The sequence below is a fragment of the Citrobacter sp. MNAZ 1397 genome (genome assembly GCF_023613995.1).
Taxonomy (GTDB): Bacteria; Pseudomonadota; Gammaproteobacteria; order Enterobacterales; family Enterobacteriaceae; genus Phytobacter; species Phytobacter ursingii.
This window is the reverse complement of the sequence record NZ_JAKIVH010000002.1, coordinates 460,838-518,508: the sequence shown is the minus strand read 5'-3', so window position 1 is coordinate 518,508 and position 57,671 is coordinate 460,838. Positions and strand designations below refer to the sequence as shown.

The 57,671-nt window shown below is 53.6% G+C and carries 50 protein-coding genes (2 of these 50 running past the window's edge); 22 read left to right on the top strand and 28 right to left on the bottom strand.

Translation table 11 applies throughout. The features are described from left to right. The 9 genes from bamA to rpsB all read right to left on the bottom strand — a co-directional run. A protein-coding gene (bamA, locus tag L2097_RS17095) for an outer membrane protein assembly factor BamA (protein ID WP_250353345.1) crosses the window boundary here: on the bottom strand, nt 1–1,361 show its 5' portion. Its footprint begins 1,054 nt before the window's first position; only the first 1,361 of its 2,415 coding nucleotides appear in the window; the start codon lies at nt 1,359–1,361; its stop codon lies off the left edge, out of view. Nucleotides 1,362–1,392: 31 nt separating this feature from the next. After that, on the bottom strand, nt 1,393–2,742 hold the full coding sequence (gene rseP, locus L2097_RS17090) for a sigma E protease regulator RseP (RefSeq protein WP_047371765.1): 1,350 nt from the start codon (nt 2,740–2,742) through the stop codon (nt 1,393–1,395). Between the two features lie 11 nt (nt 2,743–2,753). Further along, nucleotides 2,754–3,611, bottom strand: coding sequence for a phosphatidate cytidylyltransferase (gene cdsA, locus L2097_RS17085; RefSeq protein ID WP_085006684.1), 858 nt, complete (start codon nt 3,609–3,611; stop codon nt 2,754–2,756). 12 nt (nt 3,612–3,623) lie between these two features. Further along, the gene (gene ispU / locus L2097_RS17080) at nt 3,624–4,382 is read right to left on the bottom strand and encodes a (2E,6E)-farnesyl-diphosphate-specific ditrans,polycis-undecaprenyl-diphosphate synthase (protein WP_047371767.1); all 759 of its coding nucleotides are present in this window, start codon (nt 4,380–4,382) and stop codon (nt 3,624–3,626) included. 183 nt (nt 4,383–4,565) lie between these two features. Continuing rightward, nucleotides 4,566–5,765 carry a 1-deoxy-D-xylulose-5-phosphate reductoisomerase gene (ispC, locus tag L2097_RS17075; protein WP_250353344.1) on the bottom strand — a complete coding sequence of 400 codons (1,200 nt, stop codon included), beginning with the start codon at nt 5,763–5,765 and terminating at the stop codon, nt 4,566–4,568. Between the two features lie 95 nt (nt 5,766–5,860). Further along, nucleotides 5,861–6,418: a ribosome recycling factor gene (gene frr / locus L2097_RS17070; protein ID WP_039078435.1), complete on the bottom strand. Its 558-nt coding sequence runs from the start codon at nt 6,416–6,418 to the stop codon at nt 5,861–5,863. A gap of 152 nt (nt 6,419–6,570) precedes the next feature. Beyond that, nucleotides 6,571–7,296, bottom strand: coding sequence for a UMP kinase (pyrH, locus tag L2097_RS17065; RefSeq protein WP_039078434.1), 726 nt, complete (start codon nt 7,294–7,296; stop codon nt 6,571–6,573). A 146-nt stretch (nt 7,297–7,442) separates the two neighbouring features. Next, nucleotides 7,443–8,294, bottom strand: coding sequence for a translation elongation factor Ts (gene tsf, locus L2097_RS17060; RefSeq protein WP_047371769.1), 852 nt, complete (start codon nt 8,292–8,294; stop codon nt 7,443–7,445). A gap of 139 nt (nt 8,295–8,433) precedes the next feature. Continuing rightward, nucleotides 8,434–9,159, bottom strand: a complete 726-nt coding sequence (gene rpsB / locus L2097_RS17055) for a 30S ribosomal protein S2 (RefSeq protein ID WP_047371770.1) — start codon at nt 9,157–9,159, stop codon at nt 8,434–8,436. Between the two features lie 377 nt (nt 9,160–9,536). Here rpsB and map point away from each other — a divergent pair, with 377 nt between their 5' ends. The 4 genes from map to L2097_RS17035 all read left to right on the top strand — a co-directional run bounded on the left by map (nt 9,537) and on the right by L2097_RS17035 (nt 14,554). Continuing rightward, a complete protein-coding gene (gene map, locus L2097_RS17050; RefSeq protein WP_085006682.1) occupies nt 9,537–10,328 on the top strand; it encodes a type I methionyl aminopeptidase in 792 nt (263 codons plus the stop codon). A gap of 184 nt (nt 10,329–10,512) precedes the next feature. Beyond that, nucleotides 10,513–13,188 (top strand): bifunctional uridylyltransferase/uridylyl-removing protein GlnD, encoded by a 2,676-nt coding sequence (gene glnD / locus L2097_RS17045; RefSeq protein WP_047371772.1) that lies wholly within the window; start codon nt 10,513–10,515, stop codon nt 13,186–13,188. Between the two features lie 30 nt (nt 13,189–13,218). Continuing rightward, nucleotides 13,219–14,043 (top strand): 2,3,4,5-tetrahydropyridine-2,6-dicarboxylate N-succinyltransferase, encoded by an 825-nt coding sequence (gene dapD, locus L2097_RS17040; protein WP_039078429.1) that lies wholly within the window; start codon nt 13,219–13,221, stop codon nt 14,041–14,043. A 121-nt stretch (nt 14,044–14,164) separates the two neighbouring features. Next, on the top strand, nt 14,165–14,554 hold the full coding sequence (locus tag L2097_RS17035) for a DUF3461 family protein (RefSeq protein WP_039078428.1): 390 nt from the start codon (nt 14,165–14,167) through the stop codon (nt 14,552–14,554). Between the two features lie 101 nt (nt 14,555–14,655). Here the strand turns inward: L2097_RS17035 and cdaR are convergent, their stop codons facing one another. The 3 genes from cdaR to dgt all read right to left on the bottom strand — a co-directional run bounded on the left by cdaR (nt 14,656) and on the right by dgt (nt 19,074). Continuing rightward, nucleotides 14,656–15,813: a DNA-binding transcriptional regulator CdaR gene (gene cdaR / locus L2097_RS17030; protein ID WP_047371773.1), complete on the bottom strand. Its 1,158-nt coding sequence runs from the start codon at nt 15,811–15,813 to the stop codon at nt 14,656–14,658. Between the two features lie 162 nt (nt 15,814–15,975). Next, nucleotides 15,976–17,424 carry a serine endoprotease DegP gene (gene degP, locus L2097_RS17025; protein ID WP_047371774.1) on the bottom strand — a complete coding sequence of 483 codons (1,449 nt, stop codon included), beginning with the start codon at nt 17,422–17,424 and terminating at the stop codon, nt 15,976–15,978. A gap of 135 nt (nt 17,425–17,559) precedes the next feature. After that, nucleotides 17,560–19,074, bottom strand: coding sequence for a dGTPase (gene dgt / locus L2097_RS17020; protein WP_047371775.1), 1,515 nt, complete (start codon nt 19,072–19,074; stop codon nt 17,560–17,562). 107 nt (nt 19,075–19,181) lie between these two features. Here dgt and mtnN point away from each other — a divergent pair, with 107 nt between their 5' ends. Genes mtnN through L2097_RS17005 form a run of 3 tightly spaced genes read left to right on the top strand, consistent with a single transcriptional unit; the run spans nt 19,182 to nt 21,311 of the window. Further along, a complete protein-coding gene (gene mtnN / locus L2097_RS17015) occupies nt 19,182–19,880 on the top strand; it encodes a 5'-methylthioadenosine/S-adenosylhomocysteine nucleosidase (RefSeq protein WP_047371776.1) in 699 nt (232 codons plus the stop codon). Then, nucleotides 19,873–20,673, top strand: a complete 801-nt coding sequence (gene btuF, locus L2097_RS17010) for a vitamin B12 ABC transporter substrate-binding protein BtuF (RefSeq protein WP_085006680.1) — start codon at nt 19,873–19,875, stop codon at nt 20,671–20,673. The genes mtnN and btuF overlap by 8 nt, the downstream gene beginning before the upstream one ends. Before the next feature lie 14 nt (nt 20,674–20,687). Continuing rightward, complete coding sequence (locus L2097_RS17005; RefSeq protein WP_047371778.1) at nt 20,688–21,311, top strand: TRIC cation channel family protein; 624 nt, start codon at nt 20,688–20,690, stop codon at nt 21,309–21,311. 49 nt (nt 21,312–21,360) lie between these two features. Here the strand turns inward: L2097_RS17005 and erpA are convergent, their stop codons facing one another. Further along, entirely contained in the window at nt 21,361–21,705 is a 345-nt protein-coding gene (gene erpA / locus L2097_RS17000) for an iron-sulfur cluster insertion protein ErpA (RefSeq protein ID WP_039078421.1), read from the bottom strand. A 193-nt stretch (nt 21,706–21,898) separates the two neighbouring features. On the opposite strand from erpA, the gene hemL reads away from it, so the two are divergent. Further along, nucleotides 21,899–23,179, top strand: a complete 1,281-nt coding sequence (gene hemL, locus L2097_RS16995; protein WP_047371779.1) for a glutamate-1-semialdehyde 2,1-aminomutase — start codon at nt 21,899–21,901, stop codon at nt 23,177–23,179. 204 nt (nt 23,180–23,383) lie between these two features. On the opposite strand, the gene fhuB is transcribed toward hemL, so the two are convergent. The 6 genes from fhuB to hrpB form a co-directional block, all read right to left on the bottom strand. Further along, nucleotides 23,384–25,366, bottom strand: coding sequence for a Fe(3+)-hydroxamate ABC transporter permease FhuB (gene fhuB / locus L2097_RS16990; protein ID WP_250353343.1), 1,983 nt, complete (start codon nt 25,364–25,366; stop codon nt 23,384–23,386). Further along, complete coding sequence (fhuD, locus tag L2097_RS16985; protein ID WP_250353342.1) at nt 25,363–26,253, bottom strand: Fe(3+)-hydroxamate ABC transporter substrate-binding protein FhuD; 891 nt, start codon at nt 26,251–26,253, stop codon at nt 25,363–25,365. Before fhuD ends, fhuB begins: the two co-directional genes overlap by 4 nt. After that, nucleotides 26,253–27,050, bottom strand: a complete 798-nt coding sequence (gene fhuC / locus L2097_RS16980; RefSeq protein WP_085006678.1) for a Fe3+-hydroxamate ABC transporter ATP-binding protein FhuC — start codon at nt 27,048–27,050, stop codon at nt 26,253–26,255. The genes fhuD and fhuC overlap by 1 nt, the downstream gene beginning before the upstream one ends. A gap of 47 nt (nt 27,051–27,097) precedes the next feature. Next, a complete protein-coding gene (gene fhuA, locus L2097_RS16975) occupies nt 27,098–29,299 on the bottom strand; it encodes a ferrichrome porin FhuA (protein WP_250353341.1) in 2,202 nt (733 codons plus the stop codon). 250 nt (nt 29,300–29,549) lie between these two features. Then, entirely contained in the window at nt 29,550–32,087 is a 2,538-nt protein-coding gene (mrcB, locus tag L2097_RS16970) for a bifunctional glycosyl transferase/transpeptidase (protein ID WP_250353340.1), read from the bottom strand. Nucleotides 32,088–32,266: 179 nt separating this feature from the next. After that, the gene (gene hrpB / locus L2097_RS16965) at nt 32,267–34,696 is read right to left on the bottom strand and encodes an ATP-dependent helicase HrpB (RefSeq protein ID WP_250353339.1); all 2,430 of its coding nucleotides are present in this window, start codon (nt 34,694–34,696) and stop codon (nt 32,267–32,269) included. Nucleotides 34,697–34,832: 136 nt separating this feature from the next. On the opposite strand from hrpB, the gene thpR reads away from it, so the two are divergent. The 9 genes from thpR (at nt 34,833) to panD (ending at nt 42,035) form a co-directional block, all read left to right on the top strand. Beyond that, nucleotides 34,833–35,363 (top strand): RNA 2',3'-cyclic phosphodiesterase, encoded by a 531-nt coding sequence (gene thpR, locus L2097_RS16960; RefSeq protein ID WP_047371786.1) that lies wholly within the window; start codon nt 34,833–34,835, stop codon nt 35,361–35,363. A gap of 12 nt (nt 35,364–35,375) precedes the next feature. Then, nucleotides 35,376–36,080 (top strand): DNA/RNA nuclease SfsA, encoded by a 705-nt coding sequence (gene sfsA, locus L2097_RS16955; protein WP_250353338.1) that lies wholly within the window; start codon nt 35,376–35,378, stop codon nt 36,078–36,080. Between the two features lie 171 nt (nt 36,081–36,251). Beyond that, on the top strand, nt 36,252–36,707 hold the full coding sequence (dksA, locus tag L2097_RS16950) for an RNA polymerase-binding protein DksA (protein WP_001155227.1): 456 nt from the start codon (nt 36,252–36,254) through the stop codon (nt 36,705–36,707). Nucleotides 36,708–36,833: 126 nt separating this feature from the next. Next, entirely contained in the window at nt 36,834–37,730 is an 897-nt protein-coding gene (gene gluQRS / locus L2097_RS16945; protein ID WP_047371788.1) for a tRNA glutamyl-Q(34) synthetase GluQRS, read from the top strand. A gap of 55 nt (nt 37,731–37,785) precedes the next feature. Then, on the top strand, nt 37,786–39,183 hold the full coding sequence (gene pcnB / locus L2097_RS16940; protein ID WP_206780281.1) for a polynucleotide adenylyltransferase PcnB: 1,398 nt from the start codon (nt 37,786–37,788) through the stop codon (nt 39,181–39,183). A gap of 69 nt (nt 39,184–39,252) precedes the next feature. Further along, entirely contained in the window at nt 39,253–39,738 is a 486-nt protein-coding gene (gene folK, locus L2097_RS16935) for a 2-amino-4-hydroxy-6-hydroxymethyldihydropteridine diphosphokinase (RefSeq protein ID WP_250353337.1), read from the top strand. 117 nt (nt 39,739–39,855) lie between these two features. Continuing rightward, nucleotides 39,856–40,647 carry a 3-methyl-2-oxobutanoate hydroxymethyltransferase gene (panB, locus tag L2097_RS16930; RefSeq protein ID WP_250353336.1) on the top strand — a complete coding sequence of 264 codons (792 nt, stop codon included), beginning with the start codon at nt 39,856–39,858 and terminating at the stop codon, nt 40,645–40,647. Nucleotides 40,648–40,658: 11 nt separating this feature from the next. Beyond that, nucleotides 40,659–41,525: a pantoate--beta-alanine ligase gene (gene panC / locus L2097_RS16925; protein WP_250353335.1), complete on the top strand. Its 867-nt coding sequence runs from the start codon at nt 40,659–40,661 to the stop codon at nt 41,523–41,525. A 129-nt stretch (nt 41,526–41,654) separates the two neighbouring features. Then, nucleotides 41,655–42,035, top strand: coding sequence for an aspartate 1-decarboxylase (panD, locus tag L2097_RS16920; protein ID WP_039078406.1), 381 nt, complete (start codon nt 41,655–41,657; stop codon nt 42,033–42,035). 447 nt (nt 42,036–42,482) lie between these two features. Here the strand turns inward: panD and L2097_RS16915 are convergent, their stop codons facing one another. The 4 genes from L2097_RS16915 to L2097_RS16900 all read right to left on the bottom strand — a co-directional run bounded on the left by L2097_RS16915 (nt 42,483) and on the right by L2097_RS16900 (nt 46,042). Next, nucleotides 42,483–43,727, bottom strand: coding sequence for a polysaccharide deacetylase family protein (locus tag L2097_RS16915; protein ID WP_047371793.1), 1,245 nt, complete (start codon nt 43,725–43,727; stop codon nt 42,483–42,485). Nucleotides 43,728–43,790: 63 nt separating this feature from the next. After that, complete coding sequence (locus L2097_RS16910) at nt 43,791–44,231, bottom strand: PTS sugar transporter subunit IIA (protein WP_047371794.1); 441 nt, start codon at nt 44,229–44,231, stop codon at nt 43,791–43,793. Nucleotides 44,232–44,348: 117 nt separating this feature from the next. Further along, nucleotides 44,349–45,119, bottom strand: coding sequence for an ABC transporter permease (locus tag L2097_RS16905; protein WP_047371795.1), 771 nt, complete (start codon nt 45,117–45,119; stop codon nt 44,349–44,351). Continuing rightward, a complete protein-coding gene (locus L2097_RS16900; protein ID WP_047371796.1) occupies nt 45,116–46,042 on the bottom strand; it encodes an ABC transporter ATP-binding protein in 927 nt (308 codons plus the stop codon). The genes L2097_RS16905 and L2097_RS16900 overlap by 4 nt, the downstream gene beginning before the upstream one ends. A gap of 106 nt (nt 46,043–46,148) precedes the next feature. Between L2097_RS16900 and can the strand changes: the two genes are divergently transcribed. Further along, nucleotides 46,149–46,811 (top strand): carbonate dehydratase, encoded by a 663-nt coding sequence (gene can, locus L2097_RS16895; RefSeq protein ID WP_039078401.1) that lies wholly within the window; start codon nt 46,149–46,151, stop codon nt 46,809–46,811. Between the two features lie 72 nt (nt 46,812–46,883). Here the strand turns inward: can and hpt are convergent, their stop codons facing one another. Then, complete coding sequence (hpt, locus tag L2097_RS16890; RefSeq protein WP_229220469.1) at nt 46,884–47,420, bottom strand: hypoxanthine phosphoribosyltransferase; 537 nt, start codon at nt 47,418–47,420, stop codon at nt 46,884–46,886. Between the two features lie 207 nt (nt 47,421–47,627). Between hpt and L2097_RS16885 the strand changes: the two genes are divergently transcribed. After that, nucleotides 47,628–50,015 carry a glucose/quinate/shikimate family membrane-bound PQQ-dependent dehydrogenase gene (locus tag L2097_RS16885; protein WP_047371798.1) on the top strand — a complete coding sequence of 796 codons (2,388 nt, stop codon included), beginning with the start codon at nt 47,628–47,630 and terminating at the stop codon, nt 50,013–50,015. Nucleotides 50,016–50,705: 690 nt separating this feature from the next. On the opposite strand, the gene cueO is transcribed toward L2097_RS16885, so the two are convergent. Further along, a complete protein-coding gene (gene cueO, locus L2097_RS16880; RefSeq protein ID WP_250353334.1) occupies nt 50,706–52,301 on the bottom strand; it encodes a multicopper oxidase CueO in 1,596 nt (531 codons plus the stop codon). A gap of 155 nt (nt 52,302–52,456) precedes the next feature. Between cueO and L2097_RS16875 the strand changes: the two genes are divergently transcribed. The 3 genes from L2097_RS16875 to speD all read left to right on the top strand — a co-directional run bounded on the left by L2097_RS16875 (nt 52,457) and on the right by speD (nt 54,576). Then, entirely contained in the window at nt 52,457–52,804 is a 348-nt protein-coding gene (locus L2097_RS16875) for a YacC family pilotin-like protein (protein ID WP_047373393.1), read from the top strand. Nucleotides 52,805–52,900: 96 nt separating this feature from the next. Continuing rightward, nucleotides 52,901–53,767 carry a polyamine aminopropyltransferase gene (gene speE, locus L2097_RS16870; protein ID WP_047371800.1) on the top strand — a complete coding sequence of 289 codons (867 nt, stop codon included), beginning with the start codon at nt 52,901–52,903 and terminating at the stop codon, nt 53,765–53,767. A 14-nt stretch (nt 53,768–53,781) separates the two neighbouring features. Continuing rightward, complete coding sequence (gene speD / locus L2097_RS16865; RefSeq protein ID WP_085005556.1) at nt 53,782–54,576, top strand: adenosylmethionine decarboxylase; 795 nt, start codon at nt 53,782–53,784, stop codon at nt 54,574–54,576. Between the two features lie 81 nt (nt 54,577–54,657). Here speD and L2097_RS16860 read toward each other — a convergent pair whose 3' ends face one another. The 3 genes from L2097_RS16860 to acnB all read right to left on the bottom strand — a co-directional run. After that, entirely contained in the window at nt 54,658–54,831 is a 174-nt protein-coding gene (locus L2097_RS16860; protein WP_167337899.1) for a hypothetical protein, read from the bottom strand. A 159-nt stretch (nt 54,832–54,990) separates the two neighbouring features. After that, on the bottom strand, nt 54,991–55,353 hold the full coding sequence (gene yacL / locus L2097_RS16855; protein ID WP_047371802.1) for a protein YacL: 363 nt from the start codon (nt 55,351–55,353) through the stop codon (nt 54,991–54,993). 194 nt (nt 55,354–55,547) lie between these two features. After that, nucleotides 55,548–57,671 carry the 3' portion of a bifunctional aconitate hydratase 2/2-methylisocitrate dehydratase gene (acnB, locus tag L2097_RS16850; RefSeq protein ID WP_250353333.1) on the bottom strand. Its footprint extends 474 nt past the window's final position, so the window shows 2,124 of its 2,598 coding nt (coding positions 475–2,598); its start codon lies beyond the right edge, outside the window; its stop codon occupies nt 55,548–55,550.

Here is a 57,671-nt window from a genome sequence, read left to right as displayed (position 1 = left end):
TAGCCGGTACCCAGCCAGTTATCCTGCTGAACACCAACCTGGAAGCTAACACCGCTTTCTGTACCGTAGCCGACACCGAAGTTGAAGCTACCGGTGTTACGCTCTTTAACTTTATACACGACGTCAACCTGGTCCGGACTGCCCGGCACACGCTGCGTATCGGTATCTACCGTTTCGAAGTAACCCAGACGGTTCAGACGTTCTTTACCCTGATCTACGAGGTCGCTGCCCAGCCAGGCGCCTTCCATCTGACGCATTTCACGGCGCAGTACGGCATCTTTAGACGTGTCGTTACCTTCGAAGCGAATTTTGCGCACGTAATAACGGTTACCTGCATCGACGTTCACATGCAGCTTAACGGTCTTATCCGTATCGTTGATTTCCGGCTGCGACTGAACGCGTGGGTAGGCATAGCCATAGCGACCAAGAAGCTTTTTAATATCATCTTCCATTTTGGTCACTTTGGTGCCGTTATACAGTTCACCCGGCTGGATTTTGGTCATGCTTTCAATCTCTGCGGAGTGACCCGCCAGATTGCCGCTGACTTCAACACCCGAGAGTTTATACTGATCCCCTTCGGTCACGTTGACGGTGATGTAGATGCCTTTTTTATCCGGCGTCAGACTCACCTGCGTGGAATCAATATTAAAACGCGCATAACCGCGATCCAGATAGTAACTGCGCAGAGTTTCAAGGTCGCCCGCCAGTTTCTGTTTCTGGTATTTGCGATCGCCTACAACGTTCCACCACGGCACCTCATCGCGCAACTGGAAGGTGGAGATCAGCTCTTCGGTCTTGAACGCATGGTTCCCGACGATGTTGATCTGTTGGATCTGCGCTGATACGCCTTCCTGGAAGACCAGCTTAAGGTCAACACGGTTACGTGGCAGAGGCGTAACGACCGCCTTCACGCTGGCGCTGTATTTACCAACGCTGTAGTAGAAATCTTCCAGGCCTTTTTCAATATCAGACAGGGTAGTGCGATCCAGAGATTCGCCTACACGTACACCAGAAGCTTCAAGGTTCTGCTTGAGCATGTCATCTTTCACCGACTTGTTGCCGGAGAATGTGATGCTGGCGATAGTCGGACGTTCTTTTACCTGAACGAGAAGGGTATCACCGTCGCGGAGTACGCGGACATCCTCGAAGTTACCAGTGGCAAACAGGGCGCGGATGGTGTTACTGATGTCTTCATCATTCACCGTGTCGCCTGGGCGAACCGGCATACTGAGGAGGGCCGCACCAACGGCGACACGCTGCAGGCCTTCGAAATGAATGTCCTTCACTACGAACCCGTCAGCACCGTATACGGTGGCGCTGCTAAACAGCAGCGACGCTATGAGCAACTTTTTCATCGCCATCGTTATTATGCGTTCTTCCTAACAAACTCTCTTACAACCGAGAGAAATCATTGAAAAGTGCAAGCCCCATTAACAACACCAGCAAAATCGAGCCAATGCGATAACTAAAGTCTTGAACCCGCTCGGATACCGGTCCGCCTTTCAGCTTCTCAATCGCTAAAAACAGCAGATGACCCCCGTCAAGGACAGGTAATGGGAACAGGTTGATGATGCCTAAGTTCACGCTTATCAACGCGAGGAACATCAGGTAGTAAATCAACCCGAACTCCGCTGACATCCCAGCCCCCTGAGCGATCGAAATCGGCCCACTGAGGTTGTTCAGTTTTACGTCACCGGTTATCAATTTCCCCAACATACTGACCGTCAGCTTCATCAACTGCCACGTTTTGTCCGTGGCTTCAGCGATGGCGCTAAATGGTCCGTACTGGCGTACTGTCTTATATTCATCCGGCAGCGGGATAATTTTCGGCACAACGCCGGCAAAACCCTCCGCCTTGTTACCGGGTTTCTCATCCGGAATCAGCGTTAAAGACAAGGGACTCCCATGCCTTTCAATGTCCAGTGCTAACGGTGTGCCCGGATTATCGCGCACCAGGGTGACAAACGTCATCCACTGCGTTAACTGCTGACCATCGACTTTAACGATCCTGTCGCCAGCTTGCAAACCTGCTTTGCTTGCAGCCGAGCCTAATTGTACCTCAGCTAATACCGGTTCAATCTGCGCACCGCGAGGACGAATCCCTAATGACGCTAGCGGGTCGTCTTTGTCAGGTGCAAAATTCCACTGTTGTAAATCGAGAACTTTGTCCTGACGGTTATTACTGCCAAACGGTGCCACGCTGAGTGTGGTTTGCTTGTCGCCAATTTTGGAGATCAATTGCAAACGCACAGCGTCCCAATCAGGCGTTTCGATACCATCAATCGCTTTAAGTTCCGTACCTGGCGTAATTTGCGCATTTGCCGCGATGGAATTGGGCGCAATTTCACCAATAACCGGTCGAACACCCGGTACACCAATGATAAAGACCAGCCAGTAAGCCACGATAGCAAAGAGGAAATTGGCGATCGGTCCCGCCGCGATAACCGCAGCACGCTGGCCAACGGTTTTATTGTTGAAAGCGTAATGGCGCATTTCCGGCGTCACCGGTTCAACGCGCTCATCCAGCATTTTGACGTAACCACCAAGCGGAATGACGGCAATAACGAATTCCGTACCTTGCTTGTCTTTGCGACGCCAGAGCGCTTTACCGAAACCAATGGAAAAACGCTCTACTCTTACGCCGCAACGGCGAGCAACCCAGAAATGGCCAAATTCATGCACGGTGATAAGAACACCAAGCGCAACAATGAACGACGCCAAATCCCAGAGAAAGCTCAGCATAAAACCGTCCGTTAAATCGTCCTGAAAACCAGTAACAACAGGCAGGCAAATACAGGAACCGCCGCCGTCAGGCTGTCGATGCGGTCAAGTATACCACCGTGACCGGGGATTAGATGACCACTGTCTTTGATACCGGCTTCACGCTTAAACATGCTTTCCGTCAGATCGCCCAGCACCGAGGCCAGCGCCGCGATCACAGAACAGAGTAATAATGTCGATGGCGAAACATCCAGATTTGCCCACGCACTATAGCCCCAGGAAATAATTCCTGCGGTAAACAAGCCGCCAATAAAGCCCTGCCAGGTTTTTCCCGGTGACACCTTCGGCGCCAGCTTATGTTTGCCAAACAGTTTGCCAAACATGTACGCACCAGAATCAGCGCCCCATACCAGGATCATGATATACAGCAGCCATAGCGCCCCGCTGTAGTGATTATCAGCATAATGCCACGACCGTAGCGCCAGCATACCCCAGAAAAAAGGAATAATTGTGAGAACGCCGAAAATCAACCGTATGGGTTTCGAATTACGCCAAATCGCTGCAGATGCCGGGTACCCCAGCACCAGCGCCAGAGCGATAATCCACCAGACAAGTGAAGCCCAAAGCGAAACCTCAACCACTGGCTGATGAATATTATGATGGTACTCCGGCAGCATAAACAACATCAGCGCCAGTACCAGCCCACATAATACCGCCAGCCAGACACGCTGTGTCCGTGACGTAAAACCGCTCAGTTGCCCCCACTCCCATGCTGCCAGCATGCAAACGGCGAGCGTAACAATCGCAAAACCCACGGGCGGCAATAAGAACAATGCAGCAATGACAATGGGTATTAATACAAACGCAGAAATCAGGCGATACTTCAGCAAAAGCTACCCCCATCAGGCTTTGTCGCCACCTGGCTCGGTGCCGCCGAAACGACGCTCTCGATTGGCAAAGGCATGCAGCGCACCTTCAAAGTCTTGTTCATCAAAATCGGGCCAAAGAACATCCGTAAAGTAAAGTTCGGCATAGGCAATTTGCCAAAGTAAAAAGTTACTTATGCGATGTTCCCCACCCGTCCTAATCACTAAATCTACAGGTGCCAGTTCATGCATACAGATTTGCTGACTCAGCAAATCTTCATCAATCTGATCAGGACGTAATACCCCTTCCTGAACCTGAACGGCCAATTGCCGTACTCCCTGTACGATATCCCAGCGTCCGCCATAATTCGCCGCGATATTTAGCGTCAACCCTGTATTCTGGGCAGTCAACGCTTCCGCTTTACGAATACGCTCTTGCAGACGCGCGTTGAAACGGCTGGTGTCACCAATAATGCGCAAACGCACATTATGTCGGTGCAGGCTCTTCACTTCACTGTCCAACGCCCATACAAATAATTCCATTAGCGCACTGACTTCTTGCGCCGGACGATTCCAGTTCTCACTACTGAACGCGTAAAGCGTTAACGCATCAATCCCGCTGTTGGCAGCAAAAGAAACGGCCCGGCGAACTGATTTCGCACCAGCTCTGTGTCCAAATGCCCGTATCTTTCCTTGTCTTTTCGCCCAGCGACCATTGCCGTCCATAATGATTGCTACATGGCGGCAGCCATGCGCTGGCAAATTTTCGCTCATTGGTTGATTCGCAGACAACATAACGCGTTTTAGTCCCTGAAAAGGATTTAGCGGTACTCAGGAATACAAAAGCCTTTACGCAAAAAAGCCGTGTCAACCACGGCTTCCCCTGACAGCCCGGCATTAAACAGGCTGATGGATGGCGCAGACTATATCACCGAAGCCCAACGCTAACAAATAGCATGACTATTAGTGGCTGGATTATCACCAGCTTGCGAAGCGCGTCACTTGTTTTTGCGCGGCATCACGTGCAAGCCGATCCACAGCCAATACATCATCAATACTTTGTGGTTCGCTTAATACCATCTGTTCCAGAACAGACAGATTCAGCGCAGCAATATCCGTAAAACGGATAGCGGAAGCCAGAAATGCCGACACCGTTACCTCATTCGCCGCATTCAGCGCCGTGGTCGCTGCCTGCCCCTGCGCAAACGCATCTATCGCCAGTTTCAGGCAAGGGTAGCGGTCATAATCAGGTGCGGCAAAGCTCAACGCACTCAGTTTACAAAAATCGAGGGCGTTGGCACCGGAGGGCACACGTTCAGGCCAGGCCATAGTATGTGCAATCGGTGTACGCATATCCGGTTCACCAAGCTGCGCTAAAACACTGCCGTCCTGATAACGCACCATGGAGTGGATCACCGATTGCGGGTGAATAAGCACTTCCATCTGGCGGGCGGAAGCGTTGAATAACCAGCGCGCTTCAATGTATTCCAGACCTTTGTTCATCATGGTGGCGGAATCAACGGAGATCTTTCTCCCCATCGACCAGTTCGGATGACGACATGCCTGATCCGGCGTCATTGAGGCCAGCTCGGACATGGGCGTTTCACGGAACGGGCCACCAGACCCGGTAAGCAGAATAGACGAAACGCCATTCTGCTCTAAATCAGCGTACCCCAGGTTTTGTTGGATTGTTTCCGGTAAACTCTGAAAAATAGCGTTATGTTCGCTATCCACCGGGAGGAGCTGCGCCCCGCTCTCTTTTACTGCGTCCATAAAAAGACGTCCGCAGGTAACCAGCGACTCTTTATTGGCAAGCAGCACGGTTTTACCTGCGCGAATGGCCGCAAGCGTAGGCACAAGGCCGGCTGCGCCAACAATCGCCGCCATCACCTGGTCGACATCATCGAGCGCAGCCATCTCACAGGCCGCCTGTTGACCACTCATCACCTGCGTCGGACAGCCCTGTTGTTGCAACTCAGCTTTTAGCTGACGCGCACTGGTTTCATCATCCATCACCGCAAAACGCGGGGTGAATTCCAGACATTGTTCCACCATACGGGTAACATTCTTACCCGCAACCAGGGCAGTAATGGAAAAGCGATCGGGATTGTGGCGAACCACATCGAGCGTGCTGCAACCAATAGAACCTGTTGAGCCCAGAAGGGTTAAATGCTTCATGAAACGCTCACAATATTGTGCAGATTAAAAGCAAAACGCCGCCAGCAAAGCCCCCGTGGCGGCTCTCTGTACGGCGTTTTTCGTCGGTTTTTGAATCAGAACTGCATCAGTTCTGCTTCTTTATCCGCCAGCGCCGCATCGACTTTTTTGATTGCAGCGTCAGTCAGTTTCTGCACGTCTTCCTGAGAACGACGGTCATCATCTTCACTGATTTCTTTATCTTTCAGCAGCGCTTTTACTTTGTCGTTCGCGTCACGGCGTACGTTACGAACGGCAACGCGTGCTTGTTCAGCTTCGCCACGAACAATTTTGGTCAGGTCTTTACGACGTTCTTCGGTCAGCGGCGGCAGCGGAACGCGAATGTCGGTTCCTGCGGAGCTAGGGTTCAGACCGAGGTCAGACGCCATAATGGCTTTCTCAACGGCCGGGCCCATGGAACGATCGAACACGTTGATTTTCAGCGTACGGGAGTCTTCTACCGTTACGTTCGCCAGCTGGCGCAGCGGCGTCGGAGTACCGTAATACTCAACGACGATACCATCCAGAAGGCTCGGAGAAGCACGGCCTGTGCGCACTTTGCTGATTTGGGTTTTGAACGATTCTACGCATTTTTCCATGCGCACTTCAGCATCTTTTCTGATATCGCTAATCACGTTACGAATCCTTGAAATCTTGTCTCAGGCAAACCATACGCCACTTGAGTGGTTAGTATAGTCTCGTTCAGTACAAGGCACCGTGAAGATGCCTGACAGAACTGCTAAATAAATTAAGGCGGAATCTTACCCTTATTTGTTGCTTACGGGAATTATTCCGTAATCAAAGTGCCTTCATTTTCACCCATTACCACACGACGCAACGCACCCGGCTTGTTCATGTTGAACACACGGATAGGTAATTTATGGTCGCGGGCCAGAGTAAAGGCAGCAAGATCCATGACTTTCAGTTCTTTATCAAGAACCTCGGTATAACTGAGTTGGTCGTACATGGTCGCAGCCGGATCTTTTGCCGGATCGGCAGTAAACACGCCATCCACCTTGGTGGCTTTCAGTACGACATCCGCTTCGATCTCAATGCCACGCAGGCAGGCGGCAGAATCTGTCGTAAAGAACGGGTTACCCGTACCGGCACTAAAGATCACAACACGATTGTTACGCAGCAGACTGATTGCCTCAGCCCAGCTGTAGTTGTCACACACACCGTTCAGCGGAAATGCGGACATCAGGCGGGCATTCACATAGGCGCGATGCAGCGCGTCGCGCATTGCCAGGCCATTCATGACCGTAGCCAGCATGCCCATGTGGTCACCCACCACGCGGTTCATACCCGCTTTCGCCAGGCCAGCCCCACGGAACAAGTTACCGCCACCAATTACCACCCCAACCTGAACACCCAGTTCAACCAGTTCTTTGATTTCTTGCGCCATGCGGTCAAGGATGCTTGCATCAATACCGAAACCTTCGGAACCCTGCAGGGCTTCGCCGCTCAGCTTAAGCAGAATGCGTTTATAGACGGGTTTTGCATTGGTAGCCATGTTTCTTTCCTGAGACTGTCAACAATTAGACGGGTTTAAATCCGGCGATATGATACGTCGCCTGTCAGCGCAAACACTATAGCGATTGGCTGATTTTACTCTGACGGGAACAAAAAGAAGCCGCCCTCAGGCGGCTGCTTTAATCATTAAGACTGCTTGGACATGGCAGCAACTTCTGCTGCGAAGTCAGTCTCAACTTTCTCAATACCTTCGCCCACTTCGAAGCGGATGAAGTTCGTTACATCAGCGCCCTGCTCTTTCAGCAGCTGGCCAACGGTTTTGCTCGGATCCATAACGAAAGGCTGACCAGTCAAAGAAACTTCGCCGGTGAATTTCTTCATGCGGCCTTCAACCATTTTCTCAGCGATTTCTTTCGGTTTGCCAGACTGCATGGCGATGTCCAACTGAACCTGGTACTCTTTTTCTACCACTTCAGCAGACACGTCTTCCGGTTTAACGAATTCTGGTTTGCTTGCAGCGATGTGCATCGCCAGCTGTTTAACCAGCTCTTCGTCTGCGCCTTTAGCCGCAACCAGAACACCGATACGCGCACCGTGCAGGTAAGAACCCAGCACTTCGCCTTCCAGAGAAGCAACACGACGGATGTTGATGTTCTCACCGATTTTAGCAACCAGCGCTACACGTTCTTCTTCGAACTGTGCTTTCAGAACTTCAACGTCAGTGATTTTGCCTGCAACCGCTGCGTCCAGAACTTTGTTAGCAAATGCCTGGAAACCACCGTCTTTCGCAACGAAGTCAGTCTGGCAGTTAACTTCCAGAATGATACCGTAGGTGCCGTCGATCTTGGTGATGATCACGCCGTCAGCAGCAACGTTGCCTGCTTTTTTCGCGGCTTTGATAGCACCAGATTTACGCATGTTTTCGATTGCCAGCTCGATGTCGCCGTGAGCTTCAGTCAGTGCTTTTTTGCAATCCATCATGCCTGCGCCAGTACGTTCACGCAGCTCTTTTACCAGGGATGCGGTAATTTCAGCCATTCTTTAATCCTCGGGAGAATTTGACCTGCCCGGCTCGCAGAACCGCACAGATATGAAAGTAAAAAAGGGGCCTGAGACAGGCCCCCTAACCAAACTTGTAACTACCTGGTTAATAAGGGCTCTTAAAGAGCAAGCCTTATTATTCAGCTTCTACGAAGCTTTCTTCCGCCTGAGCAGCCAGATCCTGAGAACGGCCTTCACGGACGGTCGCAGCAACAGCATTCAGGTACAGGCTAACAGCACGGATTGCGTCGTCGTTACCCGGGATAACGAAGTCAACACCGTCCGGATCGGAGTTGGTATCAACGATAGCAAATACCGGGATACCCAGGTTGTTTGCTTCTTTGATCGCGATGTGCTCGTGGTCAGCGTCGATAACAAACAGTGCGTCCGGCAGGCCGCCCATGTCTTTGATACCGCCCAGGCTGTTTTCCAGCTTGTCCAGCTCACGAGTGCGCATCAGCGCTTCTTTCTTGGTCAGCTTGTCGAAAGTACCGTCCTGAGACTGAGTTTCCAGGTCTTTCAGACGTTTGATGGACTGACGAACGGTTTTCCAGTTAGTCAGCATGCCGCCCAACCAACGATGGTTCACGAAGAACTGGTCGCAGTTGTTTGCAGCTTCTTTCACCGCTTCGCTTGCCGCGCGCTTAGTACCAACGAAAAGGATTTTGCCTTTACGAGAAGCGATCTTGTTCAGTTCAGCCAGAGCTTCGTTGAACATCGGTACAGTTTTCTCAAGGTTGATGATGTGAACTTTGTTACGCGCACCGAAGATGAACGGCTTCATTTTCGGGTTCCAGTAACGGGTCTGGTGACCGAAGTGAACACCAGCCTTGAGCATGTCGCGCATGGAAACAGTAGCCATGTTTAAAACCTCTATATAAAAGTTGGGGTTATGCCTCCACGTATCCCATATTACCGACCCCGAAGGGCACCCCGGAATATGTGCCGATACGTGTGTGTTATTACACAAAGTGAGATTTGGTCGCCTCAGTTCCGAAGAGGAACGGAAGTCCGGCGCGCTTTATACCATAAACAGGCGTCAGACTCCAATAATTGTTGGCGCTACGCGCGGCGCTGAACGATGAATTTCCTGTTACAGCGAAGCATCTCAGTACACGTGTGGTGCGAAAGACGAAGTTCAGAATGATTCTCAATTTGGCACAGTACTCGTCAGACTGTTACCATTGACAGCACTTAGACTAGTATTGTCGAAAAATTCGACGCTGATGGACAGAATTCATGGCTATCTCAATAAAGACTCCAGAAGAAATTGAAAAAATGCGCATTGCCGGTCGCCTCGCCGCCGAAGTGCTGGAAATGATCGAACCTTACATTAAGCCCGGCGTCAGCACTGGCGAGCTGGATCGTATCTGTAATGATTATATCGTTAACGAGCAGCATGCCATCTCCGCCTGCCTTGGCTATCACGGTTTCCCGAAATCCGTTTGCATCTCTATTAATGAAGTGGTCTGCCACGGTATTCCGGACGACGAAAAACTGCTGAAAGATGGTGATATCGTCAACATCGACGTGACAGTAATTAAAGATGAGTACCATGGCGACACGTCGAAAATGTTTATCGTCGGTAAACCCACCATTCTGGGCGAGCGTCTATGTCGTATCACCCAGGAGAGCCTCTATCTGGCGCTGAAAATGGTGAAACCGGGTATTCGTCTGCGCACCCTCGGCGCGGCAATTCAGAAGTTCGTGGAAGCAGAAGGCTTCTCTGTGGTACGTGAATATTGTGGCCACGGTATTGGTCGCGTTTTCCATGAAGAGCCGCAGGTGCTGCACTACGATGCGGACGACGGCGGCGTAGTGCTGCAAAAAGGGATGACCTTTACCATCGAGCCAATGGTAAATGCGGGTGATTACCGTATCCGCACCATGAAAGACGGTTGGACGGTGAAAACCAAAGACCGCAGCCTCTCGGCGCAGTATGAGCATACGATTGTGGTTACCGACACAGGGTGCGAGATTCTGACCCTGCGCAAAGATGACACTATCGACGCAGTGTTAACCGCCGCGTAAGAGTATTTAACGGTCCGCGCTGCGGGCCGTTGTTTTCTCCCCTCAGCCCCGCTTCGCGTCATATATATAAACGACTTTTCATTTCTCGTTATCTCTTCTAATTTGTCGCATATGTCTTCGCATCCCGAACGCTGTCTGCTTCGGTTATGTCGCGTCCTGCCTTCAACTTATGGGTGGCCTGTTAATGAGCAATACATTTTCTGAACAATTCATCAGTACGGTGAAACCCACCCTTCCGGGTCAACCGGACTATCCGGGAAACTGGTCGCAGGACGAACTGAATTGCGCCACCATCAAGGCGCATATCGATACTTTTCAGCAATGGCTGGGGCATGTTTTTGACGCCGGTCTTTCTGCCGAACAACTGATAGAAGCGCGCACGGAGTTTATCGATCAACTTCTGCAACGCCTGTGGCTGGAGTATGGTTTTGGCGACATCAGCGATACCGCGCTGGTGGCCGTGGGGGGCTACGGCCGCGGCGAGTTGCACCCGCTGTCGGATATCGATCTTCTCATTTTGAGCCGCACGAAATTGCCGGACGAACAGGCGCAGAAAATCGGCGAACTGCTCACGCTCTTATGGGACGTTAAACTGGAAGTCGGCCACAGCGTACGTACGCTAAGCGAGTGTCTACAGGAAGGACTTTCCGATTTAACGGTCGCCACTAACCTGATTGAATCACGCTTGTTAATTGGCGATGTCGCCCTGTTTCTTGAACTGCAAAAGCATATTTTCAGTGAAGATTTCTGGCCGTCAGAAAAATTCTTCCCGGCCAAAGTGGCCGAACAAAATGAGCGTCACCAGCGTTATCATGGCACCAGTTACAATCTGGAGCCTGATATCAAAAGCAGCCCTGGCGGCCTGCGCGATATCCACACCCTGCAATGGGTAGCACGTCGCCACTTTGGCGCAACCTCACTGGATGAAATGGTGGGGTTTGGCTTTTTAACCGAAGCCGAACGCAACGAGCTAAATGAGTGTTTGCACCTGCTCTGGCGTATCCGCTTCGCCCTGCACCTTGAACTCAACCGCTATGACAACCGTCTGCTGTTTGACCGCCAGCTCAGCGTCGCCCAACGCCTGAATTACGTCGGTGAGGGGAACCAACCGGTCGAACATATGATGAAGGATTTCTTTCGCGTCACTCGTCGCGTAACCGAACTGAATCATATGCTGTTGCAGCTGTTCGATGAGGCCATTCTGGCGCTCACCGCCGACGAAAAGCCGCGACCGATTGATGACGAATTTCAGCTTCGCGGCACGCTGATTGACCTGCGCGATGATAATCTGTTTATCCGCGAGCCGCAGGCTATCTTGCGTATGTTCTATATGATGGTGCGTAACAGCAGTATCACCGGTATCTATTCCACCACCTTGCGACATCTGCGCCATGCGAGACGCCACCTGATACAGCCACTGTGCTATATCCCCGAAGCACGGTCAATTTTTCTCAGCATGCTCCGCCATCCCGGCGCCGTGAAGCGCGGCCTGCTGCCGATGCACCGCCATAGCGTTTTGTGGGCCTACATGCCGCAGTGGTCGCATATTGTCGGGCAGATGCAATTCGACCTGTTCCATGCCTATACCGTCGACGAACACACCATCCGGGTGATGCTGAAACTGGAAAGTTTCGCAGATGAAGAGACACGTCAGCGTCATCCGCTTTGCGTAGAATTGTGGCCTCGTCTGACGCATCCCGAACTTATCCTGATCGCTGCACTGTTCCACGATATCGCCAAAGGACGCGGAGGCGACCACTCGGTACTCGGCGCGCAGGATGTGCTGAAATTTGCCGAATTACATGGTCTCAACTCCCGGGAGACGCAGTTGGTTGCCTGGCTGGTACGCCATCACTTGCTGATGTCCGTCACCGCCCAGCGGCGCGATATCCAGGACCCGGAGGTTATCAAACAGTTCGCCGAAGAAGTGCAGACAGAAAACCGTCTGCGTTTCCTGGTGTGCCTGACCGTGGCAGATATTTGCGCCACCAATGAAACCTTGTGGAATAGCTGGAAGCAGAGCCTGCTGCGTGAACTCTATTTCGCCACAGAAAAACAGCTGCGCCGGGGCATGCAAAATACACCTGATATGCGCGAACGCGTGCGCCACCATCAGCTTCAGGCGCTGGCGCTACTGCGTATGGACAATATAGATGAAGAGCAACTGCACCAGATTTGGGGACGTTGTCGCGCGAACTACTTCGTCCGCCACAGTCCAAACCAGCTTGCCTGGCACGCGCGGCATCTGTTGCAACATGATCTGAGTAAGCCGTTGATCCTGCTCAGCCCGCAGGCCACGCGCGGCGGTACCGAGATTTTTATCTGGAGCCCGGACAGGCCTTATTTGTTTGCCGCCGTCTGCGCCGAACTGGACCGGCGTAACCTGAGCGTACACGACGCACAGATTTTCACGACCCGTGATGGCATGGCGATGGATACGTTTATCGTGCTGGAGCCAGACGGTAGCCCACTGTCGCCGGATCGTCATGACGCAATCGGCTTTGGCCTGGAACAAGCGATTACACAGCACAGCTGGCAGGCACCTCAGCCGCGTCGCCAACCGGCTAAGTTGCGCCATTTTACCGTCGATACAGAAGTGAATTTTCTGCCGACGCATACCGACCGAAAAAGTTTCCTGGAGCTTATCGCGCTGGACCAACCTGGGTTGCTGGCCCGCGTGGGCAAGGTGTTTGCCGACCTTGGCATTTCGCTCCATGGGGCGAGAATTACGACAATTGGTGAGCGAGTAGAAGATTTATTTATAATCGCGACTGCCGACCGGCGTGGCCTTAATGATGAGCTGCAAAAGGAGGTACAACAACGGTTGACAGAGGCCCTCAATCCAAACGATAAAGGGTGACGTGTTTTTTTATATGGAAAGAGTTTAACAATGCAGCAGTTACAGAACGTTATTGAAGCCGCTTTCGAGCGTCGCGCAGAGATCACCCCGGCAAACGCAGATACCGTTACCCGTGAAGCGGTTAACCAGGTTATTGCCCTGTTAGATTCCGGCGCGCTGCGCGTCGCAGAGAAAATTGATGGTCAGTGGGTCACTCACCAGTGGCTGAAGAAAGCCGTGCTGCTCTCTTTCCGCATTAACGATAATAAGGTTATCGAAGGTGCGGAAAGCCGCTACTTCGATAAGGTACCGATGAAATTCGCCGATTACGACGAAGCGCGTTTCCAGAAAGAAGGCTTCCGCGTCGTGCCGCCAGCGGCAGTGCGTCAGGGTGCATTCATCGCCCGTAACACCGTACTGATGCCGTCTTATGTGAATATCGGCGCTTACGTTGATGAAGGCACCATGGTCGATACATGGGCGACTGTCGGTTCATGTGCGCAGATCGGTAAAAACGTTCACCTGTCTGGCGGCGTCGGAATTGGTGGTGTTCTGGAGCCATTACAGGCCAATCCGACCATTATTGAAGATAATTGCTTTATCGGCGCACGTTCCGAGGTTGTGGAAGGTGTTATTGTTGAAGAAGGTTCTGTGATCTCTATGGGCGTGTACATTGGACAAAGTACGCGTATTTATGACCGCGAAACGGGCGAAGTTCACTATGGCCGCGTCCCAGCGGGCTCCGTTGTCGTTTCAGGCAACCTGCCGTCTAAAGACGGTAAATACAGCCTGTATTGCGCTGTCATCGTGAAAAAAGTCGATGCCAAAACGCGTGGTAAAGTCGGTATCAACGAACTGCTGCGCACCATCGACTAAGTCGTACCCTCTCCCAATTCGGGAGAGGGTGACATATCCCGCCTTTTTTGCATTTCCAGGTGGCGAAAATAGATTTTTTCGTTAATTATTCATAGGTTATGTTGAGCTTAAGGGTACCGCTATGTACGATAATCTTAAAAGTTTAGGCATCACCAATCCTGATGAAATTGATCGCTATAGCCTCCGTCAGGAAGCAAACAACGACATCCTGAAAATCTATTTCCACAAGGACAAAGGCGAGTTTTTTGCCAAAAGCGTTAAGTTTAAATACCCGCGTCAGCGCAAAACCGTGGTTGCGGATGGTATCGGTCAGGGCTACAAAGAGGTGCAGGAGATCAGTCCAAACCTGCGCTATGTGATCGACGAGTTGGATCAAATCTGTCAGCGTGACCGTACGGATGTCGATCTGAAACGTAAGATCCTGGACGATCTCCGCCATCTGGAAAGCGTTGTCGCGAACAAGATCAGCGAAATTGAGTCCGATCTGGAAAAACTGACGCGCAATAAATAATGAGGATGGGTGCAGTCTGATGCCCTCACCCCGCCCTCTCCCACGGGAGAGGGAGAAAACCTCAAAAACGGCAGCCCAACGGTTGCCGTTTTGTTTTTTACCTAGCGCTGTTCGTCCAGCTGTAGCGCCACATAAAGCAGCAGCCTGTCGTCAAAATTCCCCAAATCTAATCCGGTGAGTTCAGAAATACGATTCAGCCGATATTCCAGCGTATTGCGATGAATAAACAACGCTTTTGACGTCGCCAACGGCTGAACATTGTGGCGGAACCATGCGGAAAGCGTACGCCGCAACAGGCCGTTATTATCCATCGCTTTAAGGCGCTGCAGCGGGCGGGAAAGTTCATTTGCCTGCCAGCCACCGCGTAAACTGTCGAGCAGGACCGGTAGCATCAAATCCTGGTAGAAATAGCTACGGCTTTCAGGCATGCGCTGTTTGCCCACCATCATAGTGGTGCGTGCAGTACGGTAGGAGCGGGCGATACTGCCCGGCCCGGTAAAGTAGTTACCCAGCGCAACGCGAAAACGCAACTGGCCGTTTTCTTTCATGCGCTGAATCAACTGTTCAACGCGCTTACGGTGATCTTCCGCATCCCAGCGGCCAAACTGGTTCAGCGCTGGTTTGAGTACCACCATTTCGGTTAACGAGACAATCGCAATAAGGTTGTTGCGCTCAGGTGTGGTCAGGGCATTTTGCAGTTGCTGGAGCTCGGCCATGGCGCTGTCCACGCCCAATTGCCCGCTATCGACTTCCACCACGGCAACCACACGCGGCTGATTTAAATCGATCCCCAAACGCTGCGCCCATTCGGTGAGTGCTGGCGTATGCTCTTCTGCCTGAATCAGGTTCATTACCAGCTCTTCACGCAGACGACTATCCTGGGCCAGCAGGTGCATCAGGCGAGATTGTTCAAGCATCATTTCGGCAGTCATGCATACCAGCTCGCCGTATTTGCGCAACGACTCTGGTTCCCCAGTCAGGCCAATAACGCCGACGATTTCACCCTCCAGACGCAACGGCAAATTGATGCCCTGACGGACCCCATGCAGGTGACGAGCCACCGCATCATCGATATCCACCACGCGCCCTTGCGCCAGTACGAGCAATGCACCTTCGTGCAATTCCCCAACTCGCTCGCGATCGCCGCTACCAATAATGCGGCCACGAGCATCCATTACGTTAATGTTTGTATCGATAATGCGCATAGTGCGCGCCACGATATCCTGCGCCATTTTAGTATCAAGATGCCAGCCAGCCATGTAACCCTCCCGTGAGCAGAGCACAAGCATATGGGAGAAAATTACGCTGTGCATTGTGCAAACGCACAAAGCAGGCGGCGGAAGTATGGAGTTGTGGAAGGCCTCACAAAATCTGAGGAGAGCACCCTCTTCCTCCGGATGGAAGAAGAGGGTTTATGCGGATTACTGCATCAGCAGATAGATTGAAGTATCACCACGCTGAATATTCAAAGCCAGAACTGAAGGCTTGCTGTCGATGATTTTGCGCAACTCGCCAAGGTTTTTCACTGGCTGCTGGTTAGCACCGACGATGATATCGCCTTTCTTGAGGCCAATGCGCGCAGCAGGCGTGTTAGGTTTCACCGTAGTAACAACCACACCTTCCTCTTTGCCATTGTTACTCATCTCTGCGCCTTCGATACCACTGAAGATATTCCCGGAATCAACCTGATTCTGGCTGCTCTGCTGCAGTTCGAGGCTCACGCTCACCGGTTTACCATCGCGCACCAGACCCAGCTCTACCTTACTGCCGATAGGCATAGAACCCACTTCCGCACGCAGCGCGGCGAAGCTGCTGATCGGTTTGCCATTCAGTGAAGTAATCACATCACCGGCTTTCACACCAGCTTTCGCAGCGGCAGAGTTCGGCATGACCTGGCTGACAAAGGCACCGCGTTGGGCGTCAACTTTCATTGCTTTCGCCAGCTCAGAGTTCAGTTCAGTACCCATGATGCCCAGTTCACCGCGACGTACCTGACCATACTGCACCATCTGCGCCGTCAGGTTTTTCACCATATTGCTTGGGATCGCAAAGCCGATACCGATGTTGCCGCCATCCGGAGCAAGGATTGCGGTATTGATACCAATCAGTTCACCATTCAGGTTAACCAGCGCACCGCCGGAGTTCCCCCGGTTGATCGCCGCATCGGTCTGGATAAAGTTTTCGTAGTTTTCCGCATTCAGGCCGCTACGCCCCAGCGCAGAGACGATGCCCGAAGTCACGGTTTCCCCCAGGCCAAACGGGTTACCGATGGCAACGGTATAATCCCCAACGCGCAGCGCGTCAGAGTCGGCAATTTTAATCGCCGTCAGGTTTTTCGGATCCTGAATTTGCACCAGCGCGATATCAGAACGCGGGTCTTTACCAACGATTTTGGCATCGAATTTACGACCATCGCTCAACTGAACTTTGATGGAGGTTGCATTATCTACCACGTGGTTGTTTGTCACCACATAGCCTTTAGCCGCATCAATGATGACACCCGAGCCCAGGGCCATAAATTTCTGCTGCTGAGCGCCATCATTTCCCGGCCCACCTTGTCCACCCGGCGCACCGCCGCCCTGACAGAAAGGCGAGCCCTGGAAGGGAGAACCATCCTGGCAGAACGGGGAATTATCACCGAAGAACTGCTGGAAGTTACGCGGCATACGCGGCGTGTTGACCGTCGTGCTGCCTTCTACGTTAATGCTTACAACGGATGGCATGACCTGCTCAAGCATAGGCGCCAGGCTTGGCATCTGCTGCGAAGTCGATACCGATGACGCGGTTTCAGCAGCCATCACGGAAACAGGGGACAGCGCCAGGCCTAAAGCCAACGCCAGTGCACTCATTGCTAATGTCGTTTTTTTCATGTCTCTCAATCTCTTTACTGATAACGCAAACGGCTGTGTATGTATCACTCAGAGTCGCTTTATAGCGTGAAGTTCCGGGATTAAGTTTTTGGAAAAAGTAAAAATTTATTGTCCGTCTTTACAATTCCCAACCGATTATTCGACAGCCATCAAGCGACGGTATTCATCCCATGCATATAAATCCGTCATTCCGCTGATATAGTCCTGGATGAGGCGACAGCGATGGTAATATTCCATTATCGCGAAGTCGGACTCTTCCTGGGATAATTTGCTCACGGCTTCAACGTAAGCCAGCCGATGACGCGTTGATAACTTCTGGAACAAGCGTGATTCAATAGGGAAGCGTCGCACGCGATCTTTTTCCACCAGCTCTGAGAAATCTGCCAGCGATAATTGCAGCAGTGGACGATAAATCTCCAGCAGCCCACTGATCACGCGGTATCCTTGTAACTCCAGTTGTTCAACATCGGGATGGCTGAACACCTCTTTAATTGCGACATTTTTATAAAGTTCAAGGAGCTGACTATAATCACTGTCATCCTCCAGCAGTGCGTGATTGAATTCCCCGCTGAATATTTGCGGTAAGTTTTCAATAAATCGCTGCGCGGCATACGGTACAAGTTTATTTAATGTATTTACACGTAAGTACATAAAGAACTGATCTTCGGCGCTGCGGCTTAATGAATTGGCCCGGGATTTCTCCCAGGCGTTTTCCACTACCTGAGAGAATAATGAACCTTTACTGTGTTCACCCCAGGCGTCATAGAGATGCTGATAGAGTTGCTCTGCGGTAAAAATGCGCTTTTCCACCGCATCTTCAAGGTCAGCAACACAATAAGAAATATCGTCTGCAGCTTCCATTATCCACGTCAGCGGGAAACGACTGTAAGTATCGAGATCAAGTTCTTTACGCAGCCGTGCAACATACGCCTCTTCGGAAAAATAAAAACCCGGCTTTTTCATTAAATAGCTGTGGGAGGGTGGCGGCGGACCGTTCCACCAGGCAGGACGGGTATATTTCAAAATGCATCCCACCTGCGCCCAGGTCAGATTCATGCGCATCAGGGTGTGAACCAGGCGAATACCCTGCGCATTTCCTTCGAAATGGCTCAGATCCTGGCGCACTTTGCGACGTAGCGCGTTCAGCGTGTCCTCCCCCTCCCGCAGACGCAGCGCCACCACTTCGCAGCGATCGTCCGTCAGCGGCTGGCTGGCCGCATCCTCTGGCGCCAGGCGCTGGCGGAACCAGTCATTGATCGCCGCCTCGCCAAAATGACCAAACGGCGGATTACCGATGTCGTGCATCAGACACGCCATCTCAACAATGCTTTCAAACGGCCCGGTAAGTTCATCCAGGCCATAGGTTTCAAGCAGGCGAAGCTCTTTCAGGCGGCTTAACACTTCTTTGGCGATGTAACGCCCAACCTGCTGTACTTCCAGCGAATGGGTCAATCGCGTGCGTACCGCCGCGTTGCGTTCCAGGGGAAAGACCTGTGTTTTTTGCTGCAGACGACGAATCGCCGCTGAATTGATTATCCGACCCCGATCGCTTTCAAAAATGCGCAGGATTTCGCGCTCAGTTTTCACGCCTTGCGGCGAGCGGAAGCGACGATGCCAGTTTATTTTTTTGCGAAAATCGATCTCAGCCATTTCCTCTCCTGTCAGCGAGGCGTCACGGATATCATGCAATTGTGTATGCCATGATAGACTATGCCCTGAAAACGTAACCCTGTCTTATCACATTAGCGAGTATCTCCATGAAAATTGGCATTATTGGTGCAATGGAAGAAGAAGTTACGCTGCTGCGTGACAAAATCGAAAATCGTCAGACGCTGACTATTGGCGGCTGTGAAATTTACACCGGTACGCTGAATGGTACAGAAGTCGCCCTGCTGAAATCTGGCATCGGCAAAGTGGCCGCCGCAATGGGCGCAACCCTGCTACTGGAACGCTGCAAGCCAGATGTGATTATCAATACAGGTTCCGCCGGTGGTCTGGCGTCAACGCTGAAAGTCGGCGATATCGTTGTCTCTGACGAAGCGCGCTATCACGACGCGGACGTCACCGCCTTTGGCTACGAATTCGGCCAGTTACCCGGCTGCCCGGCGGGCTTTAAAGCGGATGAAAAGCTGATTACGGCGGCAGAAAGCTGCATTAAACAGCTCAATCTGAATGCGGTTCGCGGTCTGATCGTCAGTGGCGATGCCTTTATTAACGGCTCCGTAGGTCTGGCCAAAATTCGCCATAACTTCCCGCAGGCGGTAGCCGTCGAAATGGAAGCCACCGCCATCGCGCATGTTTGCCATAACTTTGGCGTGCCGTTTGTGGTGGTACGAGCGATCTCTGACGTAGCCGATCAGCAATCCCACCTGAGCTTTGATGAGTTCCTGGTGGTTGCCGCGAAACAGTCCAGCCTGATGGTTGAGACACTGGTGCAGAACCTGGCTCGTGGCTAAACATCTGTTCAGGGCGCTGGCCGCCCTGCTTATTTTTGCTTCGACGTGGCTTAACGCCACGTCGCGCGTTATCTCCCTTTCTCCCGCGAATACGGAAATGGCCTTTGCTGCCGGCATCACGCCCGTGGGCGTCAGCAGCTATTCAGACTTTCCCCCTGAGGCGAAAAAAATCGAGCAAGTCGCCACCTGGCAAGGCTTAAACATCGAGCGGATTGTGGCGTTAAAACCCGACGTCGTCCTCGCCTGGCGCGGCGGCAATGCGGAACGTCAGGTTGATCAACTGGAACGGCTGGGTATCAAGGTGCTGTGGCTGGATGCGGTGACCATCGAACAGGTCGCGGAATCTCTGGCCGAACTCGCGCAATACAGCCCACACCCCAAACAAGCGCAGCAGGCATCAACTGAGCTGCTTGCCCAGTACCACGCGCTGAAAAAACAGTATGCCGGGCAAAGTAAAAAACCCGTATTTTTGCAGTTTGGCGGGGAACCGCTTTTCACCAGCGGTAAAGGCTCGTTGCAAAATGAAGTGCTGGAACTTTGCGGGGGCGAAAATATCTTTGCCGCCAGCCGGGTTCCCTGGCCCCAGGTGAGTCGTGAGCAAGTGCTGGCGCGCGAACCCCATGCTATCGTGGTAGCAGGAGATGCGAGCGAAATTCCTAAAATCGAACAATTCTGGCGCAAACAGCTCGATATTCCCGTTATTCCGCTAACCAGCGACTGGTTTGAGCGCGCAGGTCCGCGTATTATCCTCGCCGCTCAACAACTCTGCCCTGCCCTGGCGCAGGTGAAATAACCGGGGATTGAACCATGCTCGTCTACTGGCTGGATATTGTCGGTACCGCTGTTTTTGCCATCTCAGGTGTGCTGCTTGCCGGCAAACTCCGGATGGATCCTTTTGGTGTGCTGGTATTAGGCGTGGTGACCGCCGTCGGCGGCGGCACGATCCGCGATATGGCACTGGCCCACGGACCGGTATTCTGGGTGAAAGATCCGACCGATCTGGTCGTCGCCATGGTCACCTGTATGCTGACGATTTTGCTGGTTCGCCAGCCAAGACGCCTGCCGAAGTGGGTGCTGCCAGTGCTGGACGCCGTCGGACTGGCCGTGTTTGTCGGTATTGGGGTAAACAAAGCATTTATGGCCGGTACCGGGCCGCTGGTCGCAACGGGTATGGGCGTGCTGACCGGAGTTGGCGGCGGGATCATTCGTGATGTGCTGGCACGCGAAGTACCGATGATCCTGCGAACGGAAATCTACGCCACCGCCTGTATCATTGGCGGCATTGTGCATTCAACAGCGGCTTACGTTTTTGATGTACCGCTGGAAAACGCTGCGATGCTTGGGATGGTCGTTACACTAGGCATTCGCCTTGCCGCCATACGCTGGCATCTCAAACTGCCAACATTTGCGCTGGATGAGACTGGCAGATAGCAAAAAGCCGTGTCAGTGACACGGCTTTTTTGTGGCATCCGAACAGGGCTCAGATGCTGAATGAGGATCCGCAACCGCAGGTGCTTGTCGCGTTCGGGTTGGTCACCACGAAGCGGGAACCTTCCAGACCTTCGGTATAATCAACCGAACCACCCACCAGATATTGCAGGCTCATCGGGTCAACAACAAGGCCAACGCCCTGTTTCTCAATGGTCATATCGCCATCGTTGATCTGGTCGTCAAACGTGAAGCCATACTGGAAGCCACTGCAACCGCCGCCGGTAATGTAGACACGCAGTTTCAGGTTCGGATTGTCTTCATCCGCAATCAGGTTTTTAACTTTACTGGCTGCTGCGTCGGTAAACTGCAGCGGCAGCGCTACATCATCACTCATTTTTCGCTCCCATTCATACTGCGATCTGGGCAAATAATAACCCGATCATTTTGGCTATTATCTATTACCCTGGTTATTCGTTCAAGTATTCTCCCGCTGCGGCGGCTATCCTTTCCGTGCGCAATACTTTTATCCTCTTCCAGGAATCCCTTAGAATAAGCGCTATTGCTTTTAACAAACCAGGAACAATTTCATGAGTAAGTCAGAAAACCTCTACAACGCCGCACGCGAACTTATCCCCGGCGGCGTTAACTCGCCGGTACGCGCCTTCACCGGCGTAGGAGGCACGCCGCTGTTTATTGAACGAGCTGACGGCGCTTACCTCTATGACGCCGACGGCAAAGCTTACATTGATTACGTCGGTTCCTGGGGTCCGATGGTACTGGGTCACAACCATCCGGCCATTCGTAATGCGGTGATTGAAGCCGCCCAGCGCGGCCTGAGCTTTGGCGCGCCGACCGAGATGGAAGTGAAAATGGCCGAGCTGGTGACCCAACTGGTACCGACCATGGATATGGTGCGTATGGTGAACTCGGGTACAGAAGCCACCATGAGCGCGATTCGTCTCGCTCGCGGTTTTACTGGCCGCGATAAAATTATCAAATTTGAAGGCTGCTACCACGGTCACGCGGACTGCCTGCTGGTCAAAGCCGGCTCCGGCGCGCTGACGCTGGGCCAGCCAAACTCACCGGGCGTGCCTGCGGATTTCGCCAGACATACCCTCACCTGCACCTATAACGATCTGTCGAGCGTCCGCGAAGCTTTCGAGCAATATCCGCAGGATATCGCCTGTATCATTGTCGAGCCGGTCGCGGGCAACATGAACTGTATTCCGCCGAAAGATGACTTCCTGCCGGGGCTGCGCGCGCTCTGCGATGAGTTCGGCGCGTTGCTGATTATCGACGAAGTAATGACTGGCTTTCGCGTCGCGCTGGCCGGTGCGCAATCTTACTATGACGTTACGCCGGACCTGACTTGTCTGGGTAAAATTATCGGCGGTGGGATGCCAGTGGGCGCATTTGGCGGCCGTCGCGATATCATGGAAGCCCTGGCGCCGACCGGCCCGGTCTATCAGGCGGGTACGCTTTCCGGTAACCCGATCGCCATGGCCGCGGGCTATGCCTGTCTGACCGAAGTGTCACAGGTGGGGGTACATGAAACGCTCAATGATCTGACGGCCTTGCTGGCAGATGGCCTGATTGATGCGGCGCGCGGCCAGGGTATTCCGTTGGTGGTCAACCACGTAGGCGGGATGTTCGGTCTGTTCTTTACCGATGCGCCGGAAGTCACCTGCTACCAGGATGTGGTGGCCTGCGATGTCGAACGTTTTAAACGCTTCTTCCACCTGATGCTTGAAGAGGGTGTTTATTTTGCGCCGTCAGCCTTCGAAGCAGGTTTTATGTCCGTCGCGCATAGCGAAGAAGATATCCGCAATACGGTTGATGCAGCACGCCGCGTGTTTGCGAAACTGTAATCCCTGACGAAACAGGTGTCGCCTTGCGCGGCACCTGTGCGGGCTGATGCCCTCTCCTACGGGAGCGGGTGAAAAATTATCGACTCTGCTTTCTCAAACTCGTAGCCCTGATAAGGCGTTTGCGCCACCATCCGGGGCATTCCCCGGTGTCGCTTCGCTAACCGGGGCTACATACAAACCGAACCTGCTCCGGGCTCTTCCGGATTACCGACTCTGCTTTCTCAGCAAATAGATAAAATACGGCGCGCCGATGAAGGTCGACAGTAGCCCCGCCGGAACCTGGTAGGGAAACATCATCATTCGCCCGCACCAGTCGGCAAACACCAGCAGTAGCCCCCCCGTCAGCGCGGACATAACGATATGCGGCAGGGTACGGCGAAAGCCCATCATTCGCGCGATATGCGGTGCCATCAGACCGATAAAACTCAGCGGACCAATGGTCATTGTTGCGGTTGCTGTTAACGCCGCCGCCAGCAGCAATAGTCCAATACGTGATGGGGTTAATGCCATCCCCACCGAACGCGCCGTATCACCGCCCAACGGTAATACCGTCAGCCAGCGACGACATAGGGGCACCAGCGCCAGGAGCACGATCATCATCAGACCCGTACGTATCACCTGCTCAAAGGTTGCGTGATAGGTCGAGCCGGAAATCCACGTCAGGATTTTCGCCATACGTGGATCGCCGCTTGCCTGCAACATCATCAGCAGCATGGTAAATGCGGTGCTGAGCGCCATCCCGGCCAGCAGCATACGGTGCGGCGAAAAACCGCCGCGCCCGGCGGCGATCAGAATGATCAGCAGGGTAATGGCCGCGCCAAGACTCCCGGCAGGCATCAGCCAGCCAAAGGCATTCCCCGGCACGAAAAACAGCATGACCACGACACCGAAGGCCGCTCCGGAGCTGATCCCCAGCACTTCCGGGCTTGCCATCGGGTTACCTGTCAGGCGCTGAATAATACACCCGGCCACCGCCAACATGATCCCGGCGGTCAGCGCAGCGATAATCCGCGGCATACGCCACTGCATCAGCTCGTCGAGCAGCGTACCGCTAATCCAGCGCCAGCCTTCCGCGTCGCGTCCAAACGAAAGAGCCGCCAGTATGCCCAGCAGCAGCACAGCCAGCCCTGCCAGCGCAAACCACTGCACGTTCTGCCTTTCCGTGGGGACATTGTCCCCAACATCCATCGAGGGCGCGCTCATACTGCGTAAACGTGGCAGCAACCACAGCAGCAACGGTGCGCCAATCAGCGCGGTCATAGACCCTGTTGAGACCTCCATCCATACGCGGGAGAGCCACTGGATGAGCTGGTCAGATAGCCAAAGAATCAGGGCGCCAATCAGCGGTGCTAGCATCAGACGGGCCAGCAGTCGCCGCGCACCGAGCATTTTCGCCAGCAGGGGGGCAAACAGCCCAATAAAACCGATAATACCGACCGCATTCACCAGCAATGCACTAAGCACGATCGCAAGCGTAAGCGCGGCCAGACGAACCAGGGATATCGCGAGGCCAAGGTTACGGGCAACGCCATCATCCAGCCCCATCAGCGTTAACGGGCGCAGCAACAGCAAGGTAAGTACTACGCCGCCGAGCAACTGCGGCCACAGGTGCTGCACGCCGCGCCAGTCAGTCTGAGTAAGTGTACCGGTGCTCCACAGGAACATGCTTTGCAGCGCATCGTGGTGGAAAATCACCAACAGCTGATTCACCGCCCCGCAGTAGAGGCTCACCACCAGCCCCGCCAGAATGAGCGTCACCGGAGAAAGCCGTTTCCCCCAGGCAACGCCGAACACCAGCGCCCCGACCACGCAGGCGCCGGCCAGCGCGGCAAACTGCGTCGTCAAGGCGCCCGGCAACGCCCATAGCGTAGTAACCGTAATGCCCAGTTGTGCGCCGGTAGAAACGCCGAGCGTTGTGGGCTCTGCCAGCGGGTTACGTAACACCTGCTGGAACAGCACGCCCACCAGCCCCAGCCCCGCCCCGACTAACAGCGAAATCACCAGTCGTGGCAGCAGGCTGTAGTGGAACAGCATCTGTTCAATCACATCAATGTCGGGCGTAAAGAGCGCCTGTCCCCATTGGGCGCGAGGAAGCGCGGCATTGAAATTCAGCCAGCTTAGCCAGGCGCCAGCGATACATAACACCGCCAGTAGCAGACCCGGCAGTAACGCAAACGGTCTTCTCATGCTTTGCCCCCGAGTGCGTTGTCCAGGACGCGCGCAAAGTGCATGGCAGAGAGCGTCGCACCATAGAACCAGACGGCAGGTACGCGCTGGAATCGGCCCGTGCGCACAAATGGCATCGCCTGCCACAACGGGGTCGCCATCAACTTACGCATCTCAGTATCATTACCGTGGTCAAAACAGAGAACGTCGACGTCTTTATACATCGCCAGGCGATCAATCCCCACGGCGGTGCTTCCCCAAAATGTGGTTTCCCCCTGCCAGGCATTTTGAATACCAAATTCGTCCAGAACCTCCTGGAACAGACAGTTGCGGGTAAAGACCAGCATGTGGCGTGCATCAAGCAACGTCATCATCAACAACGGGCGTTCGCCGCGCTGTCTGAAATGCGGTTTTTTGTCGGCAATAAAGCTATCAAACGTATCCAGATGCGCTTTCGCCGCCGCTTCCATCTGGAACAGACGCGCCATCTCATTAAGAGATTTTCTTGCCGTCGCCAGCGGTTTCTTACCGTCGCTAAAACTGAACCCCTGCCCCGGCGCGATTCTCGCCAGTACATCGTCAGAGGGGCCATAGCCGGCAGACCAGACGAGGAAAGAAGGTTTCATCTGCGTAAGCAGTTCCAGATTGGGCTCCGTGCGCAGCCCAACGTCAATTACTCCGGGGGGGAGTGCAGGTTCATTCACCCACAGGTTGTAGTTGGGAATATCGGCAATGCCGTAAGGTTTAATCCCCAGCGCCAGCAGCAGTTCGACCGGCAGCCACTCCAGACCGACAATCCGCTGTGTGTCGATTTCCGCGGCCTGCGCGCTGCGCATCTGCCACAGCAAGGGAGAGAGCGCCATCATCGTCAACAGACGGCGACGGCTAATCAGGTTCAGGCCATCCATTAATAGACAAAGCTCACCGGGGCAGCACCTGACGGGTGAGGAAGAATCCCCATCGGGATACCGTAAATTTGTTCGAGAGTCTCCGCACGCATGAGTGTATCCGGGGTCCCCTGGGCAATCATTTCACCACCGCGTAATGCGACAAGGTAATCGCAATAGCGCGCCGCCATATTGATATCGTGTAACACGGCAATTACCGTCAGCCCGCGCTGCTGGCTTAAACGGTGCACCAGCGCCAGCACGTCCACCTGATGAGCGATATCCAGTGCCGAGGTCGGTTCATCCAGCAGCAGACAACGGCTATCCTGTGCGACCAGCATGGCAATCCATGCACGCTGACGCTCACCGCCGGACAGACTATCAACCAGGCGGTGTGCCAGCGGTTTGAGTCCAACCAGCGTTATTGCCTCGTCCACTTTCTCTTTGTCAGCCACACCAAAACGGCCCAATGCGCCATGCCACGGATACCGGCCAATCGCCACCAGTTCACGTACCGTCATCCCTTCTGCCTGCGGCAACTGTTGTGGCAAATAGGCCACCTTGCGGGCAAAAGATTTACTGCTCCAGCTTGCCAGCGGCTGTCCGTCGAGCAGAACTTCACCCTGCGAAGGCGGCTGATGACGCCCCAGCATTTTCAGCAGTGTGGATTTCCCTGAACCGTTATGCCCGATAAGGCCAGTGACTTTGCCAACCGGAAAGGTCAGAGAAAGAGGATGCAGCAGCGTGCGGCCAGGCACACTGAATGTGACGTCGGTGAGTTGAAACGTGGTATCGGGAAGCGCGTTGTTTTCCTGCATGAGTGCCAACTTTTAAAAGGGCACGGCGAACCGTGCCCGAAGAGAGATTAGAAGCGGAAGGTTGCTGTCGCCACCACCTGACGCTCAGCGCCCCAGTAACATGCGTATTCACGATAGCAACTGGAGACATACTCGCGGTTGAAGAGATTATTCACATTCACCCCCACAGAAGAGCCAGGCAGACCAAGGCGAGCTAAATCATATTTGACTGTCGCGTCCACCAGGGTGTAGCTGGCTACACTGAAGGTCTCGTTAGCTTGAGGGCCCGAGGCATAGAAGCTGGAAGTTGAACCGATATAACGCGCACCAGCTCCGACAGTTAAACCAGACAGTGCTGATTCATGGAAGGTGTAATCAGCCCAGAAAGAGGCCATATTTCGCGGGATCTCTGCGGGACGCTTACCTTCCATGAGGGTATCATGCGTGTATTCAGCGTCTGTATAGCTATATGCCGCAGTCAGATCAATGTTTGCCGTAACGGCTGCTTTCGCTTCCAGCTCGAATCCTCGAGAGCGAATTTCGCCGCCCTGAACACTAAAGCTCGTATTTTGAGGATCCGCTGTTAGGTTTTTATCTTTTGTCAGGTGGAATAAAGCCGCAGTGATAGTCACTGGCATATTCTTCGGCAAGTATTTCACGCCCGTTTCATACTGTTTTCCGCGAGCAGGGTCGAAGGGTTTTCCTTCTTTCGTGGCGCCAGAAGTGGGTTCAAACGACTCGCTGTAGCTAAAGTACGGTGAAACACCATTGTCAAAGACATAGTTGATGCCGCCACGCCAGGTGAACTGCTCGTCATTGATTTCAGACATTGAACTGCTAGAACGGGTAAAGGTTGACGTTTTAGCGAAATCATAACGTCCACCGAGGGTCAGGACCCATTTATCCCATTCAGCCTGATCCTGTACATACAGACCCGTCTGTTCTTGGCGATTGATCACCGCATACGGGAAGTACACACTGACATTTGCATTGCCGTATTGTGGATCCATCATGCTAATCGGATCAGCAGAACCATAGTCCGCGTTAATGTCGTTACGCATCCGCATATAATCAACGCCTGTCAGAATCGTGTGATCGACTGGTCCGGTTGCAAATCTGGATTGAAGTTGATTATCAACAGTGAAACTGTTCAGGTTCTCGTCTGAACGAACATAAGCACGGCCGATTTGTGCTGGTGCAATATAGCTGTTGCCATATACAGAACGATAAAGCGTTTGAATACGTGCATATCGCAGATTTTGGCGCACTGTAAATGTGTCATCAAACGCATGCGAGAAGCTATAACCCACCATCTGCTGACGGCGAGCCATTTTATTATTAATTTCACCTTCATTGAAGTCAGTCGGCAGCTTATGTGCGGTACCTTTCGCATCATAATAAGGAACGACTGTCCCCTGGCGCGGCAACCAACCATAGTAACCAGCATAAGGATCATTCTGGAAATTACTGAGGAAGGTGAAATCGGTTTCATCATCTGGGCGCCAGCTAAAGGAAGGAGCTACTGCATAACGCGTAGATTTTACCGCCTCCTGCTGTGCGTTTTGGCTGCGCCCTAACCCTGTCAGACGATAGGACCAAACTCCGCTGTCATCAATTGCATCGCTGAAATCGAAACCAGTTTGCCAAAGATTATTTGTCCCCATCTTAAACTGAATTTCATGCAGCGGCGTCGTTGTAGGACGCTTGCTTACCATACTGACGATACCGCCCGGATTACTACGCCCGTACAGTACAGAAACAGGGCCACGCATTAACTCTACTCGTTCCAAAAAAAATGGATCTAAAGAAGCTTCCGAGTAGTTATCACCCTGAATTTTCATACCATCTAAATACTGATTGGTATTTACAGTCGTTGGGGTCGTAAAGCCGCGAATAGAAACCACGTCATAAGTTGTTGAACTACCGCGAGTAGAGAATACCCCAGGAGTATAACCTAACGCTTCTTTCACTGTAGCTGGCTGTTTTTTGTCCATTTCCTCGCGTGTCACCACAGAGATCGACTGCGGGGTCTTCTCTATCGGGGTGTCGGTTTTGGTCCCCGTCGCTGAGTGTCGCGCGGCAATCGTCGCCGCCGGGCCCCATGCATTTTCCTGAGGAGCCGTACTGCTGGAGGTTACGGTAACAGTATCTTCGGGTTGGGTCGTTGCAGCCTGTGCATAGACAGACATACCGCTAACCGCTGTGGCTACAACTACTGCGAGCTTACGCAGCGAGGTGTTGACTGGCTGAGCAGTTTTTTGACGCGCCATTGTTTATTCTCTGACAATGAGTGAATGATAACGTAAACGATAATTATTATTATGACGGCAGCATAATATGCGAAGCGTCGACTGCATAGCAAGCGCTAAGCGGCCCTGTGCAGTGTGAGGGATTAATAAACAACCAGGTAAAAAGCAGGGCGTTAATAAGGGATTAAAAAGGGTTTAAAGCGACGTTAAAGGGGTGTTTGATACGTGCCAAAATGAAAAACCCCCAGCCAGACGACTGGGGGTTTGAGCGTTAGTTACTGCCGAACATATCTTTAATCCAGCCAGCGACACCATCGCTCTTCTCTTGCTGCTGTGGCGGCTGTTGCTGAGGCTGCTGCTGTTGCGGCGGCGGAGTTGACTGATCGAACGGATTACCCTGCTGCGGCTGTTGCTGCACCGGGTTCTGCTGACACAGCGTTTCCGGGCTGGTCGTCCAGACCGGCAGTGAACGCACACCGCCACCGCCACACACAAAGTTGCCCATATCATCCACGCCCATGGTGGTGATATCTTCCGGCGGCGTCAGATCCAGCGGAATCGGCGACTGGTTGGCCAGATAGCGCTGATAGATAGCCATCGCCCCACTCGCACCGTACAGCTTCGTCGGCTGGTTATTATCACGACCAACCCAGGTAATCGTCACTTCACGCCCGTCGATACCAGCAAACCAGGTATCGACGTTGTTGTTGGTGGTACCGGTTTTACCTGCCAGATGCAGCCCTGGATATTTCGCACCGAGCTGACGCCCCGTACCGCGCTGAACAACCTGCTGCATGGTCCACAGGGTCAGGTAGGCCGCCTGCGCAGGCACCGCGCGCTCAGACTGCGGGTAACTCTGGTAGAGCACCGTACCATCTTCCGCAATGACTGAACGCAGCGCGGACAACGTTGCACGGTTACCACCGCTGGCGATAGTCTGGAACGCCTGCGCCACTTCAATCGGCGTCAGGTTGAGTGCCCCCAGCAGCATGGACGGGTTAGCCGTTAACTGGTCTTTAGGCGCACCTAATTTCAACCAGGTATCGGTTACCGCAGGCAGACCCATCGCCATCCCAAGGTTCACCGTCGGCACGTTCATGGAGCGTGTTAACGCATCCACCAGCATCACCTGGCCGCTAAAGCGGTGATCGTCGTTCTGCGGTGCCCAGGTCTGACCATTCGACAGACGCAGTGAAATCGGCGCATCGGCAATGGAAGTATTCAGACGGAATTTATCCGGCTGGCTTAATGCTGTCAGGTAGGTCGCCGGTTTTGCCAGCGAACCGATAGAACGGCGCGCCTGCATCGCACGGTTATAGCCCGCAAACTGCGGCGTCGCCCCACCCACCATGGCCCGAACCTCGCCACTGAAGCGATCCACAACCACCATCGCGGTTTCCAGATCGTCCAGCTTACGCTGCTTGATCAAGGCCGGAATGCCCTCCACCGCCGCTTTTTCTGCCGCATCCTGCGCAACAGAATCAAAGGTGGTGAAAATCTTCACACCCGACAAGTCCTTCACTTTATCATCGCCGAGTTTAGCCTGAAGCTCCTGACGGACCATCTGCATAAACGCAGGCTGCGGTGATATCACGCCGCCGCGCGGCTGTACGCCAAGCGGACGGGCGCTGAGCATGTCGTACAGATCCTGGTCGATGACCTTCTGCTCTTGCATCAGGCGCAGGACAAGGTTACGTCGCTCCAGGGCCAGTTTAGGGTTACGCCACGGGTTATAGATTGACGCGCCTTTCACCATCCCGACCAACATAGCCTGCTGATCAAGACTCAGCTCTTCCACCGGACGGCCAAAGTAGTAAAGGCTTGCTAACGGGAAACCACGGATTTCGTTATCGCCGCTCTGCCCAAGGTAAACTTCGTTCATGTACAGCTCAAGGATACGATCCTTGCTGTAGCGGGCATCGACGATCAGCGCCATATAGGCTTCGTTAGCCTTACGCCAGTAGGATCGCTCGCTGCTCAGGAACAGGTTTTTTACCAGTTGCTGGGTCAGCGTACTCGCCCCCTGCACCGTACGCCCGGCGGTCAGGTTCGCCAGCACCGCACGACCAATCGAGTAGAAGCTAATGCCGTCATGCTCGTAGAAATGGCGGTCTTCGGTCGCCAGCAGCGTATCCACCAGCAGGTCCGGGAAGCCGCTGCGCGGTACAAACAGACGTTGTTCGCCGTTTGGCGACGAAAGCATGGTGATCAAACGCGGGTCGAGACGGAAGAAACCGAACTGACGGTTGCTGTCCATGTTCTCAATGCTGTCGAGTCGGTCGCCATCAAACGTCAGGCGTGCGCGGACCTGCCCCTCTTTACTGTCAGGGAAGTCAAACGGACGGCGGATCATCTCGATGCTTTTCGCCTGCACGGTAAACTCGCCAGGACGCGTCATCTTCGTCACCTGACGGTACTGCGTGGCTTCCAGCAGTTTAACCATCTCGTTTTTGCTGATGGGCATATCCGGCTCAAGGTTGACCATACGGCCATACACCGCAGCCGGCAATTGCCATACTTTGCCATCGATACGGCTACGGATCTTCTGATCCAGGTACACGCCATAAATGGCGAGTAGTACCGCACCCACGATACAAATTTTCAACAGCAGCCAGAACCAACGGCGCTTACCGCGAGGTTTACCGCCTTTACCTTTTCCTTTGCGTGGCGCTGAGTCCTGCTCATCGCCATCATCATCTTCGTACTCGTCGTATTCCTCTTCTCTGACTCGACGACGACTTACTTTTTCTTTTGCCGGACGTGAAGGTCTGCTCTTACGTCCAATTGGCTCGCGGTCATTCCCCGCCATGCTCTCTCTCCGCAACATTCAGGCGCAAGGGCCTGATTCTCAGTTCTTCCGCCTCCAGGCAGAAGAAGAAATCTCTCAAAATAAACAACAGATTTTCTCAACGAGAAAATCTTTAGTGTTTGCTCCCTCTCCCTGTGGGAGAGGGCCGGGGTGAGGGCGCCAGCCTACCCTGCCCTCAACTACGAATACTTTTTAGTGCGCCGCGTCGGCGCGGCATTTGCCGGATCGTCTGGCCAGACATGTTTCGGGTAGCGCCCTTTCATCTCTTTTTGCACTTCGCGGTATGCGCCCTGCCAGAACGCCGCTAAATCGCGCGTAATTTGCAGCGGGCGCTGAGCCGGCGAAAGCAGCTCCAGCACCAGCGCAACGCGCCCCTGAGCGATAACAGGTGTCGTCGCCTCACCAAACATCTCCTGCATACGCACCGCCAGAGCAGGCGGATTATCTTCATGATAACGAATGGCAATCCGGCTTCCTGTCGGCACAGTGTAATGCCCAGGCAGTTCACTATCCAGACGTTGACGCAAAGGCCAGGGTAAGAAAGCTTTTAATGCTTCGCCCACATCCAGCGCTTTCAGCGCACGAAGGGAATGCACGCCCCCCATTTGCGGCAACAACCAGCTTTCCAGAGAAGCAAGCAGCGAAGCGTCATCTACCGCAGGCCATGCCTCTTCCGGCAACCATTTCGCCGCGCAGTGTAAACGCAGACGTAACTGTTTCGCCTCTGGCGTCCAGTTAAGGACATCCAGCCCTTTATCGCGTATCCCGTTGAGCATCGCCTGATGCAATTCTTCTTCCGGAAGCTTCGCCAGCGGCTGAACTTTCACCGTCAGTTGACCAATCCGGCTACGACGAAACGCCTTTAAGGTTCCCTGGGCCTCATCCCATTCCACAGAGTCAGACGGCTGAACAATATGCGGACAGGCCGCCATTAACCGATCAATGTCCAACGGCAGCGCCAGCAAAATACGGGCATCCGGCGACTGGCTTCCCTGTAACAATAGCGGCGCAAGCACCCATTCATGACGATTAAGCGCATCGTCCGCATCCAGCATTGCGCCCATGCCATTTGCCAACTGATACCGCCCGTCCTGGCCACGTCTGCGCGCAATGCGGTCGGCAAAGGCGCTGGCAAGCAACGGTGCCAACAGGTCGCTATCGGGCTCCCCTTCCGCACTTTTCAACCGCCGAATCAGTTGTCGGGCCCGCTGCTGCCACTGAGGCTGATTGCGGGAAAAGGCGCTACGCAAATCGGTGTTTCCACCGCGAGGCGGCTCTTCAAGGATGGCAGCCAGTTTCGCCGCCGTTGCCACTTCATCCGCATTGCTGGCGCTCGCTAACATCGCAGCGAGGCGCGGATCGTTACCTAACGATGCCATTTTTTTCCCGAATGGCGACAGGCGATCGCCTTCAAGCGCCCGCAGTTGCGTCAACAACCGCTTCGCTGCGGCAAGATTAGTCGTCGGCGGTAAATCCAGCCAGTTAAGTTGCGCCGGATCCTGGCATCCCCACTGTAACAACTCCATAAAAAGGCCAGACAAATCGCTTTGTAAAATCTCCGGCTCGCTCTGCGCCGCCGCCCTTTCGGCCTGTTCTTTGCCAGTCAGATGCAGGCAGATACCCGGTTCAAGACGTCCGGCACGCCCGGCACGCTGCGTCATCGACGCCTGGCTCACGCGCTGAGTGACAAGCCTTGTTAGCCCTGTTCGCGAATCGAAACGGGCCACGCGTTCCTGGGCGCTGTCCACAACCAGGCGAATGCCTTCGATGGTCAGGCTGGTCTCAGCGATATTCGTGGCCAGCACGACTTTTCTTTTCCCGACTGGCGGGGGAAGAATGGCTTTGCGTTGTTCATTGAGTGGCAGCGCCCCATACAGCGGACAAAGCATCACATCCTCAGCGACCCGACTGGCCAGTTGTTCCTGTACACGCTGGATTTCCCCTACCCCCGGCAAAAACAGTAACAACGACCCCGATTGCGAACGCAGCAGATCGGCGGTCGCCACCGCGACCGCCTCGTCAACGCGCTGATGAGTGCTTAATGCCTGATAACGCCGTTCTACCGGGTACATACGCCCCTCTGAAATAATCAGCGGCGCATCCGGAAGTAGCGTCTGCAGGCGACTGTTATCAAGGGTGGCTGACATGACCAGCAGTTTAAGGTCATCGCGCAATCCCTGCTGAACATCCAGCAACAGCGCCAGCGCCAGATCGGCCTGCAGGCTACGTTCGTGAAATTCATCAAGGATCACCAGACCAACGCCGTTCAGCTCGGGATCGTGCTGGATCATTCGCGTCAGGATCCCCTCCGTTACTACTTCCAGACGTGTATTCGGCCCAATACAGGTTTGAGCTCTCATCCGGTAGCCGACGGTGTCGCCGGGCTGCTCATTAAGCGACTCCGCCAGCCGTTGCGCAACGTTACGGGCAGCCAGTCTGCGCGGTTCAAGCAGTAAAATACGTCCGTCAATGCCGCCTTGCTGCAACAATTGCAGCGGCAGCCAGGTTGACTTCCCCGCGCCTGTTGGGGCGGTCAGCAGTACCTGGGGCGCGCGTTGTAACGCATGGAGAAGGTCGGGTAATACGGCAGCAACCGGCAGTAAGGACACACAAGGCTCCAGAGGACTCACATTGATAAGGACGGTGCCAATTGTACATGAACTGCGGCGCTTTGGAGCGCCGAAGCATTTGCGGGCGCCCGTCTGCCATTGTAGCATCGCGACAAACCCTAACTGAGTGCCTGTCATGTCTGAATCGAAAAGGCTGTTTTTCGCCATCGAATTGCCCGACGCCACCCGTCAGGAGGTGGTGCGCTGGCGGGCGGAACATTTCCCACAGGATGCCGGGCGGCCAGTTGCGGCAGCAAACTTACATCTGACGCTGGCGTTTTTAGGGGAAGTGAGTGCGGAAAAACAGCGTGCGCTGGAAATCCTGGCCGGGCGCATTCGCCAGCCGGGCTTTACGCTACAACTGGATGACGCCGGGCAATGGCTGCGTTCACGTGTTGTCTGGCTAGGTTGTCGCCAGTCACCACGCGGGCTGTTGCAACTGGCGGATATGTTGCGCGCCCAGGCTTCACGTAGCGGATGCTGGCAAAGCCCGACGCCGTTTCATCCTCATATCACGCTGCTGCGCGATGCCAGTCATGCGGTCACGATACCGCCGCCGGGCTTTCACTGGACTTTTCCTGTTACAGAATTTGTCTTATATGAATCGCAGTTTGCCGCAGGACGTCTGCGTTATACGGCGTTAAACCGCTGGACGTTAAAAACATAAAAAGGATACGTCATGGAATTTTCGCCCCCCCTCCGATCCGCCACGCTTATTCAGCGCTATAAGCGGTTCCTTGCCGATGTGATCACCCCAGAAGGCGAAACGCTGACAATCCATTGCCCTAATACTGGCGCAATGACCGGTTGTGCAACACCTGGCGATACGGTTTGGTATTCCACATCAGAAAATACTAAACGCAAATATCCGCATACCTGGGAATTAACGCAAACCCAACAGGGCGCCTTTATTTGCATTAATACGCTTCGCGCTAATACGTTAACGAAGGAAGCGATCCAGCTAAACCGTCTGCCTGAGCTGTTGGGTTACAGCACACTGAAAAATGAAGTGAAATATGGTGCCGAAGGCAGCAGAATTGATTTTCTGTTACAGGCAGATGGTCGCCGCAACTGCTATATTGAAGTTAAATCAGTAACGCTCGCCGAGCGGGAATGCGGTTTTTTCCCTGATGCCGTTACGCTACGCGGACAAAAACATCTGCGTGAGTTAATGAGCGTAGCGGCCAGCGGCGACCGCGCAGTTATACTGTTTGCCGTGCTGCATTCAGCCGTTGAACATTTTTCTCCAGCGCGCCATATTGATGAGAAATACGCACGATTGCTAAAGGAAGCACAAAATCAGGGGGTAGAAATTCTGGCGGTAAAAGCGGAACTTTCTGCTACAAATATGACTCTGAGATTGCCGCTGCCTTTCACGATATAGGGCAGCCATTGAATAATAAGTGTTCTGGTCGCGTGCGCAAATACGCTTTTCCTCACAGGCTTGTCAAGTGTTACGTTTAGATATTTGCCATCCGGAAAAGCATCTGCTATTTATAGCGGCCTGATTTTCCCCCAACACGGGGATCGATAGTGCGTGTTAAGGAGAAGCAACATGCAAGAAGGGCAAAACCGTAAAACATCGTCCCTGAGTATTCTCGCCATCGCTGGGGTGGAGCCGTATCAAGAGAAACCGGGCGAAGAGTATATGAATGAAGCCCAGCTGGCGCACTTCAGGCGTATTCTTGAAGCGTGGCGTAATCAACTCAGGGATGAAGTCGATCGCACCGTCACCCATATGCAGGATGAAGCAGCTAACTTCCCGGACCCGGTAGATCGTGCCGCACAGGAAGAAGAGTTCAGCCTCGAACTGCGTAACCGTGACCGCGAGCGTAAACTGATCAAAAAGATCGAGAAAACGCTGAAAAAAGTTGAAGACGAAGATTTCGGCTACTGCGAATCCTGCGGTGTTGAAATCGGCATTCGCCGCCTGGAAGCGCGTCCGACCGCTGACCTGTGCATCGATTGCAAAACACTGGCGGAAATCCGCGAAAAACAGATGGCGGGTTAATTCGCTTCTGGCCGACCATCGGTCACCCCCTCAGACGGCGCAGCGCTGATTCCAGCCTGCGCCTTCAAATCATGCTGTGCTATAGTCGGGGAAAATTTCCCGTATTGTCGGCCTTTCCCGTTCTTTATGTCTGACTCTCACTATATCGGGCGCTTTGCGCCATCACCGTCCGGTGAACTCCATTTTGGCTCGCTGATTGCTGCACTGGGTAGCTACCTGCAGGCGCGCGCGCAGCAGGGTATCTGGCGAGTACGTATCGAAGATATTGATCCCCCGCGTGAAGTCCCCGGCGCCGCAGACACCATCCTGCGCCAGCTTGAGCATTACGGCCTGTGCTGGGACGGAGACGTGCTCTGGCAATCACAACGTCATGAGGCCTACCGCGAGGCGCTGGACTGGCTTCATACCCAGGGGCTGAGTTACTACTGCACCTGTACGCGGGCGCGTATTCAGAGCGAGGGGGGCATCTATGACGGCCATTGCCGTCGCGCTAATAATGGCCCGGAAAATGCGGCTGTGCGTCTGGTACAGCAACATCCGGTGCTCCATTTTCACGACAGACTGCGCGGCGAACTCTATGCGGATGAAAAACTGGCGCGCGAAGATTTTATTATTCATCGCCGGGATGGCCTGTTTGCCTATAATCTCGCCGTCGTGGTTGACGATCATTTTCAGGGCATCACGGAAATTGTGCGCGGCGCGGATTTAATTGAACCCACGGTGAGGCAAATTTCGCTGTACCAACAATTTGGCTGGCCGGTACCGCAGTATGTCCATCTGCCGCTGGCGTTAAATGCAGAGGGGAACAAACTCTCCAAGCAAAACCACGCGCCCGCCTTGCCCGGCGGCGATCCTCGCCCCATAATAATCAGGGCGTTACAATTCTTAAACCAGAGCGCAACAAATGAGTGGCAGGATCTCAGCGTCGATGATTTATTGAAAAATGCGGTGGCGAACTGGACGCTCGCCGATGTGCCCATTGCAGTGGATGTGAATACGGCATTCTCAAACGCCTCGCGCTGAGCTATGATTAGCCGCTATTTTTTTGTCCTGACGTTTGACACTACCGAGGTGCACTATTTTTACCCGAGTCGCTAATTTTTGCCGAAAGGTGCTAAGTCGCGAAGAGAGCATGGTCGTTGAGGCTATCGTACAACCTCAGATGACGGTTATCCCGCGTGAACAGCACGCTATTTCACGCAAAGATATCAGTGAAAATGCGCTCAAGGTCCTCTACCGCCTGAACAAAGCCGGTTATGAGGCTTATCTCGTCGGTGGTGGCGTGCGTGATTTATTGCTGGGCAAAAAACCAAAAGATTTTGACGTCACAACGAACGCCACGCCGGACCAGGTGCGTAAATTATTCCGCAACTGTCGCCTGGTGGGTCGCCGTTTCCGCCTCGCCCACGTTATGTTTGGGCCAGAAATCATCGAAGTCGCGACCTTTCGTGGTCATCACGAAGATACCGAAGCCGACCGCACCACGTCTCAGCGTGGGCAAAATGGCATGTTGCTGCGCGACAATATTTTCGGTTCTATCGAAGAAGACGCCCAGCGTCGCGATTTCACCATTAACAGTCTTTATTACAGCGTAGCTGACTTCACCGTACGTGATTATGTCGGCGGCATGCGCGATCTGGAAGAAGGCGTTATTCGCCTGATTGGGAACCCGGAAACCCGCTATCGCGAAGACCCGGTACGCATGCTGCGTGCGGTGCGTTTTGCCGCAAAACTGGGGATGGCGATCAGCGCGGAGACCGCCGAACCCATTCCTCGTCTGGCCGCCCTGATCAACGACGTTCCTCCTGCGCGCCTGTTTGAAGAGTCGCTGAAATTACTGCAGGCGGGCTATGGTTTTGATACCTACACCCTGCTACGTGAATACAATCTCTTCCAGCCCCTGTTCCCAACCATCAGCCGCTTCTTCACCGAAAACGGTGACAGCCCGATGGAACGCATCATTGCTCAGGTACTGAAAAACACCGATACCCGCATTCACAACGATATGCGCGTTAATCCGGCGTTTTTGTTTGCCGCTATGTTCTGGTATCCGCTGCTGGAAACCGCACAGCGTATTACCCAGGAAGGCGGCCTTGCGTATTACGACGCCTTTGCGCTTGCCATGAATGATGTGCTTGATGAAGCCTGCCGTTCACTGGCCATTCCGAAACGCATCACCTCGCTGATTCGCGATATCTGGCAGCTCCAGTTGCGTATGTCCCGCCGTCAGGGTAAACGCGCGTGGAAACTGATGGAGCATCCAAAATTCCGGGCGGCCTACGATCTGCTGGCCCTGCGTGCCGAGGTGGAAAACAACGGTGAACTGCAGCGCCTGGTGAAATGGTGGGGAGAATTTCAGGTTTCCGCACCGCCGGAGCAGAAAGATATGCTTGACGACCTTGGCGATGAACCCGCTGTTCGTCGTCGCCACCGCCGACCGCGCAAACGCGCGCCGCGCCGCGAAGGCAGCGCGTAATATCATCCCATTCAGGCCTGCCGCGTGCAGGCCTGATGCTATACAGAAACAAAAAACGCAGGAGCCTGTATGTCCCCGACCCTTTGCTATATCGCCATCGGCAGTAATCTCGCATCGCCCCTGGAACAGGTAAAGGCAGCGCTGGACGCCCTTGGAGAGATCCCGCAAAGCCGCGTGGTCGCTGTCTCTGCGTTCTACCGCACGCCTCCGCTTGGCCCGCAGGATCAGCCCGACTATCTGAATGCCGCTGTCGCGCTGGAAACCACACTTGAAGCCGACGCGCTGCTTGACCATACCCAGCGTATTGAACTGCAGCAGGGGCGCGTGCGCAAAGCCGAGCGCTGGGGGCCGCGCACGCTGGACCTGGACATCATGCTGTTTGGCGATCGGGTCATTCAGACACCGCGTCTTACCGTTCCTCACTACGACATGAGAAATCGCGGCTTTATGCTGTGGCCGTTATTTGAAATTGCTCCTGCGCTGGTCTTTCCTGATGGTGTGACGCTGGCCGCTGCCCTTACAGAATGCGCTGCGGACAAACCTGCCTTGTGGTAAAACGCTTTTCTGGCGCATCTGATGTGATCGGTGTTAAACGATTGCCTAAAATCATTGTTCACCTGAACGTTGCTGTTAGAATGCGCCAGAATTCGTTTTTAGCCATCAGGAAACGTTATGAAACCCACCACCATCTCCTGGCTGCTTAAGTGCAAACAGGAAAAGAAACGCTTCGCTACCATCACAGCCTACGATTACAGCTTCGCTAAACTGTTCGCCGAAGAAGGCATCAACGTGATGTTAGTTGGCGACTCGTTAGGGATGACGGTACAAGGTCATGATTCCACCCTGCCAGTGACGGTAGACGACATTGCCTATCACACGCGCGCAGTGCGTCGTGGTGCCCCTCATTGTTTGCTGCTGGCCGACCTGCCGTTTATGGCGTACGCCACCCCGGAGCAGGCATTTGAAAACGCCGCCACCGTGATGCGTGCCGGGGCCAACATGGTAAAAATCGAAGGCGGTCGCTGGCTGAGTGACACGGTAAAAAGGCTCACCGAACGCGCTGTGCCGGTATGCGGGCATTTGGGGTTAACACCGCAGTCCGTGAATATCTTCGGAGGCTATAAAGTTCAGGGGCGCGGCGATGCTGGCCAAACATTGCTGGACGATGCGCTGGCGCTGGAAGCCGCAGGCGCACAGTTGCTGGTTCTGGAATGTGTGCCGGTCGAGCTGGCAAAGCGCGTCACGCAAGCGCTGACTATTCCGGTAATTGGTATCGGCGCAGGCAACGTCACAGACGGCCAGATTTTGGTGATGCACGACGCCTTCGGCATTACCGGCGGTCATATCCCAAAATTTGCGAAAAACTTTCTGAGCGAGGCTGGCGACATGCGCGCTGCCGTGCGCCAGTATGTTGCCGATGTTGAGTCCGGGATTTACCCGGGCGAAGAACACAGTTTCCATTAAGGAGTGCCGTTGTGTTGATTATCGAAACCCTGCCGCTGCTGCGCCAGCATATCCGCAGAGCGCGTCAGGAAGGAAAACGGATTGCGCTGGTGCCTACGATGGGCAACCTGCACGATGGCCATATGACGCTGGTTGAGGAAGCCAAAACCCGGGCAGATGTGGTCGTAGTGAGCATCTTCGTCAACCCGATGCAGTTTGATCGCGCCGACGATCTGGCACGCTATCCGCGTACCCTGCAAGAAGATTGCGAAAAGCTGAATAAACGAAAAGTGGATTTTGTTTTCGCTCCTGCGCCGAATGATATTTATCCGCAGGGTACGGACACGCAAACCTATGTGGATGTTCCGGGCATCTCAACCATGCTTGAAGGCGCAAGCCGCCCCGGGCATTTTCGCGGAGTATCCACTATCGTCAGCAAGCTCTTTAATCTGGTCCAGCCGGATGTCGCCTGCTTTGGCGAGAAGGACTATCAGCAGTTGCAGTTGATCCGCAAAATGGTTGCCGATATGGGCTACGACATTGAGATTGTCGGGGTACCGACCGTGCGTGCGAAAGACGGTCTGGCGCTCAGCTCACGTAACGGCTATCTCACTGCCGAGCAACGTAAAATCGCACCCACGCTGAGCAAAATCATGAATGCAATGGCGGCAAAACTGCAGGCTGGCGAGCGTAATCTTGACGAGATCATTGCCCTGGCTGAACAGGAGCTGAATGACGCAGGTTTGCGTGCGGATGATATTCAGATCCGCGATGCAGACACGCTTCTGGAACTTGCGCAGACCAGCAAACGCGCGGTGATTTTGATGGCCGCCTGGCTGGGCCAGGCGCGTCTTATCGACAATAAAGTGGTTGAACTCACCCCCGTAGACAGGGGTTAAAAAACGGGCAATACTGCCCTGTTATCGGCCTGGTCTGGCGCTGTCGCCGGGCCGGGAAAATCTGGCCGGACAGCCAAATGCCGCCCGGCGATATACCTGTATTTCGTTACGCCATTAAAGGTAGAAGTTATGATTCGCACTATGCTGCAAGGCAAGCTCCACCGCGTCAAAGTGACACAGGCCGACCTGCACTACGAAGGTTCCTGCGCGATTGACCAGGATTTCCTTGAGGCGGCTGGTATCCTGGAATACGAAGCCATCGATATTTACAACGTCACCAACGGTAAGCGCTTTTCCACCTATGCTATCGCCGGTGAACGTGGTTCCCGCATTATTTCGGTCAACGGCGCCGCAGCGCATTGCGCTGATGTTGGCGATATCCTGATCATCGCAAGCTATGTCACCATGCCGGATGAACAAGCGCGTAGCTGGCAACCGAAAGTCGCCTATTTTGACGGTGACAATGAGATGAAACGCACGGCAAAAGCAGTACCGGTGCAGGTGGCATAAGTCATCCGGCGGTAAAGCATGATTGCCCCAATCAGGGGGAGAAGGCGTTATTAATGCAGTCAGTCTGGACACGGACAGCGCACAGAAACCGGAGCGTACACGCAGTACGTGAGGATTTCGAGCACTGCCCGGGTTCAAAATGACAAATAAAATAGCATCATTGCCCCAATCAGGGGGAGAAGGCGTTATTGATGCAGTCAGTCTGGACACGGACAGCGCACAGAAACCGGAGCGTACACGCAGTACGTGAGGGTTTCGAGCACTGCCCGGGTTCAAAATGACAAATAAAATAGCATGATTGCCCCAATCAGGGGGAGAAGGCGTTATTGATGCAGTCAGTCTGGACACGGACAGCGCGCAGAAACCGGAGCGTACACGCAGTACGTGAGGATTTCGAGCACTGCCCGGGTTCAAAATGACAAATAAAATAGCCTTATACCCCTGATTTTACCCCTGAGGCTGATTACTGATTAACCTCGACATCTCCTCCAGCGAATCCGTCTTTAAGATATACAGCCGTTTTAGCAAGTACGGATTATCTCCAGGCTTAACCTTTCCTCGAACCGTGGTCAGCGCAAGATGGAAACCGGCATCCTTCGCAGCTGCCAGCGCCTTGTCATCATAGCCCCCGAACGGATACGCCAGATACCATACATGCCGGTTGAATTGAGAAAGCGCGCGGCGTGAATGCTTGAAATCCATCAGGATATTGTCATAACTGCGACTTAGCAGGATCGGATGCCCCACGTCATCGGTGCGATGCAGAAAATGGGTATGCGACTGAAAATCAAAAACATGAGAAATTTGTTCCAGCTCAGAAATGCTCATGAACTGCAGGGATTTTGGATCCCAGAGTTGCGGTTTACGCTTAATGCGCGACGAAATAATAAAAGCGGTCGCCCTGAAACCATATTCATTTAACACCGGATAGGCGTAGCGACTGACCGATTTCAACCCGTCATCAAAGGTGATCACCACCGAACGTGCGGGGAGGTTCATCGCGTTGCGTACATAACCCTCCAGCTGATACATGTTTAACGTGGTATAGCCCTGGTCATGCAACCAGGTCATCTGGTTGGTAAAAGCGCGAAGAGAGGTCGTCGTCGAGGTGTGACGAAAACGCGTGTTTTCCTCATCTTCCAGAATATGGTGGTAAGTAAGCACCGGGATACCGTTATCTTCCTGCGCATCCAGGCTACTGATCCACGCCAGCCGTTCGCCAATGCGAATCTGATACCAGGTCTGGTTAAGTCTGTCTTTCAGTTTGCTAATGATGGGATAACGCAGATTTCCGGCCAGCGTACCCAGTTGCTCACTGGTATTATCCGCCTCGTTATACATTGGCGTATCACGCCAGGTGATCAGATTTTGATTACTCAGGGGCTTATTCAGGTCACCGAGGCTGTCCTGCACCTTTTCATTGCCACGAACCGTCCCCAGATGCCCTTTATCAATCCACGCCTTGCCGAAACCAAAGCGAAATTCGTAATAGTCTTCCGCCCCCGGCACCACAGCCAGAATTTGCCCGGCGCGGATATTGCCAACGGTCATAACATTGTTGCCAATCTGCGCCCATATGTCGGCATCTTCCGTAATTTGCATGTAACGAGCAGGATCGGGATTTTCACTAACGAGACGGGCAGAAACGCTATATGACACCAGCAAGAACAGAATGAGGAGAAAACGAGGCATGCACCCAACCAGGCTAAATATAATTTAGATTATTGTAGGAAAAAGAAAAATGAATACCAACGTTTATTTTTCATACAAATCATGTAACAACACAAACGGCGGATTTTTCTGCTGCTGATGCCAGAGACTGCTTACCCCCGGCGCGCCAGCGACCACAATCTGGTTACGAAAATCGGCGCTGCTGCAAAATTCACGCAACGGATACATCGCTTCCAGCAACGTAGCATCAACGCCGGATATCACTTCACAATGCTCATGCTTATGGCTCATTAGCGAGGCGGCACGATAAGGTGCGGCACCGGAAATATCCGTTAAAAAAACCACGCCCTCGCCGGAATCTGTTTCATGTAATGCATCGCAAATCATACGGCTGAGCATATTGGTGCTAAGCCCCTGGCGAAAGTTAACCGCCCTGCACTGCGTAAGCGGACCAAAGCGGCACTCCAGACTGTCCAGCATCTCCTGCGCCAGCTCACCATGGCACGTAATGACCCATCCCAGCATACGTATCTCCTTAGCAGACTTGCAGTTTAGCCAGGTGACCATCAGCCGTCGGTGACAGATATCATAGATTAAAAGGGCAAGGAGAACCCGGCGACGAACGCCGCCGGGAAAGGGTGATTAACTGCGCAGACCGCGTCCACGCTGGATTAAGTACCAGCACAACAGATAAAAAGCGATGATAAACACTGCCAAAACCGCCACCGTGGTGAAAAGCGGCACATCGGTAATACCAAGGAAACCAAAGCGGAAACCGCTAATCATGTAAACAATGGGGTTGAGGTGAGACAGCGCCTGCCAGAACGGTGGTAACAGCGTGAGCGAATAGAACACCCCGCCAAGATAGGTCAGCGGCGTCAGAACAAATGTTGGGATCAGGCTGATGTCATCGAAGGTCGTCGCAAAAACCGCATTCAGCAGTCCCGCCAGCGAGAACAATACCGCGGTCAACAATAGCGTTAACGCAACGAAGACCCACGAATGAACCTGAAAAGGCACGAAAAACAGCGACACGGCGGTCACCAGCACCCCAACACACAAACCGCGCGCCACACCGCCGCCTACATACCCGGCAATAATTACGTGGGTTGGCACCGGGGCGACCAGCAGCTCTTCAATATTGCGTTGAAACTTGGCGCTGAAAAATGATGACGCCACGTTTGCATAGGCGTTGGTGATCACAGCCATCATGATAAGACCCGGCACGATAAACTGCATATAGGTAAAACCATGCATTTCACCGATACGTGAGCCAATCAGGTTGCCAAAGATAATAAAGTAGAGCGTCATGGTAATGACCGGCGGCACCAGCGTCTGTATCCAGATACGCATAAACCGTTGAATTTCTTTATGCCAGATACTTTTCAACGCCACCCAGTAAAGCTGCATCATGCGTGCTCTCCTTTTTTCTCATGCACCAGCGTGACGAATAGCTCTTCCAGTCGGTTAGCCTTGTTGCGCATACTTAAGACCTGTACGCCCTGCGCGCTAAGCTGGCTGAACACGCTGTTTATCCCCTGTTCACGTAGCACTTCGACCTCCAGGGTCGAGGTATCCACCAGCCGATACTGGTAACCTTCCAGCTTGGGTAACGGGCTTTTCGTTGCCAGATCAAGGATAAAAGTTTCCGATTTCAGCTTCGCCAAAAGCGACTTCATTGAGGTGTTCTCAATCAGCTCACCGCTCTGAATAATGCCAATGTTACGGCACAGCATCTCCGCTTCTTCCAGATAATGGGTGGTCAGAATGATAGTGGTGCCTTTGTCATTGAGATCCTTAAGGAAGCCCCACATAGAACGACGCAGTTCGATATCCACCCCGGCAGTAGGCTCATCAAGAATCAACAACTTTGGCTCATGCATCAACGCACGGGCAATCATCAAACGACGCTTCATCCCGCCCGACAACATGCGTGCACGTTCGTTACGCTTTTCCCACAGATCGAGCTGATTCAGGTATTTTTCGCTGCGTTCAAGCGCATCTTTACGTTCAACGCCGTAGTAACCCGCCTGGTTCACCACAATCTGCTGTACGGTTTCAAACGGGTTAAAATTGAACTCCTGAGGAACAAGACCGAGCTGCCGTTTGGCATTAACGATGTCTTTTTCCAGGTCATAACCGAAGACACTCACCCGTCCGGACGTTTTATTTACCAGTGAACTGATGATACCTATGGTGGTAGATTTTCCTGCGCCGTTTGGTCCCAGTAACGCGTAAAAATCCCCCGCTTCGACTTTAAGATCAATACCACGTAGCGCATGAACGCCGCCCGGGTAGGTTTTTTTAAGCTGCTCAAGCTCCAGTGCAATGGTCATGAATTTTCACTTACCTTATTCTTACACTCGATGTGTGGTTTAAAAAACATGGGAGTTGACCTATATTAGCGCAACGCACTTATTTGGTTACAGGTCGTTAACTTCCATGAAAGACATAGATACACTCATCAGCAACAATGCACTATGGTCAAAAATGCTGGTGGAAGAGGATCCCGGCTTTTTCGAAAAACTGGCGCAAGCGCAGAAACCGCGTTTTCTATGGATTGGATGTTCTGACAGTCGCGTTCCCGCAGAACGCCTTACCGGCCTTGAGCCAGGCGAACTGTTTGTTCACCGTAACGTTGCCAACCTGGTTATTCATACCGACCTGAACTGCCTTTCTGTCGTTCAGTACGCGGTTGACGTACTGGAGGTTGAGCATATCATCATCTGCGGCCACTACGGCTGTGGTGGTGTGCAGGCAGCGGTGGAAAACCCGGAACTGGGGCTGATAAACAACTGGCTGCTGCATATTCGCGATATCTGGTTCAAGCATAGTTCGTTGCTTGGCGAGATGCCGCAGGAGCGCCGCCTTGATACCCTGTGTGAGCTGAACGTGATGGAGCAGGTCTATAACCTCGGCCACTCCACCATTATGCAATCGGCCTGGAAACGTGGGCAAAAGGTCACGATTCACGGCTGGGCATATGGCATTCACGATGGTTTACTGCGTGACCTGGAAGTCACCGCAACGAACCGCGAAAGCCTGGAACAGCGTTACCGTCAGGGCGTTTCGAACCTCAGCAAGAAACACATCAATCACAGATAATCCTGCATTTCCGGCGGCATGATGCCAGCCGGAATGCGGCATCAGCCGGGCTAAGGCCCGGCTTTTTTATGCTTACTCTTCCAGCATCACGACTTTGCCGACATACGGCAGGTGGCGATAACGTTGCGCATAATCGATGCCATAACCCACCACGAATTCGTCCGGAATCGAAAAGCCGACAAATTCCACATCAACCTGCACTTCACGGCGCGACGGTTTATCGAGCAGGGTGCAAATAGACAGGGACTTCGGCTCGCGAAGGCTGAGAATTTCGCGCACTTTAGAGAGCGTATTGCCGGAATCGATAATATCTTCAACGATCAGAACGTCCTTACCGCGAATATCTTCATCCAGATCTTTGAGAATTTTAACATCGCGGGTCGAAGACATGCCGCTGCCATAGCTGGAGGCGGTCATAAAATCGACTTCATGCGGTACCTGAACTTCACGGCAAAGGTCCGCCATGAACATAAACGAGCCGCGCAGCAGGCCTACCAGCACCATTTCACTGCCGCTGTCCTGATAACGTTCTGTGATTTGACGACCCAATTCGGCGATACGCGCTTTGATCTCCGCTTCCGGGATCATCACTTCAACACTATGTTTCATTTTAAATAACCATATGATTTAAATAATAAATCACTCAATAACCTGCTTATTGCTTTGGTTACTGAAGCGCAAGGCGTGCAGTATACCAGCAAACGCATTTCCGATGCTTATCTGTCGATAAAGCTCATTTTGTGATGACGATCACACTTGTTAAATCCTATAATTAGTTGCTACTAAAATATTAATGAATTTGGTGAGTGTCTTTTTATGGCTGAAACAAAAACGCAACGGTCAGGTATCCTCGTGATACTGACAGCGCTGTTCGCAGCATTCTGCGGACTTTGGTTACTGATCGGCGGGGTATGGCTGGTCTCCCTTGGCGGCTCCTGGTACTACCCCATCGCGGGTATTATCATGCTGGGCGTCACCGCGCTTTTATGGCGACGTAAGCGTTCTGCGCTATGGCTGTATGCCGCGTTGCTGCTGGCGACCATGATTTGGGGCGTATGGGAGGTGGGCTTCGACTTTTGGGCGCTCACGCCGCGCAGCGATATCCTGGTCTTCTTCGGTATCTGGCTGATTCTGCCCTTTGTCTGGCGCAGATTGATTTTTCCTTCCGGCGGTGCAGTTGCCGCACTGGTGGTAGCACTGCTGATTAGCGGCGGCATTCTCACGTGGGCTGGTTTTAATGACCCACAAGAAGTGAACGGAACGCTGAAAGCGGATGCCACGCCAGCCGCCCCTATCTCACAGGTAGCTGATGGCGACTGGCCGGCTTATGGCCGCAATCAGGAAGGTCAACGCTATTCTCCGCTCAAACAGATTAATGCCGATAACGTCAAAAATCTGAAGGAAGCCTGGGTGTTCCGCACCGGCGACCTGAAGCTGCCGACTGACCCGGGTGAATTGACCAACGAAGTGACGCCAATCAAAGTGGGCGACACCCTTTATCTGTGTACCGCTCACCAGCGCCTGTTTGCACTGGACGCATCGACCGGGAAAGAGAAATGGCATTTTGACCCGCAGTTAAATGCCAACCAGTCCTTCCAGCATGTGACCTGTCGCGGCGTTTCTTATCATGAAGCACGTGCAGATAACGCCAGCCCGGATGTCGTGGCAGATTGCCCGCGCCGCATTATGCTGCCGGTAAACGATGGGCGTCTTTTTGCGATCAACGCCGACAACGGCAAGTTGTGCGAAACCTTTGCCAACAAAGGTATTCTGAATCTGCAGACCAACATGCCGGACACCACGCCGGGTCTGTATGAGCCGACCTCACCGCCGATCATTACCGATAAAGTGATTGTGATTGCCGGTTCGGTGACCGACAACTTCTCTACCCGTGAAACCTCTGGCGTTATCCGTGGTTTCGACGTGAACACCGGTAAGCTGCTGTGGGCCTTCGATCCGGGCGCGAAAGACCCGAACGCGATTCCGTCTGACGAACATAGATTTACCTTCAACTCGCCTAACTCGTGGGCGCCAGCCGCCTATGATGCGAAGCTGGACCTGGTGTATCTGCCAATGGGTGTGACCACCCCGGATATCTGGGGCGGCTATCGCACGCCGGAGCAGGAACGCTACGCCAGCTCCATCGTGGCCCTGAACGCCACCACCGGTAAACTGGCCTGGAGCTATCAGACGGTTCACCACGATCTGTGGGATATGGATATGCCGTCCCAGCCGACGCTGGCAGACATCACAGTTAACGGTAAAACGGTGCCGGTGATTTACGCCCCGGCGAAAACCGGCAACATCTTCGTGCTGGATCGCAGCAACGGTAAGCTGGTTGTCCCGGCGCCGGAAAAACCGGTTCCGCAGGGTGCGGCCAAAGGCGACTACGTGACCAAAACGCAGCCGTTCTCCGACCTGAGTTTCCGTCCGAAGAAAGATCTCAGCGGGGCGGATATGTGGGGCGCGACCATGTTCGACCAACTGGTCTGTCGCGTGATGTTCCATCAGTTGCGCTATGAAGGCATCTTCACCCCGCCATCTGAGCAAGGCACGCTGGTGTTCCCGGGTAACCTGGGGATGTTCGAATGGGGTGGTATCTCCGTTGACCCTAACCGTCAGGTGGCGATCGCCAACCCGATGGCGCTGCCGTTTGTGTCAAAACTGATCCCACGCGGTCCAGGCAACCCGATGGAACAGCCGAAAGATGCGAAAGGCAGTGGTACGGAAGCGGGGATTCAGCCGCAGTATGGCGTGCCTTTCGGCGTAACCCTGAACCCGTTCCTGTCCCCGTTTGGTCTGCCGTGTAAACAGCCAGCCTGGGGTTATATCTCCGCGCTGGATCTGAAAACCAATCAGGTTGTCTGGAAAAAACGTATTGGTACGCCGCAGGACAGCATGCCGTTCCCGATGCCGGTTCCGGTGCCATTCAATATGGGCATGCCGATGCTGGGCGGTCCGATTTCCACGGCGGGTAATGTGCTGTTTATCGCGGCAACCGCAGATAATTACCTGCGCGCATATAACATGAGCAACGGTGAGAAACTGTGGCAGGGTCGTTTACCAGCAGGCGGACAGGCGACGCCAATGACCTATGAAGTGAATGGCAAGCAGTATGTTGTCATCTCTGCAGGCGGTCACGGTTCGTTTGGTACGAAGATGGGCGACTATATTGTTGCCTACGCCCTGCCGGACGAGAAGTAAGAAACCGTTCCCTCATCCCGCACAAGGTAAAAGCAAAAAGGCAACGCACGTTGCCTTTTTTAATGTTTTCTCCCTCTCCCCGTGGGGTGAGGGATCCTCATAAAAATGCGAGCACGACCTGTCCCCTCTCCCCGAGGGAGAGGGCCAGGGTTAGGGGGAAAATGCGGCGCTGGTGGTCATTCCGTTCACCTTATGTTCGGTGCTTTTCTATAACGACAGCACCCGTGAACGTGCCAGGGTGGCTCATCGCCACCACCCTGGCAACCCGGGCTCCCGGCAGGAAAATCGCCGCTTCGCGGTCCACTCGTCTTATGTCGTCTGACTTTCGGGTCGGGGACCAGCCTGCGTCCTTGCAGGCTATCCCCTCCGCCCGCTTCCCTGCGGGCGGCCCCGGTCAGCCGTCAACGCCTCATCGATTTTTAGCCGGACCCTGTCATCGCGGTAACTATTTTATTCTCATTACGCGGTGTTATCGCTGTAAAACGTAATATGACCGGGGATTACTCAGCCCTCAGGGAGAGGGCATCAGACCGCACAAGGTAAAAGCAAAAAGGTAACGTACGTTGCTTTTTTAGTGTTTTCTCCCTCTCCCCGTGGGAGAGGGCCGGGGTGAGGGCATCAAACCGCAGAGTTGTCTTTTCCCCCTCACCCTAACCCTCAAGGGAGAGGGAACTGCATGGAGCCGATTTCCTAAACCGTAAACCCTACCATCATCCCCGTATCCTCATGTTCCAGCAGATGACAGTGCGCCATATAGGCATACTCTTTCGGCGCGTCGTGAGCAAAACGGACCAGCACTTCACTTTTCGCCCCTTCAACGCTGACAATATCTTTCCAGCCTGCGCGATGTGCGGCAGGCGGTTTACCGTTTTCCGACAGGATGCGGAACTGTGTGCCATGGATATGGAACGGATGCAGCATCATGTCGCCCTCACCGGAAATGACCCAACGCTCCCAGGTATCTTTCTGCGCGGCAAACGCAGGCACTTGCATATCAAATGCCTTGCCATTGATACGATTGGCGCTATGAAATTCCATTTCCCCATTACCGTGATTCATCTGCCCCATGTCGCCATGGTTCATGCTCATGTTCATACCACCGTGGTTCATCTGCATCTGACCATGGTTCATATTGCCATGGTGCATCCCCATACCTGCCATAGCAGCATCGCCGTATTTTTGCTGCAGAGCCTGCATACCCATCATGTCCAGCATCGGATCCATGGAGAGCTGTAGCGTCCGTTGTGTTAATCCTTCCAGCGCTGCCAGTCCAGGGAGCGTCGCCAGTGTGTCAGGCAAGGTACCGGATGCGGTTACCACCACCGGTTGAATACGCAACAGCGGATACGGCTTATCAAATGGCGCAACCGTCATCCCCATTTGCTGTACAGGCAACGTGACCAGATCGAAGACTTTATTATCTCGGGTCTCAACCAGTACCTCAAAGCGCTCTCCCGGCAACAGTGACAGCTCGCTGACTTTCACCGGAGAAGTCAGTAAGCCACCGTCACTGGCAATCACGTAAAGCGGGCGATTATCGCTGGCAGCTACGGTCAGCGAGCGAGCGTTACATCCATTGAGCAGGCGTAAACGCAGCCAGCCACGAGGTGCCGCATGCTGTGGATAGAGGGCGCCGTTCGTCAGTAATGTATCGCCAAACCACCCTACCGCCGCGCTCATCACATCCAGTTGATAATCAATCTGCCCGTCAGCGGCAAAGCGTTTGTCCTGCATAATGACCGGAATATCATCAATACCCCACTGCTGAGGCAGCCGTAACTTACGGCTGTTTTCATCTTCAATCAGCAGCAGTCCGGCCAGCCCCATTGCTACCTGATGGCCGGTTTTTCCATGTTGATGAGGGTGAAACCAGCAGGTTGATGCAGGCTGATCCGGCGTAAACGAGACCGTACGGCTATCGCCGGGCTTAATCACACCCTGCGGCCCGCCATCGACGTCACCCGATACTTCCAGCCCGTGCCAGTGTACGGTTGTCTCTTCCGCCAGCGCGTTGCGAATGGACACGTTAACGGTTTTCCCCTGACGCAGTTGAATCGCTGGCCCGAGCAGGCTGCCGTTATAGCCCCAGGTTGTTGCCTGCTTGCCCGCAAACGTCGACGTTCCTGTCTGAACCGTAAGCTGGATATGGTTTTGCGCATCGGCGCTCAGCAACGGGGGAATCGGTAACACGGGCCTTTCCGCCGCCAGCAAAGAACGACTCCAGAGCGGCAGTGCACTCGCCACGCCGAGCGCAGCAGAGTATTTCAAAAAATCACGACGTTGCATGTCCCTTTCCTTACTGTTATCAGCCTGGAATTTGAGCATAAACCCTCCCCTTGCCGGAAGGTCAAGAAATGTGGCTGTATTCGGACGATAATAAATATCGTCGCCTCGCCAACAGTGTGCTAACGTTTAATTTCCGTTATGCCGTGGTAGAAATAATGAAGACGCTTTTCAGAACGATTTTATTCGGCAGCCTGCTGGCTGTCTCCGCTAATAGCTACGCCCTGAATGAATCCGAAGCGGAAGATATGGCCGACCTTACGGCTGTATTTGTCTTTCTGAAAAATGACTGTGGCTATAACAATTTACCCAATGGACAGATTCGCCGGGCGCTGGTTTTCTTCGCACAGCAAAACCAGTGGGATCTGAGTAACTACGACTCCTGGGACATGAAATCGCTCGGCGAAGCAAGCTATCGCGACCTGAGTGGCATCCGCATTCCTACCGCCAAAAAATGCAAAGCGCTGGCGCGTGACTCGCTCAGCCTGCTCGCCTACGTGAAATAAGTTATTTCCAGCGAGGGACGCTGGCCGTGCATCCACAGTCAGAGTTAGCTATGATGTTGCGCCTGTTTTGAGCAGGTGTTAACAAAGGAGCAACCTATGGCCGATAACACGCTGTGGCACGAAACGCTGCACGACCAGTTTGGGCAATACTTTGCCGTTGATAAGGTGCTGTACCACGAGAAAACCGGGCACCAGGATCTTATCATTTTCGAAAACGCCGCTTTTGGCCGTGTCATGGCGCTTGATGGCGTGGTACAAACCACCGAACGCGACGAATTTATCTATCACGAAATGATGACCCACGTTCCGCTGCTCGCCCATGGCCGCGCGAAACAGGTGTTGATCATCGGCGGTGGCGATGGCGCCATGCTGCGTGAAGTCACCCGCCATAAAAATATCGAAACCATTACCATGGTGGAAATTGATGCCGGCGTCGTCTCTTTCTGCCGCCAGTATCTGCCGAAACACAACGCGGGCGCTTACGACGATCCCCGTTTCCAGTTGGTTATCGATGATGGCGTGAACTTTGTTACGCAAACCACGCAAACGTTTGACGTGATCATTTCCGACTGTACGGATCCGGTTGGTCCCGGCGAAAGCCTGTTTACCTCGGCGTTTTACGAAGGCTGCAAACGCTGCCTGAATCCTGGTGGCATCTTTGTCGCACAGAATGGCGTCTGCTTCCTGCAACAGGATGAAGCGTTAGACAGCCACCGTAAGCTCAGTCATTACTTCACCGATGTCGGGTTTTACCAGGCGGCTATTCCCACCTATTACGGTGGCATTATGACTTTCGCCTGGGCGACAGATAATGAAGCGCTACGTCACCTTTCCAGCGAGATTATTCAGGCGCGTTTCCATAACGCAGGCCTGACCTGCCGTTATTACAATCCGGCCATTCATACGGCAGCGTTTGCTCTGCCACAATATCTGCAAGACGCACTCTCTTCGCAGTCGTCCTAAGGAGAGATACGAAATTGAAAAAACTGAAACTGCATGGCTTTAACAACCTGACCAAGAGCCTGAGTTTTTGTATTTACGATATCTGCTATGCCAAAACGGAAGCAGAACGTGATGGGTATATCGCTTATATTGATGAACTCTATAACGCCAATCGTCTGACGGAAATCCTGACGGAAACCTGTAATATCATCGGAGCCAATATCCTCAATATCGCCCGTCAGGATTATGAGCCGCAGGGTGCGAGCGTGACTATTCTGGTCAGCGAAGAACCGGTCGACCCGCAGCTTATCGATAAAACCGAGCATCCCGGGCCGCTTCCCGAAGCCGTGGTCGCCCACCTCGATAAGAGCCATATTTGCGTACATACCTATCCGGAAAGCCACCCGGAAGGGGGACTATGCACTTTCCGCGCGGATATAGAAGTGTCGACCTGCGGGGTGATTTCACCGCTGAAAGCGCTGAATTACCTGATTCACCAGCTTGAATCGGACATTGTGACAATCGATTATCGCGTTCGCGGCTTTACCCGTGACGTCAACGGCATGAAGCACTTTATCGATCATGAGATCAATTCTATTCAGAACTTTATGTCAGAGGATATGAAGTCGCTGTATGACATGGTGGACGTGAACGTTTATCAGGAAAATATCTTTCACACCAAGATGTTGCTTAAAGAATTCGATCTTAAGCACTACATGTTCCATACCAAACCAGAAGAGCTGACAGCGCAGGAACGTAAAGAGATTACGGAAGCGCTATGGAAAGAGATGCGTGAAATTTACTACGGTCGCAACATTCCGGCCGTGTAACCCACAACGGAGCAAGGATGCTCCGGTCTGTTTGCCAGAGCGCATCGCTCATTCCAGTAAGTTTCGCGGGTCGCGCGATGTTCAGCGTGTTGTTTCGTCATGGAACCACTCCACGTCAACATTGGCAATATCAACACCGTACAGGCTGGCGACGGCGAGCAGCGACTCCATTATTCGTCTGCTGTTATGTTCCGCATCATGGCGCTGAGCGCGCGCTGAATTGCGCAAAAAATAACGGGAAATAAACGCTTTCATCTCAGTCTCCGCAAGCTATCCGGAAGACCATTCCAGCGCAAAAAATCGACAAAGGGAAATATGAAAAACAGCTGAGGTTTTTCACTACGCGCATTTACAGGGACAGAGCACCGGTTCCCGGCAATGCGGAAGACCGGTCCCGGAGAAGCAAGGGGTAAATTAACGCTGTTTAAGGAACTCGCGGTATGCCGCTACCACATTGAGAAAGTCTTCCACACCGCACATCGACAGGCTCTCTTCATCGTAATAGCTCATCCCCTCTTCCATCTCATCGCCTGAGAATTCGAGTTGGTTGGCACGCACCATGACCTCTTCGCCATCCATCCACAACGTATATTCATGCCCGGCGCGCTGCCACGAGCGTTCGCTGCCTTTCACGGTATGCGCTGCCTGCTCCACTTCATCAAGCAGGGCCAGGTTGTCTTTCACTTCTTCATTAAACCAGTGACCAACAGCTTCGTGGCCCATCGACATGCGCACTTTTACCACTCCGGTGATGTCGCGCAGAAATTCGTAATCCATAGTGTTTTCCTCTGCAAAGCCATTAGGGTAATTATCGCAGCAGAGAGGAAGAAAAAAAGCGTGGAGGGTGGGAGGAATGAAAATAAAAAGGTGAGAGCAAGACCCTGCGGCCTGATGCCCTCACCCCCAGCATTGGGTCAGGTGCGGTCTGATGCCCTCACCCCCAGCCCCTCTCCCACGGGAGAGGGTAGCATTTACACTGCCGTCTGGAAAATCACGCCGTCAGCTTTGTCCGTATACTGGTTCAACTGATCGAAGTTCAGATAACGGTAGGTATCCACCGCGGTCTTATCAACCTGAGCAATATAGGTCTGGTACTCTTCCGGCGTCGGCAGTTTGCCGAGCAGAGAAGCCACCGCCGCCAGTTCAGCCGACGCCAGGTAGACGTTAGCGCCAGTCCCTAAACGGTTCGGGAAGTTACGGGTTGAGGTGGAGACCACCGTCGCACCGTCAGCTACGCGCGCCTGGTTGCCCATACACAGGGAGCAGCCCGGGATCTCAATACGCGCGCCGCTCTTACCGAACACGCTGTAGTAGCCCTCTTCGGTCAACTGCGCGGCGTCCATACGGGTCGGCGGCGCAACCCACAGGCGGGTCGGCAGCTGGCCTTTATGCGCATCCAGCAGTTTACCGGCAGCACGGAAGTGGCCGATGTTAGTCATGCAGGAACCGATGAACACTTCATCGATCTGCGCGCCCTGAACATCAGAGAGCAGACGCGCATCGTCCGGATCGTTCGGCGCACACAGAATCGGCTCTTTAATTTCAGCCAGATCGATGTCGATCACCGCCGCGTATTCTGCGTCAGCATCGGCTTCCAGCAGTTGCGGATCCGCCAGCCATTTTTCCATGCCCTGGATACGGCGCTCCAGCGTACGACGATCGCCGTAGCCTTCGGCAATCATCCATTTCAGCAGGACAATGTTGGAATTCAGGTACTCGATAATCGGGTCTTTGTTCAGCTTGATAGTACAGCCGGCAGCAGAACGCTCAGCAGACGCATCGGTAAGCTCAAATGCCTGCTCGACTTTCAGATCCGGCAGACCTTCGATTTCCAGGATGCGGCCAGAGAAGATGTTTTTCTTCCCTTTCTTCTCAACGGTCAGCAGGCCTTGCTTGATAGCGTACAGCGGGATCGCATGAACCAGGTCACGCAGGGTAATGCCCGGCTGCATTTTACCTTTGAAGCGCACCAGTACCGATTCCGGCATATCCAGCGGCATCACGCCAGTCGCCGCCGCAAACGCCACCAGGCCGGAACCCGCCGGGAAGGAGATGCCGATCGGGAAACGGGTATGGGAGTCACCGCCGGTACCCACGGTATCCGGCAACAGCATACGGTTCAGCCAGGAGTGAATAACGCCATCGCCCGGACGCAGGGAGACGCCGCCACGGTTCATGATGAAGTCCGGCAGCGTATGATGGGTGGTCACGTCAACCGGCTTCGGATACGCCGCGGTGTGACAGAAGGACTGCATCACCAGGTCAGCAGAGAAGCCCAGGCATGCCAGGTCTTTCAGCTCATCACGGGTCATCGGACCGGTGGTGTCCTGAGAACCGACGGAGGTCATTTTCGGCTCGCAGTAAGCGCCCGGACGGATACCGGCCACGCCGCAGGCGCGACCGACCATTTTCTGCGCCAGAGAGTAACCACGGCTGCTTTCCGCCACGTCTTTCGCCTGACGGAAGACATCACTGTGCGGCAGACCCAGCGCTTCACGCGCTTTAGTGGTTAAACCACGGCCGATAATCAGCGGAATACGGCCACCGGCACGCACTTCGTCGACCAGCACGTCGGTTTTCAGCTCAAAGCTGGCCAGCAGTTCGTTGGTCTCGTGGTTACGCACTTCACCTTTGAACGGATACACGTCAATCACGTCACCCATATTCAGGTTTGACACATCCACTTCAATGGGCAGCGCGCCCGCATCTTCCATGGTGTTGAAGAAGATCGGCGCAATTTTACCGCCGAGGCACAGGCCGCCGCCGCGTTTGTTCGGCACATGAGGGATGTCATCCCCCATAAACCACAGTACGGAGTTGGTTGCAGACTTACGGGAAGAACCGGTCCCCACAACGTCACCCACGTAGGCCAGCGGGAACCCTTTTTTCTGCAGGGCTTCGATCTGTTTGATCGGGCCAACGCTGCCAGGCTGATCCGGCTCAATGCCTTCACGGGCGTTTTTCAACATCGCCAGGGCGTGCAGTGGGATATCCGGACGCGACCACGCATCCGGCGCCGGAGACAGGTCATCGGTGTTAGTCTCACCGGTCACTTTGAAGACGGTAACGGTAATTTTTTCTGCCAGTGCCGGACG

What these genes read in the sequence shown, in the direction of transcription:
- L2097_RS17005 (WP_047371778.1), top strand. Translation starts at nt 20,688, where the DNA reads ATGCTCGTCTACTGGCTGGATATTGTCGGTACCGCTGTTTTTGCCATC.
- cdaR (WP_047371773.1), bottom strand. Translation starts at nt 15,813, where the DNA reads ATGGCTGGCTGGCATCTTGATACTAAAATGGCGCAGGATATCGTGGCG.
- dgt (WP_047371775.1), bottom strand. Translation starts at nt 19,074, where the DNA reads ATGGCTGAGATCGATTTTCGCAAAAAAATAAACTGGCATCGTCGCTTC.
- L2097_RS16910 (WP_047371794.1), bottom strand. Translation starts at nt 44,231, where the DNA reads ATGCTGGGATGGGTCATTACGTGCCATGGTGAGCTGGCGCAGGAGATG.
- tsf (WP_047371769.1), bottom strand. Translation starts at nt 8,294, where the DNA reads ATGGCTGAAATTACCGCATCCCTGGTAAAAGAGCTGCGTGAACGTACT.
- L2097_RS17035 (WP_039078428.1), top strand. Translation starts at nt 14,165, where the DNA reads ATGTACGATAATCTTAAAAGTTTAGGCATCACCAATCCTGATGAAATT.
- fhuA (WP_250353341.1), bottom strand. Translation starts at nt 29,299, where the DNA reads ATGGCGCGTCAAAAAACTGCTCAGCCAGTCAACACCTCGCTGCGTAAG.
- can (WP_039078401.1), top strand. Translation starts at nt 46,149, where the DNA reads ATGAAAGACATAGATACACTCATCAGCAACAATGCACTATGGTCAAAA.
- erpA (WP_039078421.1), bottom strand. Translation starts at nt 21,705, where the DNA reads ATGAGTGATGATGTAGCGCTGCCGCTGCAGTTTACCGACGCAGCAGCC.
- mtnN (WP_047371776.1), top strand. Translation starts at nt 19,182, where the DNA reads ATGAAAATTGGCATTATTGGTGCAATGGAAGAAGAAGTTACGCTGCTG.
- glnD (WP_047371772.1), top strand. Translation starts at nt 10,513, where the DNA reads ATGAGCAATACATTTTCTGAACAATTCATCAGTACGGTGAAACCCACC.
- ispC (WP_250353344.1), bottom strand. Translation starts at nt 5,765, where the DNA reads ATGAAGCATTTAACCCTTCTGGGCTCAACAGGTTCTATTGGTTGCAGC.
- degP (WP_047371774.1), bottom strand. Translation starts at nt 17,424, where the DNA reads ATGAAAAAAACGACATTAGCAATGAGTGCACTGGCGTTGGCTTTAGGC.
- L2097_RS16905 (WP_047371795.1), bottom strand. Translation starts at nt 45,119, where the DNA reads ATGATGCAGCTTTACTGGGTGGCGTTGAAAAGTATCTGGCATAAAGAA.
- speE (WP_047371800.1), top strand. Translation starts at nt 52,901, where the DNA reads ATGGCCGATAACACGCTGTGGCACGAAACGCTGCACGACCAGTTTGGG.
- dksA (WP_001155227.1), top strand. Translation starts at nt 36,252, where the DNA reads ATGCAAGAAGGGCAAAACCGTAAAACATCGTCCCTGAGTATTCTCGCC.
- L2097_RS16915 (WP_047371793.1), bottom strand. Translation starts at nt 43,727, where the DNA reads ATGCCTCGTTTTCTCCTCATTCTGTTCTTGCTGGTGTCATATAGCGTT.
- pyrH (WP_039078434.1), bottom strand. Translation starts at nt 7,296, where the DNA reads ATGGCTACCAATGCAAAACCCGTCTATAAACGCATTCTGCTTAAGCTG.
- ispU (WP_047371767.1), bottom strand. Translation starts at nt 4,382, where the DNA reads ATGTTGTCTGCGAATCAACCAATGAGCGAAAATTTGCCAGCGCATGGC.
- mrcB (WP_250353340.1), bottom strand. Translation starts at nt 32,087, where the DNA reads ATGGCGGGGAATGACCGCGAGCCAATTGGACGTAAGAGCAGACCTTCA.
- L2097_RS16860 (WP_167337899.1), bottom strand. Translation starts at nt 54,831, where the DNA reads ATGAAAGCGTTTATTTCCCGTTATTTTTTGCGCAATTCAGCGCGCGCT.
- fhuD (WP_250353342.1), bottom strand. Translation starts at nt 26,253, where the DNA reads ATGGATGGCCTGAACCTGATTAGCCGTCGCCGTCTGTTGACGATGATG.
- sfsA (WP_250353338.1), top strand. Translation starts at nt 35,376, where the DNA reads ATGGAATTTTCGCCCCCCCTCCGATCCGCCACGCTTATTCAGCGCTAT.
- dapD (WP_039078429.1), top strand. Translation starts at nt 13,219, where the DNA reads ATGCAGCAGTTACAGAACGTTATTGAAGCCGCTTTCGAGCGTCGCGCA.
- rpsB (WP_047371770.1), bottom strand. Translation starts at nt 9,159, where the DNA reads ATGGCTACTGTTTCCATGCGCGACATGCTCAAGGCTGGTGTTCACTTC.
- rseP (WP_047371765.1), bottom strand. Translation starts at nt 2,742, where the DNA reads ATGCTGAGCTTTCTCTGGGATTTGGCGTCGTTCATTGTTGCGCTTGGT.
- thpR (WP_047371786.1), top strand. Translation starts at nt 34,833, where the DNA reads ATGTCTGAATCGAAAAGGCTGTTTTTCGCCATCGAATTGCCCGACGCC.
- map (WP_085006682.1), top strand. Translation starts at nt 9,537, where the DNA reads ATGGCTATCTCAATAAAGACTCCAGAAGAAATTGAAAAAATGCGCATT.
- hemL (WP_047371779.1), top strand. Translation starts at nt 21,899, where the DNA reads ATGAGTAAGTCAGAAAACCTCTACAACGCCGCACGCGAACTTATCCCC.
- L2097_RS16875 (WP_047373393.1), top strand. Translation starts at nt 52,457, where the DNA reads ATGAAGACGCTTTTCAGAACGATTTTATTCGGCAGCCTGCTGGCTGTC.
- panD (WP_039078406.1), top strand. Translation starts at nt 41,655, where the DNA reads ATGATTCGCACTATGCTGCAAGGCAAGCTCCACCGCGTCAAAGTGACA.
- hpt (WP_229220469.1), bottom strand. Translation starts at nt 47,420, where the DNA reads ATGAAACATAGTGTTGAAGTGATGATCCCGGAAGCGGAGATCAAAGCG.
- fhuB (WP_250353343.1), bottom strand. Translation starts at nt 25,366, where the DNA reads ATGAGAAGACCGTTTGCGTTACTGCCGGGTCTGCTACTGGCGGTGTTA.
- folK (WP_250353337.1), top strand. Translation starts at nt 39,253, where the DNA reads ATGTCCCCGACCCTTTGCTATATCGCCATCGGCAGTAATCTCGCATCG.
- L2097_RS16900 (WP_047371796.1), bottom strand. Translation starts at nt 46,042, where the DNA reads ATGACCATTGCACTGGAGCTTGAGCAGCTTAAAAAAACCTACCCGGGC.
- fhuC (WP_085006678.1), bottom strand. Translation starts at nt 27,050, where the DNA reads ATGCAGGAAAACAACGCGCTTCCCGATACCACGTTTCAACTCACCGAC.
- yacL (WP_047371802.1), bottom strand. Translation starts at nt 55,353, where the DNA reads ATGGATTACGAATTTCTGCGCGACATCACCGGAGTGGTAAAAGTGCGC.
- gluQRS (WP_047371788.1), top strand. Translation starts at nt 36,834, where the DNA reads ATGTCTGACTCTCACTATATCGGGCGCTTTGCGCCATCACCGTCCGGT.
- panB (WP_250353336.1), top strand. Translation starts at nt 39,856, where the DNA reads ATGAAACCCACCACCATCTCCTGGCTGCTTAAGTGCAAACAGGAAAAG.
- L2097_RS16885 (WP_047371798.1), top strand. Translation starts at nt 47,628, where the DNA reads ATGGCTGAAACAAAAACGCAACGGTCAGGTATCCTCGTGATACTGACA.
- cueO (WP_250353334.1), bottom strand. Translation starts at nt 52,301, where the DNA reads ATGCAACGTCGTGATTTTTTGAAATACTCTGCTGCGCTCGGCGTGGCG.